Origin of the sequence: Paraburkholderia antibiotica, assembly GCF_012927125.1 — a bacterium.
In the GTDB taxonomy this organism is placed as follows: domain Bacteria; phylum Pseudomonadota; class Gammaproteobacteria; order Burkholderiales; family Burkholderiaceae; genus Paraburkholderia; species Paraburkholderia antibiotica.
This window is the reverse complement of the sequence record NZ_JABBFZ010000004.1, coordinates 171449-227341: the sequence shown is the minus strand read 5'-3', so window position 1 is coordinate 227341 and position 55893 is coordinate 171449. Positions and strand designations below refer to the sequence as shown.

Sequence of the window (55893 nt, the reverse complement as noted above, 5' to 3'; positions counted from 1 at the left end):
GCTGCTCAGCGGGTGAAGCTTGAGTGAAGTTCGGGTGCGCCGTGTCATAGCGGCGCGGCGATGAAGACGATGATTTAGGCGCCGAGGATGAGAAGTTACTCGCCCGGTGCGAAATTCCGCACCGCCCGCGCCGCGTTTGCATCGTCGCGATCTTCGAGGCTCTCCGCGAGCAGATCGCGAAAGACCGGCAATTTGTCCTCGCCATATTGCCGGCCGAATTCGCGCAACACTTCGGCAATCGCGGCACGCAGACTCTCAGGGCTCAGCGTGCTCGCGATGTACGAGCTGCCGCGCGCTAACTCCAGCCGATAGATCGAGCGGTACTGATGCTTCGCGGCTGCCTGACGGCCGCTTTTCGGTCCACGAGTCATCGTTATTCTTCTCTGTCGTTATTTGAGTGCTCATCTGAGCAACGCAAACTTAAGAGAACCTTACGAGCGCGCAGCGCATGACCATTTGCGCGCACAATTTTTATGTGCAGCGCGAGCGGGATATCGAGCGAAGTATTTCTTGCCGGCCGCGGCGTGGCCGTGATGACGTGAAGGCGAAAAAAGCCCTATATAAAGGGCTATTCGTCAGAACTATGTGCAAATTCAACTATCAGGATCGCTGACAGTTGGACCTGACTCGTTGGAGATACGCGCTACGCCATCGTCACACGATTGCGACCGTTGTGCTTCGAACTATATAACGCGCGATCCGCGCTGGCGAAGCCGTCGCGATGCGCGGGCCGCGACAGTTCGGTGATGCGCGTGAGCGCGGCGCCGACGCTGACCGTCACCACGCCGAGCGGCGACGCACGATGCTCGATCGCGAGATCGGCGACACCGCGGCGCAGCGTGTCGAGCGTGCTTTCAAGGGCCGCGGTCTGCGCGTCCAGCACCAGCAGCCCGAACTCCTCGCCGCCCATGCGCCCGACCACGATGCGCTCGTTGTCGGCGGCGGCCTGCATCACCGATGCGACCTGGCGCAGGCAATGATCGCCGGCCTGGTGACCATAGGTGTCGTTGTACTGCTTGAACCAGTCGACATCGACGACGACCGAGCCCATCACGTCGCCGTCGCGTGCCTCTTTCCAGCGGCGCGCGATGCTCTCCAGCAGAAAGCGGCGGTTGTAGAGCTGCGTGAGCGGATCGATCGCGGTGGCCGTGCGCATCTTCAGATCGTTCTCGATCATCGCGCGCAGGTGATAGAACACGCCGCGCTGAGCGGCATCGAGCTGACCCGGCGCCGGGTCCATTGCACACAGCGCACCGACGATCTCGCCATTCGGCGCGCGCAACGCGATCGCCGCGTAAAGGCGCACGAACGGATGACGCTGCACCAGCATGCAGTCGTGAAAGCGGCTGTCGCTATACGCGTCCTCGATCACGAACAGGTCGGCGTCGCGCACCGCGTAATCGGCCAGCGAACGCGCGCGGGTGACGAGCGGCATCGCCATGCCGACCTCGGCGCGATAGTGCTGATGTTCCTCGTCGAGCAGCACGATCGCGGTAATCGCCGCGCCGGTCACGCTCTTCAGAATTTCCGCCGCGTGCGTGAAGCACTCGCGCATCACCTGATCGTCGTGCAACAACCACTCGATGACCGATGACTCCACCTCGGGCTCTCCGACGGCGGACGGGTCGACGGGCATCCGGCTGGCGAGGCGGTCGTTACTGTAGGCGAGTTGCACGGCTGGGTTCCAGAATGGGGTCAGCCTATGTCAACGGCATAGGTCAGCGAAACTTGAGCGCAAACTGTGGGATGACGTGAAAACGTTCGGTGACTTGCTTTACAGCGCTTTTTACAGCACTAATCCGCAGATGATTACGTTGCGCTGACAACTACCTCGCCCATGCGGACCGCCCAAAGAAAATGGGCCGACTCTCGCGAATCGGCCCATTCGTCGGTGCGGCGTACGAAGTACGAGGGGCGCAGAGTCCGCGCCCGTTGCCGTCCTTACTCCTTGTCGCTCTTCACCTGCGGCAGCGCCGAGGTCTCCGTCGACGACAGCAGACCGACCTGCGAGTAGATGCGCAGCTTCTCGCGCGTGTCGGTGATGTCGAGATTGCGCATCGTCAGCTGACCGATACGGTCGCGCGGCGAGAACGTCGACACGACCTTCTCCATCGACAGACGCTCCGGCTGATACGTGAGGTTCGGCGACTTCGTGCTGAGGATCGAGTAGTCGTTGCCGCGGCGCAGCTCGACGGTCACTTCGCCGGTGACCGCGCGCGCGACCCAGCGTTGCGCGGTTTCGCGCAGCATGATGGCTTGCGGATCGAACCAGCGGCCCTGGTACAGCAGACGACCGAGACGGCGACCGTTTTCGCGGAACTGCTCGATCGTGTCTTCGTTGTGGATGCCGGTGACGAGACGCTCGTACGCGATATTCAGCAGCGCCAGACCCGGGGCTTCATAGATGCCGCGGCTCTTCGCCTCGATAATGCGGTTCTCGATCTGATCGCTCATACCGAGGCCATGACGGCCGCCGATACGGTTCGCTTCGAGCAGCAGTTCGACCGCGTTCGGGAAGGTCTTGCCGTTCAGCGCGACCGGCTGGCCTTCTTCGAAACGGATCGTCACTTCTTCCTTCGCGATCTGCACGTCGTCGCGCCAGAACGCGACGCCCATGATCGGGTTGACGATCCTGATGCCGGACTCGAGGCTCTCGAGATCCTTCGCTTCGTGCGTCGCGCCGAGCAGGTTCGAGTCGGTCGAATACGCTTTTTCAGCCGACATCTTGTAGTCGAAGCCCGACTGGCGCATGAACTCCGACATTTCCGAGCGGCCACCGAGTTCGTCGATGAACAGCTGGTCGAGCCACGGCTTGTAGATCTTCAGGTCCGGATTCACGAGCAGACCGTAGCGATAGAAACGCTCGATGTCGTTGCCCTTGTACGTGCTGCCGTCGCCCCAGATGTTGACGCCGTCTTCCTTCATCGCGGCAACCAGCATCGTGCCGGTCACGGCGCGGCCGATCGGGGTGGTGTTGAAGTAGGTAACGCCCGCCGTCGAGATATGAAACGCGCCGCACTGCAGCGCCGCGATACCTTCCGCGACGAGTTGCGCGCGGCAGTCGATCAGGCGCGCGCCTTCGGCGCCGTATTGCGTCGCGCGACGCGGAATCGAATCGTAATCGTCTTCGTCGGGTTGACCGAGGTTGGCCGTGTAGGCGTACGGCACGGCGCCCTTTTTGCGCATCCAGTGCAGCGCGGCGCTGGTGTCGAGGCCGCCCGAAAAGGCGATACCGACTTTCTGGCCAACCGGAACATTTTCAAGAATTGTGCTCATAAGCAGTAGCGTTAAACTCGATGTACGGGGAGATTTGGGGGTAACAGCTGAGTATCGGGCAAGCCTGGCGATCAGGCAAGTTACGCGGGAGTATACCGTGAACAGCCGCGCAACCCTGGATTTTGGCCGCCCGGCAAGCCGCGCGCGGCGGGCGTAGCAAGCCTGAGCGGGGCGATCCGGGTGCCGGTTTCCGGCGCAAATTCCCGGATTAATCGCGGGTTTATCTGGTGTAAAGCGCGCGGATTTATTATCGTCGGTGCGCGTTATTGCGCGCTTTTTTCCGCTTTTTTTCCGTGACGCGTGGCGCTTCTCGCGTGTTCTGCTCGCCGTTTTTTTGCCGTTTCTCGCCGGCTTTGCGTGTTGCGCGCTTGTGTTCCGCGGTGTTGCGCGTTTTTGTCCGGGCTTTCCGGCTTTTATTTTCTTCCGCGTTTTCTCCGTCGTTTGCTCTGCGTTCCTTTTGCTCTTCGTTCCTTTTACGTCCGCCCTTTTCCGCCATTCGCCGCCATGACCTCTACCGCCGCGCCCACTGCCCCGTCCGCCCCGCCGCCCGCCGCGCTGATGATCGCCAACGTACGTCTCGCCGACGGCCAGCGCGTCGACGTATCGATTGCCGACGGCCGGATCGCGGCAATCGGTGCCGATCTGCCGCGCGAGCCCGGCATGTCGATCGAGGACGGCGCGGATGCGTTGCTGCTGCCGGGCTTCGTCGAAGGACATACGCATCTGGACAAGACCCACTGGGGCCTGCGCTGGTATCGCAACGAGGTCGGGCCGAAGCTGACCGACCGCATCGACAACGAGCGACGCTGGCGCGCGCACAGCGGCCACGATGCGGGCGCGCAATCGCTCGCGCTCGCGCGCGCGTTTCTGCAGATGGGCACGACGCGTTTGCGTACCCACGTGGACATCGATACCGACGCCGGCCTGCGCCATCTCGACGGCGTGCTGGCCACCCGTGACGCGCTGCGCGACGTGCTCGATCTGCAGATCGTCGCGTTTCCGCAATCGGGGCTGCTCGGCCGGACCGGTACGGCCGACCTGCTCGAACACGCGTTGGCCGCGGGCGCCGACGTGCTGGGCGCGCTCGATCCCGCGCTGATCGACGGCGATCCGGTGAAGTCGCTCGACCTGACCTTCGCGATTGCACAGCGGCACCAGAAACCGATCGACATCCATCTGCACGAGCCCGGCGAAATCGGCGCGTTCACGCTCGGGCTGCTGCTCGATCGCGTCGCGGCGCTCGGTATGCAGGGGCAAGTGGTGGTCAGTCACGCGTTCTGTCTCGGCGCGCTGCCCGAGCGCGAACGCGATGCGCTGCTCGCACGGCTGGCGCAACTGCGCGTTGCGCTGTTGACCACGGCGCCGCCGTCGGTGCCGGTGCCACCGCTCGTCGCCTGTCGCGAGCATGGCGTCGTGCTGTTCGGCGGCAACGACGGCATTCGCGACACGTGGACGCCGTACGGCTCGCCCGACATGCTGGAACGCGCGATGCTGATCGCGATGCGCTACGGCCTGCGCCGCGACGACGACCTCGCGCTCGCGTTCGATTGCGTGAGCGGCACCGCCGCGAACGCGTGCGGCTTTGAGGCCTACGGTTTGCACGTCGGCGCCCGCGCGGACCTCGTGCTGGTCGACGCGGACACGCTCGCGCAGGCCATCGTCGCGCGACCGGTGCGCAAGCTGGTGATGTCGCACGGGCGCATCGTCGCGCGCGATGGCGCGCTGGTCGGAGCGTGGATCGATGCAGGTGCTGCGCCGGGTAGTACGTCAGCCGGGGCGTCATTCGGACACGCTGCAGATACGCGTTAGAGATGCCTTAGACACGCATCAGACATACTTCAGCCGCCCCGTGGCCATCGGGCGCGGCTGAGAACGACGGCCCTGCGCCGGGCCAGCCAAACGCAGGTCCCAACTGGCCGTCACAACGAACACGTTTTTACTCAGATGATCAATCTTTTCCAGGCCATGCAGGCCTTCGTCAAGGTCGCCGACGTCGGCAGCTTCGCACAGGCAGCGGCGCAACTGGGCGTGTCGACCTCGGTCGTCACGCGCCACGTGTCGGGTCTCGAACAGCATCTCGGCATCCGTCTGTTCCAGCGCACCACCCGCAAGGTCGTGCTGACCGAGAGCGGCGCGCAATACGCGGACGGCTGCCGCGTGCTGCTCGCCGAGCTCGCGGAAATCGAGTCGCGCGCGACCACCACCTCGCACGACGTGGCCGGCGATCTGCGCATCGTCGCACTCGGCAGTTTTTCGCTGTTCCGCCTGACGCCGCTGTTCGCCGAATATCAGGCGCGCTTCCCGCAGGTCAATCTGCGCGTCACGCTGACGGAAAAGCGCGTCGATCTGCTCGAAGGCGGCTTCGACGTCGGCATCGTGACCGAGCATATGATCCGCTCGGAGTCGCTGGTGGTGCGGCGCCTGATCGACGCGCACGCGGTACCGGTCGCGGCCGCCGCGTATCTCGCACAGGCGGGGCATCCGCAAACACCCGCCGAGCTCGCGCAACACCGGCTGATCGCCGCGCCGTTCGACACGACCGGGCCAATGTGGATCTTCCGCCGTGGCGATGCTGGAAATAACGCTGACAACGACGCGGACGGCAGCGACAACAGCGAGAGCATCGCCATCGACGCGTCGTTCACCGTCAACAGCATGATCATGCAGAAGCAGGCCGCGCTCGGTGCGATGGGCATCGCGCTGCTGCCGTTGGAAATGGTCGAGGATGAATTGCGCGCCGGCACGCTGGTGCGCGTGCTCGAACGCTATGAGGTGCTCAATGGCGACGTCGCGGTGTCGCTGGTTTATCCGAGCCGCGAATTCGTGCCGCGCAAGGTGCGCGAGTTCATCGATCTCGCGGTGGGGTTTTTCAAGTGATCGGGTGATCGAATGAGCGGGACGGGCTGAAGTCCGAATGCGCTTATCGTCACGTCACGGCCGCTCACCCCTCGCGAGCCGCGCATCGATGTCGTACACCACCGGCATCAGATCCGCGACGCTATCGATCACATAATGCGCGCCCGCCGCCTTCAACCGGCCGATCGCACCGTCGCGGCGCGCGGCGAATTCGTCGGCCGGCAACGCCTTGACCTCGGCTTCGCTGAGGCCGAACGCGTTGCCGCTGACCGCGACGCCCACCGCCCACGTGCCGCCGTTGATGCCCTCCTCGATGCCGACCTCGGTATCGTCGACCTTGATCGCTTCTTTCGCGCGCCACACGCCCAGTTGCGGCAGCGTCCGGTAGATCATGTACGGCGAGGGCCGGCCTTCCGGCGTGTCGCCGGTACACACGATGCTGTCCGGCGAGAAGCCCTGCGCGGCAGCGCCCGGCACGATCTCGTCGATGATCTCGCGCGTATAGCCGGTGGTCGTGCCGATGCGAACGTCATCGTGACGCAGCGCGCTCGTCACCTGCGCGACGCCGGGAATCACCGCGCTGTAGCTCGCCGCGACCGCGACGTTCTTCGGCACGAATACGTCGTACACAGCATCGATGTCGGCATCATTCGGCGCGTGGCCATAACGTTCGGTCCATGCCCGCGCGACGCGCGGCAGCGCCATCAGTGCCGCGATATGCGGGCGTTTGGCCATGCCCATCGGGCCGCGTGCTTCGTCGATCGTGATCGGCACGCCGAACTGCGCGAAGGTCTCGACGAACGCGCCCATCGGCGCGCGCGAGCCGTAATCGACTACCGTGCCGGCCCAGTCGAAAATCACTGCCTTGACGTGTTTCATCTGTTTCGATCCTCAGGAATCCAATGTTTTCCGTGTACGTTCATGCCGACTGCGCAAGCGCCTTGCGTTCTTCGAGCGCGGCAGCCGGCGGCGCCGCATGCGTAACCCCCAGTGCGCGCAACGCCTGTGCGCACGCGTCGACCACGCGGCGCATCACGTGTTCGTCGACCTGGCCGATGCAACCGATGCGAAAGCTCTCGACCACCGTCAGCTTGCCCGGATAGATGATGAAGCCCTGCTGCTTCATCAGTTCGTAGAAGCGCGCGAATTCGAAGGCCGGATGCGCGGGCGAGAAAAACGTCACGATGATCGGCGAGCGCCAGCGCGCGTTCAGCAGCGGCTCGAAACCGAGCGACTGCATGCCGGCCACCAGCACGTCGCGATTGTTTTCATAGCGCGCGAGCCGCGCCGGCTGGCCGCCTTCGAGCGTATAGAGCCGCAGTGCCTCGATGAACGCGGCCACCGTATGCGTGGGCGGCGTGAAGCGCCACTGCCCGGTGCGGTTCAGCACGTCCCATTGATCGTGCAGATCGAGCGCGAGCGAATGGCTGCGGCCCTTCGCGTCGCGCAGCGCGTCCTTGCGCGCGATCACGAAGCCGAACCCCGGCACGCCCTCGATGCATTTATTCGCCGACGACACGAACGCCTCGCACGCGATCCGCCGCACGTCGAGCGGCACCGCGCCGAACGCGCTCATCGAATCGATCAGCAGCTTGCGGCCATGCTTCGCGACTGCTGCGGCGATTTCCTCGAGCGGGTTCAGGATGCCGGAACTGGTTTCGCAGTGAATCGCGACCACGTGCGTGATCGACGGATCGGCGGCGAGCATGCGCTCGACTTCCGCGCCGCGCGGCGGCAGGTAGTCGCCCTTGTCGAGCAGCGTGCAGGCGCGGCCGAGATAACCGAGCGTGGTCGCCGCGCGCTTGCCGTATGCGCCGTTGGCGAGCACCAGCGCGTGGCCATCGCGCGGAATCAGGCTGCCGAGCATCGCTTCGACGCAGTAGCTGCCGCTGCCTTGCAGCGGCACGCAGTCGTAGTCGCCCGCGCTATCGCCGGCGATGTCGAGCAGGCGCGCGCGCAATTGCGCGGTCATCGCGCGGAAATCGCCGTCCCACGAGCCCCAGTCGCGCAGCATCGCTTCCTTGGTCGAGCGGGCCGTGGTCAGCGGGCCTGGGGTCAGCAGATAAGGCTCGCCGCCGGCCGGCGCGGCGCAACGCGCGGTGTTGTTGCCGTTGCCGCTTGCGGGTGAAGACGATGAAGACGTCATTGCAGACGCTCCTGAAGACGCCACGCATGAACCGTCGAGCGCGCTTTCCATATCTCAAACTCCGTCGTGCCAGGTCAATAGCGCACACGGTACCGAAACGTCGATCATCGGTAAAATCGATATAATCGATGTCACTATCGTAAAAACTTATTCCCTCACCCTGACGACGAGGCACACGTGCAATACGCGCAGTTGCGGGCATTTCATGCGGTCGCGGAACACGGCGGCTTTTCGAAGGCGGCGCAGGCGTTGTCGCTGACGCAGCCGGCGGTGTCGGATCACGTGCGGCGGCTCGAACAGGATTACGGCGTCAAACTGTTCGAGCGTGGGCCGCGCGGCGTCGAGACGACCGAGCTGGGACTGCGCCTCTTCAGCGTCACGCGGCAGATGCTCGCTTGCGAGCGCGACGCGCGTCAGTTGCTCGAATCGGCGGGCGGCCTCGAATCCGGTTCGCTCTCGCTCGCGGCCGACGCGCCCGATCTCGCGGTCGCGCTGATCGGCGCGTTTCGCCGGCGCCATCCGGGCATCGTCGTGACGCTGTCGATTGCGAATGCGGCCGAGTGCATGCAGCGCGTGCTGTCGAGCGCGGTCGACGCGGCCATTACCGCCGCGCCGCAAGTGCATAGCCGGCTGGAGTCGCGCGTGCTGCGGCGCGATCCGCTGGTCGCGATGGTGCCGGCGAGCTACCCGGCCGCGAAAAAGCGCCGCCTCAGCTACGCGGAACTCGTCCAGCAGCCGATGATTTTCCGCGAGCCGCAATCGGTCACGCAGCAACTGCTCGAAATCGAACTGGTGCGTGCGTCGTTGCAGGTCGAACCGGTGTTGTACGTCGATGGTCGCGAGGCGCTGGAGGAAGCGGTCGCGCAAGGGATGGGCGTCGGCGTGATCGCGCGCGCGGAGTTCAAGGAATCGCGGCGCATCCGAATGGTGCCGCTGCAGGATTGCCAGGTGCAGATGATCGAATCGCTGACGCGGCTCGCCGAACGGCCGGGCTCGAATCTGCTCGACGCGCTGTTTGCGGTGGCGCTCGAAGGTGCGGACGGCGATGTCGAATCAGCCTGAAGCGCGCGGCGCGCGCCCAACCTGAACACGTAAAAAATGCGGCGGGCGGCGCGGCCCTCGTCTTACCGGCCGCGCCGCCCGCCACTGCACCTACTTCAAGGGAAAGAAAACCCGTCGCTTAACGCGCGCCGCCGCTCGCAATCAGACTTTCACCGGTCAACCAGCGCGAATCGTCGGATGCGAGGAAGGTCACCACGTCCGCGATATCGTCGGGTTGGCCGATGCGCCCGAGCGGCGTCGTGCTGACGGCCCACGTTTCGAAGTCCGAACCGATGACGCCCGCGCTGTGCGCGCCTTCGGTTTCGACCATGCCCGGATTCACCGAGTTGACGCGGATCTTGCGCGGCCCGAGTTCCTTTGCGAGCACGCCGGTGATCGCGTCGACGGCGCCCTTGGTCGCCGTGTAGACCGCGGTCGTCGGCGGTGTGATGCGGCTCACCACCGAACTGACGTTGACGATGCTGCCGCCTTCGCCGAGATGCTTCGCGGCCGCCTGCGTCACGAGCAGCAGCCCCAGCACGTTGACGTCGAAGTGCTTGTGGAAATGCGCTTCGGTGATCTCCTCGATTGCCGCGAACTCGTAGACGCCCGAGTTGTTGACCAGAATGTCCAGCCGTCCATAGGTTTCGACCGCCGTATCGACGATGCCCTTCGCGTCCGCCGCCTTCGACACGTCGCCGCCGACCGCGAGCGCCTTGCCGCCCGCCGCGACGATGTCGGCGACCACCTTGTCGGCGCCGGCCCGGCTCGACGCGTAGTTCACCACCACCGACGCGCCTTGCGCCGCCAATGCCTTCGCAATCGCCGCACCGATGCCCTTCGATGCACCCGTTACAACCGCTACCTTGCCTGTGAGCTTGCTCATGATCGTGTCCTTTCAATGGTTCGCGCCGGCGTGCCTCGCGAGAAGTCGCGGGGTGCACGCCGCTGAAGCTGGAGATGCAGTGGCGCTGTCACTGGACACAATGTAGGCATTCGGATCTGGCGGATAAAGCGGCTGCGGGCGAATTGATCGGCCGGTTGCGCCGAACAATTACGCCCGGCTTACGCGCTTTATTTGCAGCTTTGCGACTGCCGACGATACTTTTATAATCGTCCCACCAATAAATCAATGTTTCATATATAAAACACGAAGCGCTTTTCCTGCGCGCCATTCGCCTGGCCTGGCCTGTGCTGTGCGCCATCCGTCCTACTGAACGAACTCACCGAGAACTCCCGATGTCCGCCTTGCGCCCCACCCGCGTGCGTTACTGGATGCTGTTGCTGGTCTTCGTCGGCACTGTCGTCAACTATCTGGATCGCGCGAATCTCGCGGTCGCCGCGCCGTTGATGAAAAACGAATTCGGCCTCGGCCCGGTCGAGCTCGGTTTTATCTTCTCCGCGTATTCGTGGACCTACGTGCTCGCGAACATTCCGGGCGGCTGGGTGGTCGACCGTTGCGGTTCGCGAGCGATGTACGCGTGCGCGATTTTCATCTGGTCCGCGTTCACGTTCGCGCAGGGTTTCGCCGGACGATTCGCGACGCTGTTCGGTTTGCGCCTCGGCGTCGGCGTCGCGGAAGCGCCGACTTTTCCGGTCAACAATCGCGTCGTGTCGATCTGGTTCGCACAACGCGAGCGCGGCTTCGCGACGAGCGTCTATCTGGTCGGGCAGTACGTCGGCATGGCGGCGCTCACGCCGCTGCTGTTCTGGATCGCGCATCGCTTCGGCTGGCGCGAGATTTTCTTCTTCACCGGCGCGCTCGGCATTGCATGGGCGCTGATCTGGTACGCGATGTATCGCGATCCCGAGCACAGCAAGCGGGTCAATGCGGCCGAGCTCGAACATCTGCGTCATGGTGGCGCGCTGGTCGATCGCAAGAGCGGTGCGCAACAACAGCGCTCGTTTCCATGGCGCAAGCTCGGCGTGCTGTTTCGCAACCGGCAGATCATCGCGATCTGCGCAGGCAAGTTCGCGTCTCTATCGTCGCTGTATTTCTTTCTGACGTGGTTTCCGACCTACCTGATCTCCGAGCGGCACATGACGATGCTGAAGGCCGGTAGCGCAAGCGCGGTGCCGTTCGTCGCGGCATCGATCGGCGTGGTCGCGGGCGGCTTGCTGTCGGACTGGCTGCTGCGGCGCGGCGCCTCGGTCGCGACCGCACGCAAGACGCCGATCATGACCGGCCTGCTGCTGGTGCCGACGATGACACTCGCAGTGTTGACCGACACCAACTGGATCGTGATCGCGATCATGTCGTTCGCGTTTTTTGCGCAAGGGGTCGCGTCGGCGTCGTGGTCGCTCGTCGCGGATATCGCGCCGGAAGGCATGGTCGGCATCACGGGTGGCGCCGTTAATTTCGCCGGCAATCTGTCGGGTATCGTGACGCCGATCGCGATCGGCGTCATCGTGCGCGCGACCGGTTCGTTCGGCTGGGCGCTGGGGTTGATCAGCCTGTTCGCGATCGTCGCGGTGCTGTGCTACACATTCCTGCTCGGCGAAGTGAAGCGGATCGAGATCGATGGGGATGCGGGGTTTGAGGACGAGGCGAAGGCAGGCAACGTGCGCGCTGCCGCGCAGGATTCGGTGGATGAAACGCGGGTTTGAGGTGTAGGCGTTGGGCTTGGGATGATGGTGCGTGCCTTACGCAACGAGCGTGAGGCGTGAGGCGTATAAGCCGAGACGCGACCTGACAGTCACAGTCAGATCCAGTCACGAGCGGACTCTTCGAGCTGATCGTCACCTGCCATGGAAGACTGGTATCGACCCGCTTCGGCCAGTTGCCGGCGAGCAATGAACGTCAGAAACTATCCCGCGACCGGACACTCAGACAGGGCACGATGTCGGAGCGGGTTCGCTAAATGCTCTTCGCGATAACTGGCAACGCCGAAGCGCGCTTTTCCCGGAGGGCGATCAAACCACCGGCGTCGGATTTATTCACCCAACAGAAATACAAGCATCATTTCCTGCACGGCTTCGACCATCTGAACGCCGTTCGCCGTCTTGCAACCCGCCGCTTGCGCCGCCGCCAGAAGCGGCGTGACTCCATGCCCGGCAATCACGTCGCCAACGAACATTGACGCATCGAGTAGATCGCGCCGCAGGGGAAGCGGATCATCTCCGTGCAGCCCCATGGGGGTTGCGTTGAACACGAGGGTGCATCCTGTCGGATTGGCTGGACCAAGGCGCACGCGGCGCCGGTCGGGCTTTCCAAGTTTTCCGGCGAGCCAGGCCGAACGAGCTTCGTCAGCGTCGTGAATGATGAGTTCACTGATGCCTGCCTCCAGCAAAGCGATGGCGATCGCGCTCCCTGCCGCTCCAGCGCCGATCAGCAATGCCCGGCCGTCACTCACGTGTGCACCGTGATCGGTCTGGGCCTTTACGAACGCGAGCCCGTCGAGCATGTCGCCGTGCCACGTTCCGTCCGCGTTCCGTCGCATGACGCTGACCGCACCCAGCAACCGTGCAGTATCGGAAACGCTGGCGCAATAAGCAAACGCCGACTGCTTATGTGGCATCGTGACAAGCAGTCCGTCGACGTTTGCGGTCAACGTCAATGCACGCATGACCACGTCCAGGTCGTCGTTGGCAACCTGCATGGGCAGGCAAAGCGCATTGTGGCCTCGCGCGACGAAGCCACGAGTCAGCTTCTGCGGCGATTTAACGAATCTGATCGGATCGCCGATGATCGGAAACAGCCGTGTAGCGCCGTCCAATTTCTCAGTCATCTGGCTTACCTTGTGTCATACCGGTTGTCACGTTCGCTGCGTTCTCCGCGGTCGCGCCGCACGGAGAGATCTTGACCGTTGCATAACGCGCCTGCCGGCTTGTCATGGAGCTGAGATACCAGCTGTTGCGGTATTTGATCCCGTATGCGTCGTCGACCCTGTCATTGAGCGCATTCGCTGCTGACTCGAAGCTCACGTCTCGCGTCATGCCGGCAACGCGAATTCTACCGCCCCGCTGCCGCAGGGCAGCCTGATACCAACGGGATGCCAGGCCGTTGTAGGCGCGCACGTAAAGATCGCCGTCGACGACGACCGACCAGATCCATGTCGGCGTGCCATGCGTGACACCATCGTCGCGCAATGGCGACACGTGAAGATCGTCGCTCGCGGCGATCGCCGCAAGCTCATCCGTGGACCATGATGTCATTCGATTACCTCGGCATATCGGGCGATCGGTGCGGCACGCCGTGGCAGGACATCAACCCGGGCGGTGCGCAAGGACGTCCTTTACAACGGGCAGCGCTGTAAAGACATTGGGCCAACCGGCATAGAAGGCCAGTTGAGTCATCACTTCGGAAGCCTGTTCCGCGGTCAAGCCGTTGTCCATCGCGCGGTTCAGGTGATAGGTGAGTTGCGCGACCTGTCCCGATGCAACCAGCGCGCTGACGGTGACAAGACTGCGATCCCGTGGTGCCAGACCGGGTCTTAACCACAAGTCATTGAACAGCGTGTCGCGGGTGAATTGAACGACCCCAGGCGACACCATCCCGAAGTTCTGTTGCACCGTGCTTTCTCGCTGCGCCTCTGCGGCTTTGTCGAGAGGAAGAAGCTCGACGGTCGAGCTTGGCAACTGTGCCGCAGTGATTCCCCGTCTCTCGAATACTGTACTCGTCACTCTCGCAGCAGCGGTGGCGTTGGCCCAACCGGAATAAAACGCGAGGTGAGTGATGATCTCTGAGATTTCGCTGGGTTTGAGTCCGCTGTCGAGCGCGAGATCGAGATAGAACGGCAACTCGGTGCTCTGATTTCGGACAGTCAGCACGGAGAGCGTCACGACGCTTCGGTCTCGTGCAGACAGTTGCGGACGCTTCCACAGATCGCCCAGCAGCACTTCGTTCGTGTAGTGCTCGAGCGCAGGCGACACTTTGCTCATCGCGGCGAAAGCGGGGGTGGAGGTCGAGCTATCCCGACTGGACATATCAGGTTTCCTTTCGAGTTGCGAGCAGGCAGCAGTGCCGAGCGCCAGGGACAGTATTGCCATCGCACATATCCTCATTGACTGGATCTCCGGTAGCCTGGCCCGCATTGAAGTCATTCGATCAGCGCATCGCGCTTTGGCTGAAATCTATCGCGCCCCGCTGTCTGCGACTAGAGGCTAGAATCGGCAAACACCTATGAAGTGAGTTCATCAATGCGACGCGAAAGCTACAACGACCTACTTGCACTTATCGCCGTCGCGCGCGAGCGCAGCTTCACGCGTGCCGCCGCGCAGCTCGGTGTATCCCAATCCGCCCTGAGCCATACCATCCGGGCGCTCGAAGCGCGGCTCGGTATGCGGCTGCTGACCCGCACGACGCGCAGCGTGGCACCAACTGAGGCTGGCGAGCGGCTCATCCGGACCGTCGCACCGCGTTTCGAAGAGATCGATTCAGAACTGGCGGCCGTGTCGGAGTTCCGCGACAAACCTGCGGGCACGATTCGCATTACCGCAACCGACCACGCGACAGAGACGATCCTGTGGCCCAGGCTGGCGCCGGTCCTGCATGACTATCCGGACCTCAAGGTGGAAATCATCACCGACTATGGCCTCTCGGATATCGTGGCAGACCGCTTCGACATCGGGGTTCGACACGGCGATCAGGTCGCCAGGGACATGATCGCCGTTCGCCTCGCGCCGGCCATGCGCATGGCGATTGTCGGCACGCCGCAATACCTGAAGACGCGCGCGTCGCCCAAAAAGCCCCAAGACCTCACCGCACACAACTGCATTAATCTTCGCTTACCGACTTTAGGTAGCTTCTACTCGTGGGAGTTGAAGAAAGGCCGTCGCGAGGTGCAGGTTCGCGTCGATGGCCAGCTCGCTTTCAACGGCACCTACCAGATGCTGGCTGCGGCGTTGTCGGGCTATGGCCTCGCCTATGTTCCCGCGGACCTTGCCCAGCCGCACGTTGAAGCGGGGCGCCTCGTCAAAGTGCTGGATGACTGGTGTCCCACGTTCCCGGGCCTGCATGCGTGCTATGCAACCCGACGCGAGTTCTCGCGCGCGATGACCGTCGTGATCGACGCGATCCGCTATCGCAAGGGTGATCCTGACCACGGGTAACGAAATTTATTCATGAATTCACTTCATGAGGTTTTGCCGTTTTACATGCTTTATCGCTAGAAACCCCTGCCCTATCATTTTCCATACGGACGGCGCGAAACGCGCCAGTGAGCACGTCCCTTCACGATGTGCACGCAACGCTAACCGCAGGCACTGCCTGTATGGAGATGATGAGCATGCACTACCGACACCTAGGGCGAAGCGCCCTGAAAGTTTCGCCCCTGTGTCTGGGCACGATGATGTTCGGCGGCGAAACGGATGAAGCAGGCTCGCGCCGGATCATCGACAAGGCATACGATCAGGGAATCAATTTTGTGGACACTGCCGACGTCTATCACGCGGGTCGATCCGAGGAAATTGTTGGGCGCGCAATCGCGGAGCGGCGCAACGACTGGGTCGTGGCGACCAAGTTCGGGTATCCGGCTTCGGCGAACGCTCGCCCGAACGAGCAGGGGCAGTCGCGCAAATGGATCTGCCAGACGGTCGACGCCAGCCTGAAGCGCCTGGGCACCGACTACATCGATGTTCTCTATTTTCATCGCTCCCTGGTTGAGGCCCCGCTCGAAGAAGGGGTTCGTGCCATCGGCGATCTTATCCGCCAGGGCAAGGTGCGTTACTTCGGTCTCTCCAACTTCCGTGCGTGGCGTGTCGCGGAAATCGTGCGCCTGGCCGATCAGATGGGCATCGATCGACCCGTGGCGATCGAGCCGGTCTACAACCTGGTCGACCGTACCGCCGAGCTAGAACTGATGCCTGCAGCCGGCCATTACGGCATCGGCGTCGTGCCCTACAGCCCGCTCGCGCGAGGCGTACTAACCGGCAAATACTCGCCCGATGGCGCGCCCCCGGCCGATTCGCGCGTTGCGCGTGGCGACAAACGCATCCAGCAGACCGAGTGGCGTCCTGAGTCGCTCGCCATCGCGCAAAACGTCGCGGCGCACGCCGCCGCGCGCGGCACCCATGCGATTGCGTTCGCAATCGCATGGGTGCTCCGGAACCAGCTGGTCAGCTCGGCAATCGCCGGGCCGCGCACGGAAGCGCACTGGGATAGCTACATGGACGCTTTGACGCTGCAACTGGGACCGGACGACGAGAAGTTTGTCGACAGTCTGGTTCCTCCCGGCCATGCATCGACACCAGGTTATACGGATCCCAACTATCCGGTTGAAGGCCGCCGCGTCGGTTGACCCGTCCGCGCGTGAATCGTCGCGAACGCGGCGAATGCCCAACACGTGCAGGTGCGAGTCAGGGTCGGCAGCGACTCACATCATTGTTGAAGCCCCGTATCCGTAGAGGTCGGAGGAAAACATCTTGAACATCACTTTTGAAAACAAGGTTGCACTCGTCACGGGTGCGGGCTCCGGGCTCGGTCTCGCGACGGCAAAGGCGTTCGCCTTGTCGGGAGCCGCGGTCGTGCTGGCAGACCGGAACCGCGACGCAGTGCAGTCTGCCGTCGATGCATTGAAGGAGCTAGGGGCGAGGGCCCTCGCCGTGCAGTGCGATGTATCCGACGACGTCCAGGTGGAAGCCATGGTCGCGCAGACCGTGTCGACGTTCGGTCGGCTCGATGTCGCCTATAACAACGCCGGGGTACAGAACATTCTCGCTGAAACGGCCGACTCTCCGCGCGACGATTACGACCGCGTGATGTCGATCAATCTGCGCGGCGTATGGAGCTCCATGAAGTTCGAGTTGCAGCAGATGCGAAAACAGGGGAACGGTGCAATCGTAAACTGCTCGTCGCTCGGCGGTCTTGTCGGCGGTGCGGAGCGAGGCGCCTACCACGCGGCGAAACATGGCGTGCTTGGGCTCACAAAGAGCGCGGCGCTCGAATATGCGGCGCAGGGTATCCGGGTCAATGCCATCTGCCCCGGGTTGATCTGGACTCCCATGGCGGACCAGATGGTCGCGGGTGGCCAGGGGGCGGCACTCGAAGCCATGGCAGCCACCATTCCGATGGGCCGTCACGGACGTCCGGAGGAAATCGCCGATGCCGTTTTGTGGTTGTGTAGCGAAGCATCGAGCTATGTGACAGGTCAGTCCATTTCCATCGACGGCGGCTTCATCATGCGATAAGAAGTTCTGCGCTGAGAAACCCACGCCAGTTGGGTTGAAGGAGAGAAGAGATGGAAAAACGCAAGCTGGGCCAAGGCCTGGAAGTGTCGGCGCTGTCACTGGGCTGTATGGGCTATGGCGTCGCCAGAGACATCCCGGATCGCACTGAAATGATTGCGGTCATCCGGACAGCAATCGAACGCGGTGTCGACTTTTTCGATACCGCGGAGGTCTACGGGCCCTTCACCAACGAGGAGATGGTCGGAGAAGCAATTGCACCGCTAAGGGACAGGGTGAAGATTGCAACCAAGTTTGGCTGGGATGTCGATGTTGATACCGGCGTTCATCACGGTGGCGTCAACAGTAGGCCTGCACACATCCGGGCTGCAGTCGATGGCAGCCTGAAACGGCTCAATGTGGATTACATCGATCTTCTCTATCAGCACCGGGTGGACCCTGCAGTCCCGATGGAAGAGGTCGCGGGCACGGTCAAGGATCTTATCCGCCAGGGGAAGGTGCGATATTTCGGCTTGTCCGAAGCGGGCGTGACGTCGATCCGGCGTGCCCACGCGGAGCAGCCCATTGCAGCACTTCAGAGCGAGTATTCGCTGTGGACCCGGGAGCCGGAAGCCGAGATTATTCCCGTGCTCGAAGAGCTTGGCATAGGCCTGGTACCGTTCAGTCCCTTGGGTAAGGGGTTTCTCACAGGAAAGATCACGGAGGCAACGCATCTTGGCAGTGACGACTTTCGCAGCAAGATTCCGCGATTTGTACCTGAGGCCCGAAAGGCCAACGCAGTTCTGATTGGATTGCTACGCAGTGTCTCGCAACGGCACGAGGCGACACCGGCACAGATCGCCCTTGCATGGCTCCTGGCGCAGAAGCCTTGGATCGTGCCACTGTTCGGCACGCGCAAGGTCGAGCGCCTCGACGAGAATCTCGGCGCGTTCAAGATAAAACTGAGTGCGGCGGATCTGGACGAAATTCAATCTGTCGCGTCTGAAATCGAGGTTCAGGGCGCCCGATATCCCGAGGCGATGATGAGGCTGTCAGGTCTATAGCGCGCTGTTACCTGTTGGGAGTGTCGCCGCTGTCGCAGAGAGATATCTGGTGTCTTTTGCTCGCCGGAAAACAGCCGTTCACCTTCGGCAGTCGAATGTCGGATTGTGACCGGACAGCGTCCCATCGTTGCCCGGCGTTCTGCCTTCACACCTCGGTCTGTTCCGCCATCTCAAGTGCATCGTCGACCTCAATGCCGAGATACCGTACGGTGCTTTCGAGCTTGGTGTGCCCTAGCAGCAGTTGAACCGCCCGCAAATTCTTGGTGCGCCGGTATATAAGAGACGCCTTTGTTCGCCTCATCGTATGCGTTCCGTAAGCCGTATCGTCGAGGCCAATCGATCCGATCCAGCGATGGACCAGTCGAGCGTACTGACGCGTCGAGAGATGCGGCGAGCCGTGGATCCTGCTCGGGAACAGATAGTCGCCCGACGAAAGTCCCGCCGCTCGGATCCACGCTTCAGCACTTGCGCGAGTCTGCTCAGTGATTTCGAACTGAACCGGCCGCTGAGTCTTCTGCTGCATAACGGTTGCCCGGGGCGCCACCCGAGAGCCAAGACAGATATCGGACACTCGCAATTTTGTGAGATCGCACGCTCGACGTTTGCTGTCGATCGCGAGGTTGAACATCGCGAGCTCCGAGTCTTTGCCGCTAGCTGGAGGCGGATACGAATTGCCCAGATTTCCTTGAGTTTCAGCGGCGGTGTCTGACCCGTCAGTTTGCCCTTGTTCCACGGCACGCGGTGCACGCCAACAACATCAATCGCTTCCATGGCTTTTCTCCTTTCAACGGAAGGAGAAACAGTCTGCGCCGATCGTGGAGGGACGCTGCCCGACCCGGAGCAGCCGTCGAGACCGTTGTCGCCTCAACGACCGTTACTGGAGTACAGCCGCCGCCCCATATTCGATTTCGCGAGCTGGGTTTGTTAGACGATGTCGCCATTCGCCCTTTGGCGTTGGTGTGCGAGCGAGGAAGCGGTCATCTACTCTTGTGCGTTCAATGTTGGGGAAGCCGTGCCAAAAACGCATCGACTTGATTTTCGTTGGTGGCCCAAGACGTTACGAGACGAATCACTGAACGATCGTTGCCTGCATTCGACCAAACATAAAAAGAAAAGTAGCTTTGGAGCGTGGAAATGACGGAGTCCGGCAGGACCGGAAACACTTGATTGGTGGCCGTTTCCGAATCCAGCGTGTAACCGCGTGCCACGATTCCAGCAGCGAGCTTTGCCGCCATTGCATTGGCGTGCTTTGCATTTTCGAGGAAGAGATTCCTGGTTCCGAATAGCGCCTGAAACTGGATGCCCAGCAATCGACCTTTTGCCAACATCCCGCCGCGCTGCTTGAGATGAAACGCAAAATCGTCTTTCAAGGCCGGATTGCAAATGACAATAGCTTCACCTAGCAGCGCGCCCACCTTGGTGCCACCGATCCAAAAAATATCAACGAGTGACGCGATGTCCGCCAGTGTCGCGTCGTTCTTGCTCGATGCCAGCGCCGCACCCAACCGCGCGCCGTCGAGAAACAGGATTAGCCCGCGTTGTTTTGCGAGCGCTGATATTGCCCGCAGTTCGGCGAGAGTATAGACAGTGCCTGTTTCGGTTGCGTTGGAAATGTAAATGAGCCGCGGCTTCGCCATGTGCGGAAAATGGGCGTTGCTGGAAAGCGCGACTTTGATGTTCTCAGGTGTGAGCTTCCCGTCGACGGAGGGAACCGTGATGAGTTTGTGGCCCGTTGCTTCAATGGCCCCAGCTTCGCGCACCACGATGTGCCCGGAACTCACCGCAATGACGGCCTCATGGGGACGCAGACAGCTCGATATCGAAACGATGTTCGCCATCGTCCCGCTCGCAACGTAATGGATCGCCCCATCGAAATTGGCTGCCAGGCGGGCCTTGATGCGACTCGTAGCTGCGGCCGTGTAGGTGTCTTCGCCGTAAGGCGCTTGCTGTACGTAGTTCGATTCCGTGAGTGCGCTGAGGATATCGAGATGCGCGCCTTCGCTGTAATCGTCGAGAAAGCTGAAAGTAGTCATTCGGGGTTTCTGCCTTGGATAAAGGCCGCCCAGGAAGAGAGCGAGGCCTGAAACCAGCAGGCTACCGGGCTGCTTTCCAATCGCCTTGTAAAAAATTGCTGTGCCGCTATCAGAAGCGGGCCGGCGTCACGCCGTAGGCTTGGCGGAATGTGCGCGTGAAGTGACTTTGATCGAAGAATCCGACAGCGTGCGCAACTTCAGTTATCGACATGTTCCTGCTCGCGTTGATAAGCGCTATCGCTTTCTCCAGCCGCAGGCGCAAAAGCCACGCGTGAGGGGTCATACCGACGGTTCGCTTAAACAGCTTCAAAAAGCGAAACCGGTCGAGCCCGATAAGAAGGGACAGGTCTTCCAAAACGATCTTGTCGGAGATATGGGCTTCAACAAAATCCCTGACGACGTGAAGTTGCTCAGAGGACAGGTTTCCCGTGATCGTCAGCGGGGTGGGCTGTTTCAGACGTGCAAATAACGACTCCAGCAATTCCAGAACGTAGGTTTCGTTCAACATCCGGTCGGTCGTTCCCCGTTGCAAGGTAACGTGAACTTTAAGCAACTCGTCTGCCAGACGGCTGTCTTGTAGTACCACGGCGGCCTGCGATGGGAAATAGTGCTTCCCGGTGATTTCCTCACCAAACCCATCGAGCAGTGCAGGCGACAGTCGAAACGTTTGCAGGGTGTACGACTCATTGGCGCCGGCGATGCCGTCATGGACTTCCCCCTGCGGCATGAGTTGAATGGCACCACGGGTGAGCAAAAGGGATTCGCCACGAAACGATTGACGCTGCACGCCGCTCGCGACCAGCGCGATATGGCAATCGAGATGATAATGGGGCTCGAACCGAAACTCGGCAAACCGGGCCGTGCTGAGAGTCAATCCGGGGATGTCACTTGGGTGACTGTACTGGACGTCTTCGGGCATAACGTGCCTCCGGTCTGCCGCTGACACATCGGAGATCAACCCAGAAGGTCGCGTCGCGAAACCCCTATTATCCCAGTTTCATTTGGTCTGCGCCTCCCCAGACGAGAGAGGTCAATTGAATAGATGCGGCACAGCGCTTTGCGCTGGCCGTTTTTCAGCGATCAAATCGCTGTGGCGAGTGGTTGATTTCGTCAATTCGGGCTCTTTCGCAATAGGACCGCATCGGGCGCTACAACCGACGTTCGAACGTCCCCGTGCTGACGTCTACGAAGGTCGGGTGTTGGCCGGCTAGCGCCCGACGATCGGGCACGCCGATCGCCGCGAACGCAGCCTCTCATGCAAAAGGCAGAAGTCGACCTGCGGACATTCCCCGAAAGACAACAGCGGTGGCTGCCTTCAACTGCTTATCGGTCACCCCTTGACGGAAAATCGGTGCTGGAAACCACCGGATTAGTATCCTACGCTGACCCTATCTCCCGCGCAGGCATGGTCGGGTGCCGGCTAATCGCTCGCGGCCGACTGCACGGGAGATGGCCGATCGCCGGGGCTTGGCGAGCTTTCTTCGTGCACGCCGGGCCTGACCTGGCTGCATCGAGTTGGTGCGCTCCAACAAATCAGCCGCTCCGCGCAAGCGCGAAAAGTGTCGGAATTGCTTTCGTTCGGCAAGGGGAGACATCACATGCCCATTTCTCGACGATCAGTCGTCGTAGGCGGCCTTGGGCTTCTTTGCGCAGGTCTCACCCAACCGAGCTATGCGCAGGCCATGCCGACCGAATTCCGTGTGGGTTATCAGAAGGCCGGCCTGCTCGGCGCTGCAAAGAAGGACGCCGTTTTCGAGCGGCGATTGAAGCCGTTGGGCATCGAAACCGTGACATGGTCTGAATTCGAACTGGGACCAGCGATAATGGACGCGATCGGTGCGGGGGCCATTGACTTCGGTTGGGCTGGCGACGTGCCCGCTATCGATGCGCAGTCGGCTGGCGCGAAATTTGTCTACGCGGCATGTATGCCTGCGTCGGCGCATGGGATGCTGGTGCGAGAAGGATCTGCAATCCGATCTCTCGCGGACATCAGGGGCAAGAAGGTAGCCTTTGCCCGCGCCACCAGCGGACAAAGCGTTCTGTTGAAATTGCTCGCCAAGGCTGGCCTCACCTACGGCGACATCGTCCCCGTATTTATGTCGCCCAAAGCTGCCTCCGCTGCGCTCTCGCGCGGCGACATCGATGTCTGGGTCGTCCACGACCCCTTCTTTGCATTAGCGGAACGCGTCCAGAGGGCGCACGCGATCGCCAGCACGAAGGACATTGTCAATGGCAATTCCGTCTACGTAGCGACTCCCGAATTCGCCAGGAAATATCCCAAAACTCTCGCCGCGGTTTTAGATGAGGTGACGAACGTCACGACGTGGGCGGCGCAAAATCGCGACAAGTTTGCCGAGGCTACATCGGCGGCAATCGGCATGGACGTTGATGCAGTGCGTGTCGCAATCGATCGCAGCGACTTGACCGTGGGGCCTGTCACGCGCGCGGTTGTCGCTCAGTTGCAGGAAACCGCCGATGTCTTCCTGAAGCTCGGTTTCATTTCGAAGCCGATCGTGGTCCGTGACGCCGTCTGGCCGATCGCCAGCTGACCCGAGCGGTAACGTGGCCGCCTTCAGCTATCGCTTGTCAAACTGTCTTGCGGGCGATCCCAGGTAGCAACAGACGTTCGAACGTCTGCCGCAAGCTGCACGCGACAGGCTGCTCCAGGCCGAACCCAGTCCGCTGGCGAGCTCAGTTCGACCCTGAGCGGCCGGTCGAGGGAGCAAGATGCGACGCCTGTTACCAGTCACTGAGACGGTTCAAGCCGGCGCTGTGCCCTTTCGCAATGCGGCCCTCTAAGCGTCATGCCTCGTTTAGGGCAAGCGCCCGCTCGAAAAATGTTTTACCTCCGGAAGAAAAACCACCGGAATCTTGCCTGGCGATTCGCTCTCTCGCGACATCAACAGCAGAACTCTTGTCTCCTTGCAGCATGTGCACGAGCAGACGCTCCTTCCAGACAGTTACCGCCGCACGGGGGTGCTTCTGCATAAAGATTTCGTGCTCTCTATCGAGGAAGCGAATGTAGGAGTCCAAGGAGTCAACCTCCAACGCTACCTCTTCCGCCGTAGATGCTGCTTGTCGGGTGGCGATCTCAAGCTGCTGCTCCAGCAGCCCTGGTTCCCACACGAGATCACGGACTGTGAAACTTTGAATTTCCCAACCGGTAAGCACGAAGGCTCCGTTGGCGTGAAGACTGAAGGGTGCGTTCTCGTTTCTTGACATGCCCAGGACGCGCCAGAGTAGATGATCAAGTTCAAGCCACTTGAAGCGCAGCCAAGAGTGAAATGAGCCCTCCTTCGCCCCCGCGGACAAGGTCATGGAGAAGAAAAGAGGGCCATTCGTCCAGTAAGGCGTGGTGCCGACTGACTTCCAGCGCCTCGTTTTAGCTTCTGCCTTTACCAGCAGTCGAAGTTCTCGGTCGATTTCGGATTGCTTCATTGAGGGAGTCGAGCTGTCTTACATCAATTCTTGATCGATTGCGCCGCCAGATAGCGGTGATCCGGCAACGGCTGCTGTTGGCCGAATTCACAAGGTCGCTCCCGACCGGTTGGACAAACAGTATCCCGAGATCGAGTGCGGCACAGTCAATGAAAGTAATGACGGCCGTCACTGCCTTGCAAATCGGTTGTTGGCAATCCAGGTGCCAAGATCGAACGGCAGGGAGTGGCTGAACTGAGTTCAACGAGCTGACATCGTCTGCCCGGTCAAGCTCAACTTTCTACACGTGAGGCGTGCAGTATCGTATCGCGCCCTGCGCATCGCAACACATCGCCAACAGCCCACGTGCACGCCTTTCGCAACCCTCGCGAAATCAGCCTGCCAGCGCCGCACTACGCCGCCCCGCCCGCTCACGGCCTGAGCCACAACATGATCTGCACGGTCACACTCGCCAGCACCGCAAGCGCGCCGAGCGTGTCGAGAACACCGGGCCACACGATCCCTCTCCTTCGCGATCCACCGCCATCACGTCTTCGTTAAACGAATGCGCGCGCCATCAATTGAAGGCCGAGCCCGAGCAGGCAGACGAAGAACCACCGCCTGAAGCTCGCCGCGCCGATACGTCCACGCACCCGTTGACCGAACCACATACCGGCGAGCGCCGGCAGCACCGCAGCCAACGACGCGCGCAGATCGTCGACGGCAAACGCATGCGCGCCGGCAAGGCCGATGGCCAGGGCGATCGTCGATACCGTGAACGACAGGCCGAGCGCCTGCACCAGTTCCTCTTTGCTCAGCTCGAGCCCCTGCAAATAAGGCACGGCCGGCACCACGAACACGCCGGTGCCGCCGGTGACGACGCCCGTCACCGCACCGATCGTTGGCGACAGCCAGCGCTCGTGCCGCGCGGGCACCGGAAAGCGCCACGCGAGCAGGCCCGCCGCCGCATACAGCGCGAGCGCCGCGCCGAGCCCAACGACCGCCCAGGCGCCACCGCCTCCCGCAATAAACGGCGCTGCAATCAGCGTGCCGCCCACGATGCCCGCCAGCATCGGCCACAACCGCGCGACGAGCGCGCGCACGCCGGGCCCCGCGAACAGCTGCCACACGTTGGTGACGAACGACGGCAACAACAGCAGCCCGGCCGCCTCGGCCGGCAGCATCAAGGTGCCGAGTACGCCCATCGCGACGGTCGGCAGCCCCATGCCGGTCACGCCCTTGACGAAACCGGCGACGACGAAGATCACGGCGACCACGCCGAGGCGTGCCAGCAGCGGCGTAGTGAGCGACGTAGTAAGCGGCGCAATCAGCGGAATGGCAAACGAAGAGATCATCGGTACGGATGAAAGGAAACGATGCTGCCGATTCTGCGTCGCCGCGCCACGCCTCACAATGCGTAAGATACATAGCGTGACTTAGGTTCAGCCTAAGGCACAATGGGCATCGAAGGCCCTCTCTCACGATCTGCCCCGCACCGAACTCTTATGCGCTTCGACCTCGTCGACTTACGGCTTTTTCTTCACATCCTCGACACCGGCAGCATCACGCATGGCGCGGCGCGCGCGAACATGTCGTTGCCGTCCGCGAGCGCGCGGCTGCGCGGCATGGAGGACACGCTCGGCATGCCGCTGCTGGAGCGCGGCCGGCGCGGCATCGAATCGACGCCGACCGGCGACACGCTCGCGCATCACGCGCGTCTCGTGCTCGGCCAGATCGACCGGATGCAGGGCGAGCTGGGCGAGCATCAGGAGGGCCGCAAGGCGTGTATCCGCCTCTGGACCAACACTGCTGCGATCACCGAATTCCTGCCGTCGGCGATCGGCGCGTTTCTGCGCGATCACCCCAACGTGCAGGTCGATCTGAAGGAGCGGCAAAGCAGCGAGACCATCAAGGCCGTACTGACCGGCGCGGCGGAACTCGGTATCGTCTCCGATGCGGTCGAGCATGGCGCGCTGCAGACGCTGCCGTTCGCCGTCGACAAGCTGGTGCTGGTGACGAGCCGCGACGATGCGCTAGCCACGCGCCGGCGCGTCGCGCTCGTGGAGCTCACGCAGCGCGAGTTCATCGGCCTTGCTGCCGACAGCGCGTTGCAAACCTACCTCGGCGAGCGCGCGCTGCTGGCCGGCCGGACGCTGGGTTTCCGCGCGAACGTGCGCACCTTCGATGGCGTGTGCCGGATGGTCGAACAGGGCGCGGGCATCGGCATCGTGCCGGCTACCGCGGCGAAGCGCTATCGCGGCACGCCGGGCATCCGCACGATCGAGCTGAGCGATCCATGGGCGACGCGGCGTCTGTTGATCTGCATGCGCGATCTGCAGACGATGCCGCGCGCCGAAAAGGCGCTGGTGCGGCATCTGGCCGGCCTGGCCGACATTTGACCCGCATTTAACCGGAGACCGACGGCGCTATTGCTATCATTCGATGCCCTCCCGAATGCCGGAACGGGAGACACGGATCAGAAAACGACCACACCGCAGGGGCATGCATGGAATTTCGCCAACTTCGCTACTTCATCGCGGTCGCCGAGGAAATGAACATCACGCGGGCGGCCAATCGCCTGCACATGACGCAGCCGCCGCTGTCGCGGCAGATCCAGCAGATCGAGGAAAGCGTCGGGCTGCCGCTGTTCGAGCGCGGCTCGCGACCGTTGCGGCTCACCGAGGCCGGCCGCATTTTCTATACGCAGGCCAAACGGCTGATCGGCGAAGCCGACGAACTCGCGCCGCTGACGCGCCGGCTCGCGCAACTGGCCGAGCGCATCGTGATCGGCTTCGTGCCGTCGACGCTGTATGGCGCACTGCCCGCGGTGATCCGTTCGTTTCGCGAGGCCGCGCCGCATATCGAGCTATCGCTGATCGAGATGTTCACGATCGAGCAGTTGGCCGCACTCAAGGGCGGCCGCATCGACGTCGGTTTCGGCCGGCTGCGGTTCGACGATGCGCAGCTTGCGCGCGAAGTGCTGGTCGAGGAACGGATGATTGCCGCATTGCCGCAGGACCATCCGCTCGCGCGGCAGAAGAAGCCGCTGACGCTCGCGGCGCTCGCCGAGGAAACGCTGATCGTCTATCCGAGCACGCCGCGGCCGAGTTACGCGGACCAGCAGATCTCGGCGATGCACGACCAGGCGCTGGAGCCGAAGGCGATTCACGAAGTGCGGGAATTGCAGACCGCGCTGGGCCTCGTCGCCGCGCAGGTCGGCGTGTGTCTCGTGCCGGAAAGCGTCGAAGGTCTGCGCGCGCATGGCGTCGCGTATCGGCCGATTCCGTCGGCGAGTGCGGCGTCGCCGATCATCATGAGCCGGCGCCTGCAGGACGAGTCGCCAGCGACGACGCTGATGTGTTCGCTGGCCCGGCAGTTGTTCAAGCGGGCTTAAGCGGTGAAATAAGCGGTGAAGCAGAAAAAAACCGGCGCGCTGACGCGTGCCGGTTTCGTTGATCCGATCGCCGCAGCGATCGGGCATGCAGCCGTGCAGCCGTTTAGTCCGAACCGAACTTCGGCGAACGCGGGCCATACATCAGCCCATCCGGCGGCCCCGCCGACAGCAGCCGCGTGCTCGTCAGAGCCGCGACGTCGTGGCCCTCGTCCGTCAGCGAATGGGCGACCTGCTTGATCGCCGCCTGCGCGAGCATACCGATCAGGCTGCCGGAACCGAAGTCGACGTTCGTGCCGACTTCCTTGCCGCTGGCCCGCGCCGTTTTCTGCCACAGCACGTCGCCGGTTTTCAGATCGACGAGCTTCGCCGACGCGGCCACCACCGTGGTCGAATCCACCACCCGGTAGACCGAGCCGTACTGCGTGATCTTCGAAAACAGCACCGCGTCCGCGCCGAAAATGTCGCGCAGCTTCGCCGGCGACACCTGCTCGATTTCAGCCGGCGCGGTCAGACCGTTCTGCTTGAAGGTCTCTTCCATCAGCGCGACCGGAATCACGTAGTAACCGGCTTCGGCGAGCGGCTGCGTCATTTGCGACAGCATGCTCGACGACGCCTTCACGTCCGCCGAGTCGTTCACCGGTGGCAGCACCAGGATCGAATGTGGCTGCGCCTTCTTGAACGCGGTGTAATCCGTCTGAGCGTGATGCGGTTGCGTTGCGCACGCGGCCAGCAGGCCGAGAATCGACAGCGCCACGCCGAGTTTCAGGGAAATCAGTTTCAGCATTGCAGGGTCCTCAGGGTTGCTTCGACTTCTTCAGCAGAAAGTCCATATACGTCGACGACTCCGGGAACAATTGCTCCTCGGCGGCGAATTCCTGCTTCGCTTCCTGATCCTTGCCGACGCTTGCGTACAGCATGCCCAGATGCGCGTGGAAACCCGGCGGCGGCGTATTGCCCTGCGCGCGGATCGTCTGCAGCGCTTTTTCGAGCGCGTCGATCTGTTGCGTGGGGCTCGACTGTCCCTTGAAATATTCGTAGACCTGCGGCTGATAGCCGTCCCATTGGTAAAGCGGCTTGGGCTGCGGCGCGGCGCAGCCCGTCAGCACCGCCGCGACTGCGACGAGCGGCAGCCATGCGGTCTTCTTGAGTGTGGTTTTCATGGCGAAAAAATGAGTGGTGAATTGTTATGTGCGCGATGTGGCGCTCAATGAGCGCAACCGCTGAGCGCCGAGGTCGCGGCGCCCGCTTCGGCGCCCGTTTTTGCGCCGACTTAGGCGCGGCTTATTTCGCCGCGTTCAACGCACCCGCATCGACCTGCTCGACCAGATGATTGACGGCTTCCTGAATCGCCAGATCGAGCACCTTGCCGTTCAGCGTGGAGTCGTAGCTGGCGGTACCGCCGAAGCCGATGACCTCGCGGTTCGACAGGCTGTATTCGCCCGCGCCCTGGCTCGACAGCACGACTTCGGAAGTCGTCGTATCGACGATGTTCAGGTTCACCTTCGCGTAGGCGATCTGGCTCTTGCCGCGGCCGAGAATGCCGAACAGCTGCTGGTCGCCGACTTCCTTGCGGCCGAATTCGGTCACGTCGCCGGTCACGACGAAGCGCGCGCCCTTCACGTTCTGCGCTTTCTTCATGAACGTGGCTTCCTGGCGGATTTCGTCGAGGTTGTCGCGATCGAGCACGTTGAAGCGATGGGTCTGCTGCAGGCGCGTGATCAGAATCGTCTTCGCCTGGCTGCCGAGACGGTCGATGTTGTCGGAGAAGAGCCCGCGCATATAGCTCGAGCGATTATCGAATTTGCCGAGTGCGATTTCGACCGGCTTGCCCGCATAAGGCGTTTGCGCGCTGCTGACCACGGGCACCGGCAAGGTTCGCGACGATTCGGTTGCGCAACCGCCAAGTGCGCCGGCAATGGAGGCCAGCACCAGCACGCTGAGTCGGGTAGAAGTTTTCAATTGAGAATCCCCATGAATAATTCAGAAGCAACCGACACATAAAAATAAATGACCGGAATGCAATTCGAAATGCGGGTCAAAAGCGACCCCGATAAGCAACCGATAGAAACAGCGCGGCGAATCCCCAGCTCTAGCGGCGGGGTATCTGGATTGGGTTTCGCATGAGGCCGCGAGCGCTGCGGCAGGTGCGCTGCGATTGAATATCGGGCGTGATACTAGCGCGTTTGCGCGAAACGATTTGTCACGCTTTGCAAAATCCGATGCGCGCTCGCAACGATTGAGAAAATTAAGACCTGTCCAATTGAAATGAAATGTCAGATTGAAATAAAAGCGAATTCGTTATTTTCAGGGTTATGCGACTTGACTAATGTCGGGCGTCAATTATTTCATTTCATCTTCTGCATCTGATTCACGTCATGTTTTTGATCAAATTCACGTCGAAATCCTCAAGCGCCGCATTGACGGTCCTGTGCCGAACCGATAATGCGGCGCTTCGCTGATGCCTCACTGATACTCCGCCGATCGCCCTACTTCACGTCAAACCCATAGTCGCCATGCGTGCGATGCCCGTCGGAGGCCACCGCGACCCAATGCACGGTGTAGTGCCCGGCCGCGAGCGTCGGCAGCGGCACGCTCATCACGGCGGGCTGCTGCGCGTCGACGCTGGATTTCTGCGTGGTGACGGTCTTGCCGCTCGCATCCGTGACGCTCAGCGAGCTGAAGGCCGGTTCGAGCGGGCCGTCGAAGCTCACTTTCACCTGGGCGGGCGCCGTCACCGAAGCACCCGCTCCCGGCTCCTGCTTCTGCGGAAACACGTGCGCGAACGCGGCGCTCGCGAAGGTCAGGCCGGCGAGCGCGGCGGCGATACGCATCGTGCGATGCCGCAAAGTGGTTTGCATCGTCTTCATGGTCTTTCTCCTGAATCGACCGTAGCGGGCACCTGAGCGCCTGCTACGGCCTTATGCAAAGCGGTTGCGTTCAACTACTGGAATAGCGGCTTGCCGATCGTGCCCGGCGCAATGTCGTCGAGGAACAGATGCGCCTGCACCAGAATGCCGACGTGCGATCCGCTCGCGCGGTTGACCGGGATCTGCGCCTCGACGCCGAACTGTCCATAACGATTCATCCAGATGAAGCCCGGATTGACGGTGCCGGTCGTCTGCCCCTGGCTGCGCGACAGCGGAATCTCGACGAGCGGAATCAGGCTCGCAAGCGGCTGCGGCAGCCCCGCGTCGTGCACGTGCTGCTGCAGATACGGCAGGCTGTACTGCACCGTGAAGCCGTAGTTGAACGCATTCGGCTGGCCGGCGCCGGTGCTCAGCGCGGGCCCGGCTTCGGCGGTGAGCGCGAGCGGACGCAGATACGCGAGCGCATCGGGCAGATCGCCCATGCCCTTGCCGACGTAGACCGTCGGCGAGATCGTCGAGAAGTTGTCGGCGATCGCGCGGCTGCCGGTGCCGCCGAGTTCGGCATCGACGCCGATCGACGTCATCAGCTCGTGCGGCTCGTTCACGTACAGCAGGTACTTCAGACCGATGCCGAAGTTGTCGAAGCCGCGCGCGCCGGGGTTGTTCTGCATCACGTAGGCGCCGTCGACCGAGATCGCGAGGCGCGGCGTGATCAGCTTGTCGTATTCGAAGCTGAAGGTGTTGATGCTTTGATCGCCGCTGTCGCCCGGCACGCGCTGGTGGCCGTACTGGAAGTTGGCTTCGTCGCCGACGCCGGGGTCGTCGACTGCGAGCGTCGACGGAAACACGCGGTCGCCCGCGATCGCATGGGCGTACGCGCAAGGCGCCGCGGCCAGCAGGCCGAATGCGCCGAGCCACGTGATCGATGCCGCGACGAACGGCGCCGCGCGTGGCGCTCGCTGGCCGCGCGTTGTTCGAGTATTCATGACTGCATCCTGTCTGAGTGGTGATGACGATGCCGGCGCGCGACTGTCGACATGGGAAGGCGCGCGCGGGCATTCGCAATGCGAATTCAGCGCATCGCGTCATGGCGAGCCCGAAGGAATCGGTGGAACTCGCCGGGGACCCGGATCAGGAAGCGGAAGGCGGGGCGCGCGGCTGCGCGAAGCTCGGCGGCTCCACGCGGCGCACGCTGTCGAAGCGGGTGGCGACGATCTGCTCGCGCGCGTGGACCGCGACGACGAACAGGGTTTCGACGCCAGGCATCGTCGGTAGATGCGCGAGCAGGCTGCAATAGCCGCAGACGTCGCCGTTAGGTAGCTGTGCGTGTTTGCCGGGGGGATGGGTGGGGTCGTCGGGGGTGGTGGCGACGGCTCGCGCGGTGTCGGCGGTGTCGGTGTACTCGGTGGGCGGCATCGACATGCCGGGCATCGAGTCTGCCCCAGCGTCGTCCATCGCGTCCATGCCATCCATCGACGCCATCTGGCAATGCCCATCCGCCATCGCACCTTGAGCGCCCGGAGCGCCGTGGGCACCATGCGCGGCGAGCGTCTGCGAAACCGTCGGCGCGAGCGTCGCCAGCAGGATCGCGAGCAATCCGAGCCAACTGCCGATCTTCCGATGCCAACGCTTCAACATATGCCCGGCAGCCACGCTGCGAGTAAGCAGTCCATGCTTGCAGGACTACGATTTGCGGCAAATTATGCCATGCAGGCGATGCGCGGCTAACCATCTCCGGCCGCCTCCCACCCACACATCCGGCCGCATTTCATCCCGTCCGCGCCCGGATTTCGCAACCTGAGATGCCCCGCCCGAGGCCTGGTCAATAGAGCAAACTGCCGACGGCAAAGCCGCCGCGCACAGGCGACAATGCCTGATCCCGGCTTCCGGCACGGAGTCTTCATGAAAGCGCAGCGCCCGCGTCCACCGCACTTTCCCGGCGTGTCCACGCGCGCCGAATGGCGCGACCACGTGCTGCCCTACTTCGTCACCGCGCTCCTGATCGCGCTGGTGGTCGTGCTGGTCGTGTGGGTCGCCAATCCGGCGCCACCGCGCACGATCACGATCAGCGCCGGTCCGCGCGACAGCTCGTTTGCCGTCACCGCGGACCAGTACCGCAAGATCCTCGCGCGCAACGGCATCCACCTGAACGTGCTCGAATCCGACGGCTCGGTGCAGAACCTCAAGCGGCTGCTGGACCCGAAACAGCATGTCGACGTCGCGCTCGTGCAGGGCGGCGTCGCGCAAGGGCTCGATACGTCGTCGCTGGTCTCGCTCGGCAGCGTGTTCTACGTACCGGTCATCGTGTTCTATCGCGGCTCGGAGTTGACGCAACTGGCCGAGCTCGAAGGCAAGCGCATCGCGATCGGCCGCGAAGGCAGCGGCACGCGCCTGCTCGCGCTGCAACTGCTGGCCGCGAACGGCATCGAACCCGGCGGCGACACCACGCTGGTGCCGAGCGACGGGCTGCAGGCGGCCACCCAACTGGTGGCCGGCGAAGTCGATGCGGCGATCCTCAGCGGCGACTCCGCGACGCGCGGGCTGATGCTGCGGCTGTTGCGCGTGCCCGGCATCTCGGTGATGAATTTCGACGAAGCGAGCGCGTATACGCGGCTCTTTCCGTTTCTCGACCAGATCGACCTGCCGCCCGGCCTGCTCGATCTGAAGCGACGCATTCCGCCCGACACCGTGCATCTGATCAGCCCGACGGTCGAGCTCGTCGCGCGGCGCACGCTGCATCCGGCAATCTCCGATCTGCTGATCGAGGCGGCGCAGGAAGTGCACGGCGCCGCGGGTCTGTTGCAGCGTACCGGGCAGTTTCCGAATCCGGTTGCGCACGAATACGCGATCAGCGAGGACGCGCAGCGCTATTACCGGACCGGCAAGAGCTTTCTGTATCGGACGCTGCCGTTCTGGATCGCGAGTATTGGCGATCGCACGCTCGTGCTGTTGTTGCCGATCGCCGTGCTGCTGGTGCCGGCGATGCGGGTGATTCCGGCGCTGTATCGCTGGCGGGTGCGCTCGCGCATCTATCGCTATTACGGTTCGCTGATCGCGATCGAACGGCACGCGCTGGCCGGCGCCACCGATGAAGAGCGCACGCGCCTGCTCGCGCAGCTCGACCAGATCGAGAGCGCGCTGAACCAGTTACGCATGCCGCTCGCCTACGCGGATGCGTTCTATGTACTACGCGAACATGTGGGATTTGTGCGCGGTCGCTTGACGACCGCGCGGCCCGTCGCGGCCTCGTGAGCGCTGCCTCTAAGCGAGATCGCGCGGGCCGACGGCGGAGATTACGCCTGGGAGGGGGTGGACGCGGGGGTGTCGGCCTGCGGCTTGGCCGGGGTGCTGTCCGAGATGTTATCGGCAGCGTTATGGGCAGCATTCGCGGCAACGTCGGCCTGAGCCTGTTCCACCGATACCGCCGGTGCGTCCGCCTGCGGAGCCGCCGGTTCGGCTGCTACCGCCGCGCTTGCCGCATCGGTCGGCGCTTCGCCAGCTGCAGCTACATTCTGCGTGGCCGCACCCGCATCGCCCGCCGCATTCGCGCCGGCTGCCGTTTCAGCGGCCTTCTGCGCGCCCTTCGCCGCGCGATGCGCGAGCAGACGCTGCGCGCCAGCGGCTTCCTGAGCGGTAACCTTGCCGGCTTCGACGCCCGCCAGATCGACACGCGCCGCGCCTTCGACGAGGCTCTTCCAGTAACGGCCGCCACGGCACCACGTCTTGATCGCGTCGCGCAATTCGGCTTCCGTCAGCGACAGATCCTTCGCATGCACGACGAGGTCTTCGAAAATACCGATTTTCAGCGGCAGCTTCGGCGCGGGGTTCTTCGGGAACGCAACCGGGAAACGCTTTTGCAGACGACCGATCGAGCGCACCACCGGATCGACCGGTTTCGCGTCCGCCGCCTGAGCCGCGGGCGCCGCACCACGCTGCTGCGGGCGAGCGGGCCGCGAGCCCGGCTTGCCGTCCGGGCGGCCGCCAGCCTTGCCGGCCGGCTTCGCCGAGGAACGGCCGCCAGACCGCGCGCCGGCATTGGCGGCAGAATTCGCGGCCGGATCTGAAGCAGGCTTGCCACCAGACTTCGAAGCGGGCCGCGCAGCCGACTTGCGGTCGGACTTGCCGGTGGACTCGGTAGCGGCACGCGCCGCAGCCAGTTGCTTCTTCAGTTCAGCGAGTTGTTCGAAACCCATAGTGCACAACCAATCTGTCGATCTGTAAAGACGAGATTGTAGCAGCGTGCGCCAACGCGCTCGTGACAACCCCACAGTGGAATCAGGACGGCTCGCCCGCGGCCGCGACGGACGTGTCGGCATCGTGCGCGCGCAGCCCCGTTACGGTGACGCGCAAGCCGGGCGCGCCGACGTTGTTGCGCAGCGACAGCGCCAGCTGATGACGCTCGGCAATCCGCGCGACGATCGCGAGGCCGAGCCCGCTGCCCTCGCCCTTCGAATCCTCGCCGCGATAGAAACGGTCGAATACGCGGGCGAGTTCCGCCTCCGGAATGCCCGAGCCACTATCGACGACTTCGAAGCCGACCTGCCCGTCCGAGCGCGTAAGCACCACATCGACCCGGCCGCCGGGCGGCGTATGGCGGATCGCGTTATTGATCAGGTTTCCTAATAGCACGCTCATCCCGTGCGGTTCGGCGAGCACCCTATACGCATCCTTCGATTCACGCGCGTGTTCGCATTCGAGTCCCAGATCGATCTCGCGCAGCTCCGCGAGCAAAGAGCAGTCGCTGACCGCCTGTTCGCCGATGCGGCGCAGACTGACCGGCACCCTCGACGTAACCGGCTGCGCGTCCTCGCGCGCAAGCGTCAGCAGTTGCTGCACCAGATGGATGATGCGATTCACGCGATACTCGACGCGCTCGAGCGTCTGCCCCTCGCCCCTCAGCGAACCATCGCACGACGCCGCCTGCAGTTGCAGCTTCAGCGCCGCAAGCGGCGAGCGCAATTCGTGCGCGGCATCGGCGATAAACGTGCGCTGCGCCTGCGACGCCGTATGCAGACGTTGCAGCAGATCGTTCAGCGCTTCGACGAGCGGGCGGATTTCGACCGGCACCGTGCCGTCGAGCCGCAGTGGTTCGAGCGAATCGATCGAGCGCGTCGCGAGCGCGCGCGACAGCCCACCAATCGGCGCGAGCCCACGCGCGACCACCAGCAGCACCAGCAGGATCGTCACCGGCAACAGTACGCCAAGCGGCCACAGCGTATGCAACGCAAGATGCAGCGCGAGATCCTCGCGCACCGAGACCGGCTGTGCGACCTGCACGTAGCGGTCTTTCTGCGCGACGCCGAAAGCGCGCCAGTGATAGTCGCCGCGCGTCACCGTATGGAAACCCGGCGGCAGACGCTCGAACACCGGCGCCTGCGCGGAGTGATAGACCAGCGCGCCGCTGTCGTTCCAGATCGCGATGACGATGCGGTCGTCGGCCAGATCGCCCAAGTCGGGGTCGTGATGCTCGCCGCCGCCCGTGCCGCTCAGATTCGACGGCAACGATAGCGCGACCGTGCGCAGCTCGTAGTCGAACAGTTCGCTGGCTTCGCGCCGCGCGGTATGAAAGATCGCGTAGGCCGCGACCACCGAGGCCGCCGCCATGCCGAAGATCAGCCAACCGAGCAGCCAGCGGCGAATCGACGTCATCCGCATCGCTTCAGGCGATAGCCGACGCCGCGCACGGTCACGATCTGCTCCGCGCCGATCTTGCGCCGCAGGCTGTGCACATGCACTTCGATCGTATTGCTGCCGACTTCCTCGCCCCAGCCATACAGCTTGTCTTCGAGCTCGGCCTTCGTGAACACCCGCGTCGGCTCCTCGATCAGCGCCTGCAGCAGCGCGAATTCGCGCGGCACGAGCGGCAGCGGCGCGCCGTCTTTGGTGACTTCGTGCGCGGCGGGATCGAGCGTCAGTTCGCCGTGGCTGTAGACCGGCTGCTTCTGGCCGGTGCGCCGGCGCAGCAACGCGCGGATGCGCGCGGCCAGTTCGTCGAGATCGAACGGCTTGACGAGGTAGTCGTCGGCGCCGGCGTCGAGGCCGCGGATGCGTTCGTCGACCGCGTCGCGCGCGGTCAGGATGATGACCGGCGCCGCCCCGCCGTTGCGGCGATATGCGTTCAGCACGTCGATGCCGTCCTTCTTCGGTAGGCCGAGATCGAGCAGCACGAGGTCGTACACATCGTTGCCGAGCGACAGTTCCGCCGCGCGGCCGTCCTCGGCCCAGTCGATCGCATAGCCCGCGCGGCGCATCGCGCCGAGCACCGATTCCGCGATCATGTCGTCGTCTTCGACCAGTAGCAGGCGCATGGCCTCTCCCCTCTTTCGTGCGAATTGAGCGGCCGTATTATCGGTTGCGGCGGCTTAACGAGACCTTAACACTGAGGACGATTCATAACGAATCATGTCGAGTCATTGTCAATGACTAAACCCCAGCCGGACGTGCGCCAGCTTCGACAGCCTGCGCGCCGACGCGGCGCCACTCTTGTGAGCCCGAACACGCTAATATTCGCGAGGGTGCATTCCAACGCTTCTGAAAAGTTGTATCTGACCGCCGTTCTCCTACAACCCATTTGCCGGGAAGAGAAATGCCCAAATCAAGCCTGATACAGCCCGTTTCAACGTTCGAACCGCTGCCGGCTGCGCCTTTGCCGGAGATTAAAACACCGGTCGAATATGCATTCGAAACACTAAGGGCCGAAATCGAAGAATTCCAGGACTCACTGGAGAACGGTGAAGCAGTTGGCGGACTTCTGGCATCGTTCGGCAAGACGATCTCGCTACAAATCACTCGACTGACACTTTCGGGCCAGTTTTTTTGTTTCGACGGCATTATCGAGACCGGCGAAGAAGCACGGCTCGTCCAGCACTTCACTCAAACGTCCGTGTTACTCGTGAAGGTTCGCACCGAAAAACCCACTCGGCCCATCGGTTTTCTGGCGCAGTAAATGGACGGGAAAAGCCCGCTGGCTTTTCGGCTCAGCGGGCATTCTTCAAAATATCGTAGATTCCAGTTTGGCCCCTCTCCAGGGACTTTTGCTGGAGTCGTGAACCTCGGCACATTCATGTTTGTGCTGGATTTGAATGTGGTGACGCCCTTACCAAGCCTGGTCCGAGCGTCGGTCTTAGTCGCCGTTCCGGCTTCAGTGTTATCGCTGTTTGCATGCATCTGTGCGTGTTGACAGTTTCCCACGATGTTCCAGTTGCCATCGCTCGCGTCGCAGTGCGTTCCGGCGCCTGTCGGAGCCTACTTCAAGCCTTCGCGGCGAAATCGGGAAGGCATTCTTTGCAACGCGCAATGCGGCCGCCGTGATAGTTGTATCGGCTGATCTGGCCAGTACGACACAATAGATGGCAATTGATTTCAAGGTTGGAATCCACCGGAGTTGCACGCTCTACACGCGGTACGAATACCGCGGCAACCCGTTGAGCGACGAGGCGCGCGAGGGCCACCGGCTCATCACCTCGGCCGCGGCGCAAGAACTCGCGCGCGACGGCCGTCAGCTAAGACGACTCCTCCCGTTCCTGCGCGATGCGCGCGTCGGCGCATTGCCAAGCGGCGCTACGCCGGAACAGCTCGTGCGGGCGCTGCAGGCTGCCGTCGGGCGCAGCGAAGTGATTGCCGTTATATCGAAGCCGCTGGCACCGAACAGAAGCGCCGCGCCCATTCAGCAGGAGATCCGGCCGTACTACGAGACCGTCACACCATCCCAGCTCTTCGGACGCACGCAGCCTGTCGTGCGTGCCGCGCGTTCGCTTGAACGCCCGAGATTGCCGAGGCTGCCCGCCGACGACGGCCTTGCGATCTGGTTCGCGCGCCCGGGCGACGTGCTGCCCGATGGGACCATCGCTACACCGGTTTCGACGCCGCTCGGGGACGCGCAGCCGTTCGGGTATTCTGAAAACGCGGTGGGTGTCGATGTGACTGACCTCGCCGCACGGGGTGTGAGCGAAGCTACAGAGTCAGCCTGCTTTGAACAGTATGAGCGCGACATGGAATTTTGTAGCGCGATCGCCAGACCGATGAGCGGTTCTCGAGGCCGTGCCATTTGTGAGAAAAATGTGTTCGACAATTATCAACAGTGCAGAGGATATTGATGGTTTCCCATCCGCCGTATTCAGTGGTTCTAACGTACTCTGAGGAAAATCAAGCCCTTACCGTGCAATCCGTCGATCCCGCGGAGGTGGCTCCCCTTGTGGCTGGGAAGATCAAGATGCCAATTTTGCTCGACGAACACGACTTCAAGATCGACGACGAATTCGCGCGGCGGCTTGGCGTCGCCATGCTCAACGTGATTGCGCTCGGTCAGCCCGACATCAGGCAGTACATGTCGGTGACGCAGGATCCAGTCGACAGGTCTTAACAAACATAGACCGCACGCCGTAAACCATCGTCCGGACGATACCGCCATCGCGCGTTACCCGCCCCCACCACATCAAGCCAGCACATGGCAGCGCCTGCAGTTCTTCGGCATGACGGTCACGAAATGATGGAGCAGGCTCAAGACATGTTCCGAGACGGCGATGACTAACACCAAAGAAGAGATCCAGCGCCGCCTTTCCGCGCTTGTTGGCCTCGATATAAGCTCTGTCAGCTACGCGGCAGACATGTTGACACTTCATTTTGGCCCGCAGAAGCAGTACACGACTCGCCGAGGAACGCTTCTCGAAGGCGGCGCCTGGGCGCTGCATATTCAATGCGGCTGGAGACTGGAACAGAATGGCCAGCTCCTCGCGTCCTACGCGGATTTTTCAGTATCGGAGGACAGTATCCGCTTTACAGCGCACCGGATACACGATTGGCTCATGCCGAGCCATACGACAACGGTTCAAGGTATAGACGTAGGCGATATGGCGACCGTGACTCTCATACTGTCGCGCGGCTTGCGGCTCACCGTCACCCCGCACGGTGTAGAAAATGAAGAAGACTGGCGCGTGTTTGAACCCGACTCCGACGCGAAGCATTTCGTGATCGAGGGCGGCAAGGTCGATCCGTGGTCTTTATCGTGACTGCGGATTGAAGGCACGATCGCTCGCGCGTTCGCGCAGATCCTGCGCTCGTAATGCGTAATACAAGCCGCGCCCTGTCGAATAACAACGAAAAAAAAGCGCACCGATAGTGAAGAAAGGCCAGACACCCAGCCGCAAAATCAGCCGCCCGACCGCACCACGTCTCTCCTTATAGCTCGCAAACCAACGCCCCAACCACCCATCCATCACCCGCCGATCATCACACGCAACCACACGTTAAGCCTGTCTTAAGCGCGTACTTCTCACAATTGGCTCCGCTTGCGAGGCATCGTCCCGATCGCCCGCCTCTTCACCGATTCACAGGAGCCGGATTTTGTCTGCTTCCCATGCCGTTGCGGCCACCGCGTCGACATTTGCGTCGCTGGCTGCGTCGCGCGTTGCATCCGCATCCCGGTCGATGCGTCTGCGTGCGCTCGTGCCGCTGTGCGCGCTGCTCGTCGGCGGCTGCGCGATGTATCACCGCGAGCCGCTCGCGCCGCAGGACACCTCCACGTCCGCGCGTTCGCTCGAACGCATCCACATCGATCCCGACAGCATGCCGTTGCCCGAGCTGGCCGCACATCGCTTCGATCCCGCCGATGGTCTCGACATCGACGAAGTCGCGATGCTCGCGGTCGCCAACAATCCCGACCTGAAGCTGGCCCGCGACGATCTCGGCATCGCCCGCGCGCAGGCGTATTCGGCGGGCCTGTTGCCCGATCCGCAATTGAGCGTGTCGAGCGATTATCCGGGCGCGGCCGGCACCACGCGCGCGTTCAATTACGGCCTGAGCATCGACGTGATGGCGATCGTGCTGCGCAGCGCCAACAAGCAATCCGCCGACGCAACGGTCGCGAAGACCGATCTCGGCCTGCTGTGGCAGGAATGGCAGATCGTCGCGCAGGCGCGGCAGCTGTTCATCAAGCGTTGCTTCCAGCAGCGCACGCTACCGCTGTTGCAACAGCAGCGCGATCTCGCGCGCACGCGCTACGAGCGCATGGCCGCGGCGCGCGCCGACGGCAACCTGACCGACGACACGCTCACTACCGCACTGCTCGCCTACAACGATGCGCGCAAGCAATACACCGACGCCGAACGCACGGCCGCGCAAACGCATCACGATCTGAATGCGCTGCTCGGTCTCGCACCGGACGTGCAGGTGCAGTTGCAGATGGATCACGATCTCGACACCGAGCCGCTTTCCGACACCACGCTCGACGCGGCCCTCGCCAACCTCGCGCATCGTCGCCCCGACCTGATCGCGTTGCAAGCCGGCTATGAGGCGCAGGAGCAGAAATATCGCGCGGCGATTCTGAGCCAGTTTCCGAGCCTGTCGGTCGGCTTCGTACGCGCACGCGACACGTCGAACATCTACACGAGCGGCTTCCAGATCAATCTGAGTCTGCCGATCTTCAATCGCAATCAGGGCAACGTCGCGATCGAAAAAGCGACCCGCCAACGGCTGCGCGACGAATACCAGACGCGCCTGAACCAGGCCTACGCGGACGTTGCGCGGCTACGCGAGGACAGCACGATCCTCGCGCGCCAGTTGCAGCAGACCGAGGCCGCGCTGCCGGGCGTCGAGCGCACCGCGCAGGAGTCCGCCGCGGCCTACGCCGACCACGACCTCGCGCTCGGCGCCTACACCGATGCGCAAAGCGCCGCGCTCACCAAACGCATCGACGTCGCGACGTTGCGCGAAGCGCTCGCCGAACAGCGTGTCGGCTTGCAGGCGCTGCTCGGCAGCGCGATTCCCGATGCCTTCTCTTCCGCCCAGACTTTCATCGACACTCATGCGAAATAGCCCGCTTAACCTGTTTTCAGCACGACGGTCGTGGCCGCGTGTCGCGGCCGTCGTCGCGCCGCTCGTTGCCGCGGTGCTGCTGTATGCCGCCATTCATCCGGTCCGCGCGGACGATAGCGCCGCCCACGAGCCGCAACCGTCGGTCGCGGTACAGACCGTGCGCGTGCAACGCGCCGAGATTGCCCAACCCGTGCGCGGCTTCGGGATCGTCGCGGCCACCGCGTCGAGCGTGACGACGATCAACCTGCCCTACGTCGCGCGTATCGCACAGATGCGCGTGCAGGCCGGCGAAACCGTCAAACGCGGCGCGCCTCTGTGCGTCGTGCAGGCCGATCCCGCTGCCGTGCTTGCCGCCGCCCAGGCGAGAAGCGCGCTGACGCTCGCGCAAGGCGAGTTAACACGCATGCGGTCGCTGTACGACAAAAACCTCGCGACGCAATCGCAGCTCGCCAATGCAAGCAAGGCCGTCGACGATGCGCGCGAAGCGCTCGCCGCGCAGAATCGGACCGGCATCGCAAACGGCGACAAGATCGTGACGGCGCCGTTCGACGGCGTGGTGCTGCAGTTGTCGGCGGCACAAGGCGACCAGTTGCAGGCCGGCGCGGCAATCCTGCAGCTCGCGAGCGGCACGAATCGTGACGCAAGCCCTGACGCAAGAGCCAACGTGCTGCTCGGCGTAGAGCCCAGCGATGCCGCCACAACCCACCCCGGCGATACGGTGACCCTGCGCGGCCTGTCCGCCGCGCTCGCGAAGACCTCCGTCGAAGGCCGCGTGATTCTGGTCGGCGCATCGATCGATCAGCAATCCCAACTGGTCAACGTCAGCGCGACGTTCCCGCTCGCGCAGACGCCGTTCATCCCGGGCACGCGCGTCGTCGCCGACATCGCGACGCGCAACGGCACGCACTGGATCCTGCCGCGCGCGGCCGTGCTCGAGGACGGTCAGCACGCGTACGTGTTCCAGATCACGCCGCAGCACCGTGCCCATCGCGTCGCGGTGAACATCGCGGTCGAAAACGGAGCGCGCTATGGCGTCGATGGGCCGCTCGATCCCGCGCTCGGTGTCGTCACCAGCGGCAACTATGAGTTGAACGACGGCATGGCGGTACGCACCGGTGGAGATGGCGCGCGATGAACTTCGGCCAATGGATGCAGACGCATCGCCGCTCGCTACTGTTCGTGATCGCGCTGCTCGCGATTGCCGGCGCGCTGACCGCGTTCCGTCTGCCGATCTCGCTGTTTCCGAACGTCGCGTTTCCGCGCGCGGTCGTGTCGCTCGATGCCGGCGACCGCCCCGCCGAGCAGATGACGACGCTCGTCACGATGCCGGTCGAGGAAGCGCTGCGCCACGTGCCGAACGTGCGCGACGTCAACTCGACGACGAGCCGCGGCGCCGCGGAAATCTCGCTGAACTTCGACTGGGGCACCGACATGGCGCAGGCGACCTTGCAGGCGCAATCGGCGATCAGCGAAATTCTCGCGACGCTGCCGCCCGGCACGACGATGCAGGTGCGGCGCATGGACCCGACCGTGTTTCCGGTGCTCGCGTACAGCCTGACGTCGACGCGACAATCGCTCGCCGCGCTGCGCGATCTCGCGCAGTTCCAGATGCGGCCGCTGCTGTCGTCGGTGGAAGGCGTCGCGCGCGTCGAGGTGACCGGCGGCGCGCTGGACGAGTTCGAGGTTGCCATCGATCCCGCACGCCTCGCCGCGTACAAGCTGTCGCTCGCGGATGTCTCGAAGGCGATCGGCGCCAGCAACGTGCTGATGGCGAACGGCCGCATCGAGGATCACGACAAGCTGTACCTCGTCGTCACGAATTCGACCATCACGCAGCTCGACGAACTGCGCAACGTCGTCGTGTCCGCCAACGCCAATGCAAACGGCGCGCAGGTCCGTCTCGGCGACGTCGCGACGATGAGCCAGGGCGTCGTGCCGCAATGGATGCGCGTCACCGCCGACGGTCAGGATGCGGTCCTGCTGAACGTCTATCAACAGCCCGGCGCGAACAGCGTCGCGATGGCGCGCGCGATTCGTGCGAAGCTCGCCGCGTTCGAGCCGCAGATGCCCGCAGGCGTGCATCTGTCGAACTGGTACGACCAGAGCGAACTCGTGATCGCGTCGGCCACCAGCGTGCGCGACGCGATCATGATCGGCGTGGTGCTCGCCGCACTGACGCTGTTCGTGTTCCTGCGCAACTGGAAGATCACCGCGATCGCGGTCGCGCTGGTGCCGGTCGTGATGGCCACGACGATCCTGCTGCTCGACGTGTTCGGCATGGGCTTCAACATCATGACGCTAGGCGGCATGGCCGCGGCGGTCGGCCTCGTGATCGACGATGCGATCGTGATGATCGAACACATCGTGCGACGCATGCGCGAGGCCGGCGCGCGCGCGTTTCACGGCCGCGTGATGGCCGCGGCGCTCGAATTTACGCGGCCGCTCGCGGGTTCGTCGGCGGCGACGCTGATCATCTTCGTGCCGCTCGCCTTTCTGTCAGGCGTGACGGGGGCGTTTTTCAAGGCGCTGTCGCTGACGATGGCAAGCGCGCTGCTGATTTCGTTTCTGGTCACGTGGCTCGCGGTGCCGATCCTGTGCGACCGCTGGCTGAAGCCGGAAGACGCCGAGGAGCACAAGGAAACGCGTTTCGCCGCGTGGCTGAACCGTCGCTATGCGGTGACGGTCGGGCGTGTGATCGCACGGCCGCCGCTCGTGTTGCTGGGCGTCGTGCCGTTGATCGTCGTCGCGGCGTTCGCGTTCACGCGCGTCGGCAGCGGCTTCATGCCGAGCATGGACGAAGGCGGCTTCGTGCTCGACTATCACACGCGGCCGGGCACCTCGATCACCGAAACCGACCGGCTGATGAAGCAGATCGAGCAGATCGTGCGCGCCAATCCGAACGTCGCGACCTATTCGCGACGCACCGGCGCGGGTCTCGGCGGCGATCTGAACGAGCCGAACAAAGGCGACTTTTTCGTGCGGCTGAAGTCCGGCAAGCGCGAACCGATCGACACCGTGATGGAGGAAATCCGCTCTCAGATCGACGCGCAGGTGCCGGGCGTCAGCATCGAACTCGCGCAGCTGATGGAAGATCTGATCGGCGATCTGACCGCGGTGCCGCAGCCGGTGCAGATCAAGATCTTCTCCGACGACCCCAACACGCTCGACGCCACCGCGCGCAAGGTCGCCGCGCGCATCGGCCAGATTCAAGGCATCGTCGATGTGAACGACGGCATCAATCCCGCCGGCGATGCGATCGAACTGCACATCCTGCCCGCTGCCGCCGCGGCAGAAGGGATGGACCCGCAGGCGATCGCGCAGGCGGTCACCGATATGCTCGAAGGCAACGTCGCGACGCAATTCCAGAGCGGCCCGAAAACGGTCGGCGTGCGCGTGCGGGTCGACGGCGTGCGCCAGATGACCGATACGCAACTCGGACAGTTACAGATCCGCGCGCCGGACGGACATCTGTTCGCGCTGAAGCGCGTCGCCGATCGCGTGACGGTGACCGGTCAGCCCGAGATCAGCCGCTCGAACCTGAAGCGGATGGTCGCCGTGACCGCGCGCATCGACGGGCGCGATCTCGGTTCGACGATTGCCGACGTGCAAAAGGCGCTCGGCGACGCGAACCTGCTGCCCGCCGGCGTCTACTACGAACTCGGCGGTCTGTACCAGCAACAGCAGATTGCCTTCAAGGGGCTGCTGAGCGTGTTCGGCGCGGCGATCGCGCTGGTGTTCGGGCTGCTGCTGTTCCTCTACGAACGACTGCGGGTCGCGCTCGCAGTGTTGATCATGCCGCTGCTCGCGGCGGGAGCGGTCTTCATCGGCCTGTGGATCACCGGTATCGAGTTGAACATCTCGGCGATGATGGGGATGACGATGATTATCGGCATCGTCACCGAGGTCGCGATCTTCTATGTGTCGGAGTTGCAGGCGCTGGTGCGCGACGAGGACATGCCGTTCGACGACGCGTTGCAGGCCGCCGGCCGCAACCGTCTGCGTCCAATCGCGATGACGACGATCGCCGCGATCCTCGCGCTGTTGCCGCTCGCGTTCGCGTTGGGGCAAGGCTCGGCGATGCAGCAACCGCTCGCGATCGCGATCATTTCCGGGCTGATCGTGCAATTGCCGCTCGTGCTGGTACTGCTGCCAGTCCTGCTGAAGCTGTTGATGAAGAAGCAGGCTGTGTGATCGATCGGTACGCACGGTGCGTCGTGCGTGCCGCGCGGCAGCCGTTATCTCACGCCAGCACGTCCGCGAATCCCCCGACCCGCGCGCCCAGCGCGCGGATCGCGGCGGCCACGCGCGGCGACAGCAGCGCCTGCAGTTCGTCGGCATGACGGTAATCGCGCATGCCATCGCTCAACGCATCGCCGCAGAACGCCGGATGACAGTAGATCTCGCCGACCCCGTGCGGCAGATCGGCGAGCGCGGCGAGCCACGCCGCTTCGTCCATGCGGCCGCTCGCGGCGATACCGACCACGTAGTCGTTGTGCGCGACGCCCGCGCGCTCGAGCCGCGTCTTCACGTGCGCGATCCACGGGCGTAGCCAGAGCGGCGCGTTCGCCTCGAACGGCAGACGCATCGCCTTCATTCCGTAGTCGCGGCCGATGTCGAGAATCAGATCGAGCACGGTCGGATGCAGATGAAAATGCTTGTGCGTGTTCACGTGGTCGAGTGTCAGGCCGGTCGCGGCGAACGCTTCGAATTGCGCGCGAATTTCGCGCGCGAGTTGCCGGCGCACGTGCGGCAGAAAGAAAAAACGCATGCCGTCGCGCACCATGTTGCTGCCGAAGCGGCCATGCTCGTCGAGCAACGCGGCGATCTGCGCGCGCGGCGTCAGCGCGGCGCCGTCGGCGAGCACCAGATGCAGGCCCACCCGCAACGCCGGCAACGCCCGTGCGCGGGCGAGCGCATCCTCGACGGCCGGCGCGCCGACCATCAGGCTCGCGGCGCGCAACACGCCGTCGCGATGCGCGCGTTCGACCGCGGCATTGACGCGCGGATGCAGGCCGAAGTCGTCGGCGGTGACGATCAGTCCGCGGGTGGCGTTCGGTGTCGAGGGTTCCATTGCAGGTTTCATCGCGCGATTCACGTGAGACTGTCGAGCCGACCACGACGCTCGGCGGCCGTCGTGCCGACCTGCATGCGCGCGCCGCGCCGCGCCACCTGCGAACCGAACGCGCTGACGAGCCATTGCAGCGCGAGCAGCGTATCGCGCAACGGCAGCAGCGGCAGATCGCGCCAGAACGTACGCGTGCGGCGCGACGCCCGCAGATGCAGCAGCAGGCGCGCGCCAAAGCTCAGCGCGCTCGCCGATGCGCTCGCCACCACCACCGCGAACGGCGTATGAACGCACGCGCTCGTCGCCAACGACGCGCTCAGCCACACGCTCGTCAACAGCCAAGGCGTCGGGAACGTGATCAGCAGCGACGCGAAACCGGATGGGTTGATCGAGCGGATCGTGCGCAGCCAGCGCGTTTCGCGCTGCCACAGCGCGGCGAAGGTCGGCTCGATCACGTCGGTGGCGACCATCACGCGCGACAGCACCGTTTGCAACCCGAGTGCGCGCACGTGTTCGGCAAGCCAGTAATCGTCGGCGAGGCAATTCTTCAGCGCATCGAAGCCGCCGATGCGATCGAGCGTCGCGCGCCGCAACGCGAGCGTCGCACCGAAGCCGAAGCGGCGCGAACCCAGCGCATGCGCAACGCGCACCGACGGCGCGAACCATTCGTTGATGAACAATGCGCCGACGCGCGGCCAGAAACCGCCGACGCCGCGCGCGACGTACAGGCACGTGACCACGCCGACGTTCGGGTCCGCGAGCGGCGCGGCCACGCTGTCGAGATAATCCGCATCGACCGCGATGTCGCTGTCGGCGATCACGATCACGTCGTGACGCGCGCGCGCCGCCATGTTGATCAGATTGCTGACCTTCAGATTGCTGCCGTGCACGCGCGTGTCGATCGCGAGTTCGATGTCGTGCGTTGGATAGGCGGCCTGCAAACGGCGCACCACCGCGATCGCCGGATCGTGCGGCGACGACACGCCGAGCACCAGCTGGAAGTGCCGATGCCGCTGTTCGCAGAAGGTGCGCAGATTTTCGTAAAGGCGCGGCTCGGCGCCGCACAGCGGTTTCAGCACGCTGACGCCGACCTGCGAGAACGGATGGAAAGAAGTGGCGGCATGACAGGCGCCGTTGAGCGACGCATTGCGCGCGGCACGCGTGGTCCTGCCATGATGATTCGACTTATGCCGCGCGGTGAAAAACGGCATCGTCAACGCGGCTGCCATCGTATAGATCGATGCGCCGATGCACCCCGCCAGCAGAACCCATTCACCTACCGTCAATGCGTGCGCCAGCATTGTCCGAATCCGTCAGTGCCCGGCCAGCACGAACGGTCGCCCTGTCAGACGCAGATGTAGCACGACGAGCCAGCGCCGCGGACAATCGGGCGCGAGCGCGACCGACGCATTGCCGACGCCAGCCGGTGTAACGAAATCGCGTTGCAGCGCGGAGTAAAAAGCATCCTGCGCGAATTCGCGCGCTACCGCCACACCGCCGACGATCACCGCCAGCGCGAACAGCCGGAACGAAGTGGAATCGAAAAACGCCTCGGGAACCGGCAGCACCGGCAGCGCGAGACATAACACCACCTCGACGCCAACGGCCGTGAGAGAGGCGATCAGCAGATGGGCTCGCAGCATGTCGATGATGACTGGCTTCATAACGTGCCTCTCGCGTGGTCCCGTGAGCTGACGGATGCGCGACGTCATGGGCGGAGAACTCGCTGGTGTCGCCTGCAGACGACATCGATCGGCATAATGATGTCTGCCGCATCGATCCATCGAAGTCCTTACGATCGGATTGCGACGATCCGACGATGCTATGGTCTCGCGCGCACATCACACCCTGCGACGACCATTGATAGCGCGTCGATAGTATCGATTCAAGCTGAAGGAAACCTTAAGCAACCGCAAGGTATGAAGCGGCTAACGAACGGCGTGGTTAAACTTGCCGGGCACGTCCGGTTGCGCACAGGCGTGCATGAACCGCCGCTTGAATAAATACGCGGTACGTTATGCAATAAAACTACCCAATGGAATCTTTGCCTCATGCGTGTACTCCTCGTAGAAGACGACGAGCTGATCGGCTGCGGTGTCGAAGCGGGCCTGCGGCAGGCCGGCTTCACGGTCGACTGGGCCCGCGACGGCCATAAGGCCGGCCTGGCACTCGACACCACGCAATACGCGTTGGTCGTGCTCGATCTCGGTCTGCCGCGCGTGAGCGGTACGGAACTGCTCACGCGCTGGCGCGACGCCGACAACCACGTGCCGGTGCTCGTGCTGACCGCGAAGGGCACGGTCGCCGATCGCGTCGACGGTCTCGAAGCCGGCGCCGACGACTACCTCGGCAAACCGTTCGATCTCACCGAGCTGGTCGCGCGTTGCCGCGCGCTGTTACGCCGCGCACAAGGACGCAGTATCGATCTGATTCGTTACCAGAATCTGACAGTGAATCCGGCCGCGCAAACGGTGCAGGTCGATGCAAACCGCGTGCCACTCACGTCGCGCGAATGGGCGATCCTGCTGCAATTGCTGACCAACCTCGGCATTCCGCAGTCGCGCTCGCGACTCGAGGAAAGCCTGTACGGCTGGCAGGAAGAAATCGAAAGCAATGCGATCGAGGTACACGTGTCGAATCTGCGCAAGAAGCTCGGCGCGGGGCTGATCAAGACCGTGCGCAATATCGGCTATGTGATGGAGAAGGAATGATGGGACCGTCGATTCGTCGGCGCCTCGCGCTGCTCGTGCTCGCGAGTATCGCGCTCGTGTGGGGCGTCGCGCTCGTCACCAGCTACCGGCAGGCGACGCGCGAAGTCGGCGAATGGGAAGAAGCGCGGCTCGCGGAGCTCGCGCAGATCCTCGCGCTGCTCGATCAGCCGAATCTGACCACGCTCGCCAACGCGCGCATCGACGTGCGCGAAGAAGAAAAAGGCGGCGACCCCGGCGCGAACGATCTCGACGACGACGACACCCTGCCGCGCGACGCCCTCTTCCAGGTGCTCGCCGCCAACGGTCAGGTTCTGGCGGGCAGCCCGCAACTGCACGCGCTCATGGCATGGGATCTGCCGCTGCCGGCCACGAGCGGCACGCAGGACATCATGCTGGGCGGCCAGATGTATCACTCGTTCACGCTGCGCAACAGCACGCTCGGCCATAGCGTGCGCGTGTTCGAGCCGGCCAATACGCGCAGCGATCTGGTGAGCGGCGTCGCGCGCCGCATCGCGCGGCCGACGCTGATCGCGCTGCCGGTGCTGGCGGTTCTCGTATGGTTCAGCATCGGCTGGAGTCTCGCGCCGCTGCAGGTGCTGTCGGCCGCAATCCGTTCGCGCGACATCAACCGGATGGAGCCGATCGGCATCGGCCGCACGCCGATCGAGGTGTGGCCGCTCGTCGATGCGATCAATCAGATGCTCGCGCGCCTGCATCGTTCGCTCGAACGCGAGCGTGCATTTACCGCCGATGCCGCGCACGAACTGAAAACGCCGCTCGCCGCGATCAAGGTGCAGGCGCAGGTCGCGCTCGCCGAGCCGGACATCGCGCTGCAGCGGCTCGCGATGGAGCGCGTCGTGCAGGGTGTCGATCGCAGCGCGCGGCTCGCGGAGCAACTGCTGCTGCTCGCGCGGCTCGACGTGCAGGAGAAAGTGCCGACCGAGCCGCTGAAGCCGGCGGCGATCGCGAAGACCGCGCTGCTCGCGAACGAGCGCAACGCGCAGCAGAAACATGTGAGCGTGATGCTGATCGGCGACATGCTCGCCGAGATCGACGCCGAGCCGGTGCTGATCGGCATCCTGCTCGACAATCTGCTCGATAACGCGATCAAGTACGGACGCGCGGGCGGCAACGTCGAAGTGTCGGTGCGTCAGGCGGACGGGCAGGTGCACGTGAGCGTGCGCGACGACGGCCCGGGCGTCGAGCCCGACGATCTCGCGCGTCTGACGAACCGCTTTTTCCGCGCAACAGGCAATCAGGCGACGGGTAGTGGACTGGGCTTATCGATCGTCGAGCGGATCGCCGCGCATTTCGGCGCGAACGTGCAGCTCGGCGCGGGTATCGGCGAGCGCGGGCTCGCGGTCAGGGTGTCGTTTCCGGCGTATGGGCCGGCGCGCTGAAGGCACTGGGGAGGTCGTTGCTCGGCGTGGCGGGAAGAATGCGGATCACTCGGTGGATCACACCGCGGACCACCGCGCGCGGCGTGAATGGCGAAGCGTGGCATGACGTAAGCGGCGAACGGACAAACCGGTCGCCCTTCGCAAGCATCAGTCGAAAGCGTCAACCGAAAGCATCAGTGCCGCTCGCGGTGCCCCTGCGCGTCAGCCACGCCCGAGCGCTGCCCGGCCAGTTCGGCGCGCACGCGCGGCGGTGTCGCGGGTGTGCCCGCGCCACCGGACGACTCGAAAAACTGCCACGCAATCAGCCCCGGCACGAACATCAGCAGATCGCGAATGCGCCGCGCGGCGGCGAGCGCGAGACAGGTGGCGGGATCCAGCCCCAACGCACCGCCGATCAGAATAAACGCGCCCTCCTGCACCCCCAGCCCGCCCGGCACGAAGAACGCCGCGCTGCTGATCGCCTGAATCAGCGATTCGATCACGACCGCCTCGACGAGCGTCACGCGCGCGCCGAGAAAATACAGCGCGAGCCAGATTTCGAGCGAGGTCAGGAAGCATTGCAGCGGCTGCCAGAAGAACAGATAGCGCAGTATCACCGCGCGGCGCCGCCAGATCACCTTGATCGACTGATCGATCTGCGCGGACTGTCCGACGAGCGTCGCGAGCTTGCCGCTCGTCATGCGGTTGAGCGCGCGCGTGATGCGCTCGAACGGGTTCGCATGCTGGACGAGCGCGAACAGCAGCAGCAACGGCGTCAGCACGACGATGCCCCATGCGAGCTGACTGGCGAGCCGCAGCGCGCCCGATTGCGCATGCGCGAACAGAAAGCCGATGCCCACCATCGTGAACATCAGCTGGCTGATGACGGTCAGCTGCATGTCGACGATGATGCTGCCCACCGCCGTCGATGACCGCACGCCCCAGCGTTTGAGCATGCGGAACGACACCAGCTCACCGCCGATGCGCGCGACCGGCAGCATGCAGTTGACCGATTCGCGCACCCATACCAGATGCAGCATCTTGCCGACGCTCGGCCGGTTCGCGCCGCGAATCAGCGAGCGCCAGTCGCAGGCGTTGGCGAGCATCGGCAGCACGTGCGCGAGCGCGGCCAGCACGAGCCCGGCGCCGGCCGCGCGCAACGCGCCGAACACCGCGCCCGGATCCTCGCGCCATACGAGCCAGAGCGACACCAGCAAACCCACGAGCGCGGCTGCACGGCCGAGGTGCTTCATCATGCGGGCACCTCGTATGCTTCGTGGCCCGGCGCGAAATGGAGCGCAACAGCTGCGCCCTTTTGCGCCATCGATTGCGCCGCGGTGTGCACTAGCGTATGCGCCATTGTGTACGCCACCGTATGTGCCATCGCATGTACCGCATCAAGCATCGACTTTTGAGGCGCGTTTCGTTCGGCCTTTATTGCAGCCTTTATCGCGGCCTCTATTGCAACCGATACCGCCGCGCGCCGCAGCGGCACCCACGCCGCCCTACGCGTCGCCGCGCGCACTGCCCGCCACGCCGCTGCCAGCCGCCCGCCTCGCCACGGCTGCGGCCACGGCCCGTTGCCGACCTCTTCGTTCATTGCCCGCCCAATCCGCCGTTCGTTCGTCATTCGTCCTGTACGGCCGACAGCAGTCCATCGCCGTCGACCTTGAAGCTGAAGCCCCGCCAGATCACCCGCGACGAGCGGAAGCTCGCGACGAAAATCGCAAACGATACGATATCCCATATCGGTAGCAGCCACAGGTCGCGACAGTGCTGGCGCAACGCGCGATCGGTGCGCCACTTCAGCGTGAGCCGCGCGACCATCGCGATCAGCACGAGCGGCCACGTCCACGGCGCAGCCCCCGAAAACGCGAGCGCCAGCAGCGCGAACGCGAACGGATGCACGAGCGCCGAGCCGAAATGGCCGAGCGGATCGATACGGCGAATCGTGCGGCTCCAGCGCAGTTCGTGCGCGACCAGCTGCGTCGCGCTCGCTTCGACGCACGCATGCGCGATCGCGAACGACGGAATCGCGACTTCCTCGCCGATCGCGCGCACCGCTTCGCCGATTGCATGGTCCTCGGCCAGGTGACGCGCAAACGGGTCGAAGCCGCCGATCCGCTCGTAGGTGTCGCGCCGCATCGCGATGGTCTGGCCGAAGCACGGCCGCGCGAGCCCGAGCGCGAGCCCCGTGACGACGCCCGGCAGGAACTGGTAGTTGGTCGCGATCGCCGACAGGCGTGGCCAGAAACCCGGATCGGGCTGGCCGCGATACGCGCAGGTGACGAGCCCGACGCCCGGCTTCTGCAACGTACCGATCACGTTGCGCAGATAGTCGGGGCCGACGCTCACGTCGCTGTCGGCGAACACCAGCATGTCGTGGCGCGCCTGCGGCAGCATGTTGAGGATATTGCTGATCTTGCGGTTCGGGCCGTACAGGCGCGCGTCGGCGACTACCGTCATGTCGGCGTCCGGATGCAGCAGACGCAGTTCCTCGACGGCCTGCAGCGCCGGGTCGGCCGAATCGTGAACGCCGAACAGAAATTGCACGGGCGCTGGATAGTCCTGCCTGCAGAAGCTCGACAGATTGTCGAGCAACGCCCACTCGTTGCCGTGCAACGGCTTGACGATGGTGACGGGTGGAAAACTGCTGGGTTCGGCCCCCGCCCTCGAGAAGAAACGCCCGATCAGCACGCTCGCGAGCACGGTATAGCCGATGCCGACAACGGCCGCCGCCGCGCACGCATACGCGAGCGTGACGGCGGCGACGTGTGCGGCGTTCACGCCTCGTGTGCGCGCAGGAAGCGGAAGAATTCGACGCCTTCGCGCAGGCGTCGTTTCATCATGTCCCAGCTCGTCAGCATTTCGCGCAGGATCTCCCAGATCTTCGACGGCCGGAAATAGAAACGCTTATAGAAGTTTTCGAGCTGGTGATACATCTCGTCGCGCGACAGATGCGGATAACCGATCGCCGCCAGCTGCACGCCTTCCTTGCTGACAAGATTGATGACCTTGTTCTCCGCGAGCCAGCCGTTCTCGACCGCCTGGTTGTACAGCGTGGTGCCGGGATACGGCGCGGCGAGCGACACCTGGATCGTCAGCGGATTGATCTCTTTCGCGTACTCGATGGTCTTCTGGATCGTTTCCGGCGTCTCGCCCGGCAGGCCCAGAATGAAGGTGCCGTGAACCTTGATGCCGAGTTTGCGGCAGTCCTGCGCGAAGCGCCGCGCGATGTCCGTGCGCAGGCCCTTCTTGACGTTCAGCAGGATCTGATCGTCGCCGGATTCGTAGCCGACCAGCAGCAGGCGCAGGCCGTTTTCCCGCATGATCTTCAGCGTCGAGTAAGGTACGTTCGCCTTCGCGTTGCACGACCACGTGACGCCCAGCTTGCCCATGCCTCGCGCGATTTCCTCGGCTCGCGGCTTGAAGTCAGTGAAGGTGTCATCGTCGAACATGATCTCCTTGACTTCGGGCATGTTGTCGCGAATCCACTTCACTTCCTCGAGCACGTTCTCGACCGAGCGCACCCGGTAGCGATGCCCGCCGACCGTTTGCGGCCACAGGCAGAACGTGCATTTCGAACGGCAGCCGCGACCCGTATACAGCGACACGTACGGGTGCTTCAGATAGCCGTTGAAATAGTTCTTGATGGTCAGGTCGCGCTTGTAGATCGGCGCGACGAACGGCAGCTCGTCCATGTTTTCGAGGATCGGGCGCGCTTCGTTGTGCTCAATCGAACCGTCGGGCGCGCGATAGCTCAAGCCGAGGATCTGCGCGAACGGCTTGCCTTCGGCGATTTCCTTGCAGGTGTAATCGAATTCTTCGCGGCACACGAAGTCGATCGCCTGGGTCGCGACGAGCGAATTATGCGGATCGACCGCGACCTTCGCGCCGACCATGCCGACCAGCAACGACGGCTTGCGCTTCTTGAGGTCTTCGGCGAACAACGCGTCGGTCGGGAAAGACGGGGTGCTGGTGTGGATCACCACCAGATCGTATTGCGTGGCGATGTCGAGCGCGGCTTCGACCGACAGGCCGTCCGCGGTCGCGTCGAGCACACGGCTATCGGGAACGAGTGCGGCGGGTTGTGCGAGCCATGTCGGATACCAGAACGAACGCACTTCACGCTTGGCCTGATAGCGCGAACCCGCGCCACCATCGAAGCCGTCGTAGGACGGCGCCTGCAAGAACAGGGTTTTCATGGATGCTCCAGCAAACCTTTTCGGCGCTTTCGGTTTTACGTCGGGAATCTATCTGATCCATTGCCCGTGCGCCGGCCGCCAGAGCCTGCACACGACGCGCACGTGACGGCGGCCGCGGTCCTGAATGGCCACGGGCAGTGGCGCAAATAGTACGGAGCAAAGCTGAAGGAAACCTGAAGATAATACTGCGTTAGGGCGGCGAGCGGCATGCCCGAATAAGCCGATTTGTTGCGATCTTTCGAGTCGGTTACTCATGTCGCATCGATGTGGTATGCCGGGATATCACAGTGTGCCCGCGAGCATGACGCCGCCTTGCGTTCGATCCCGGCAGCGGCGGCGTCCCACTTCAGACGATGTTCCTACGATCCCGCACTACGGCTTTCAGGTCGCGTTGCGCGACCTGACGCGGGTTTGACCTCACACGGGTTTGATGTCGGCCGCCTGTTTGCCCTTCGGGCCTTGCTTGATTTCGAAGCTGACCTTCTGGTTTTCCTGCAACGACTTGAAGCCGTCGGCGCGAATCTCCGAAAAATGGGCGAACAGGTCTTCGCCGCCGTCATCGGGAGTGATGAAGCCGAAGCCTTTCGCGTCGTTGAACCATTTCACTGTTCCGGTTGGCATGTCGATGTCCTCGTGATGCGTGGGTTAAGTGGTTGAATACATGAAGGTTGAATACATGAAGGTTGAATACATGAAGGTTGAATACATGAAGCATGAAACACGAAGCGCCGCGCGTTGTCTACTGCCCGATGTCGGCCGGCGCCCGGCCCGGGCCGCGAGGCCGGACCGTGCCAGGCACCGAGCAAGCGGCGTGCCGCGCCCCGCCCGACGACCCGCGTTCGGTACGATGCGCCGCAATCAGATAAGATAATTGGTATCGGCAGTTCATTCACGGCCGCGCAGGTCTGTCGCCCCCGCTTCACGACCGCGCGGCCTGTTTGTTTTTCCCACTTACAGGAATCAGCAAGGAACCAGTATGGCCATCTCGAGCTACACCGATACCCGACTTCTGATCAACGGCGAATGGTGCGACGCCGCCAGCGGCAAGACTCTCGACGTGATCAACCCCGCGACCGGCCAGGCCATCGGCAAGGTCGCGCATGCCGGCATCGCCGATCTGGACCGCGCGCTCGACGCCGCGCAGCGCGGCTTCGAAGCCTGGCGCAAGGTGCCGGCCAACGAGCGCGCCACCATCATGCGCAAGGCCGCCGCGCTGGTGCGCGAGCGTGCCGCCGACATCGGCCGCCTGATGACGCAGGAACAGGGCAAGCCGTTCGCCGAAGCGCGCGTCGAAGTGCTGGCCGCGGCCGACATCATCGAATGGTTCGCGGACGAAGGCCGCCGCGTGTACGGCCGGATCGTGCCGTCGCGCAACCTCGCGCAGCAGTCGCAGGTGCTCAAGGAGCCGATCGGCCCGGTCGCGGCGTTCACGCCGTGGAACTTCCCGGTCAACCAGGTCGTGCGCAAGCTGTCGGCGGCGCTCGCCTGCGGCTGCTCGTTCCTCGTCAAGGCGCCGGAAGAAAC

Annotated in this window: 53 protein-coding genes and 1 pseudogene (2 of these 54 only partly in view); 23 read left to right on the top strand and 31 right to left on the bottom strand. The window is 63.5% G+C overall.

Annotated features, from left to right (window positions below):
* Window positions 1–16: the final stretch of an Hsp70 family protein gene (locus HHL14_RS10115; RefSeq protein ID WP_329601639.1), read on the top strand. Its footprint begins 2876 nt before the window's first position; the window shows 16 of its 2892 coding nt (coding positions 2877–2892); the start codon falls outside the window, past its left edge; it ends in the stop codon at window positions 14–16.
* Between the two features lie 79 nt (window positions 17–95).
* Here the strand turns inward: HHL14_RS10115 and HHL14_RS10110 are convergent, their stop codons facing one another.
* From HHL14_RS10110 to HHL14_RS10095, 4 genes are all read right to left on the bottom strand, one after another.
* Entirely contained in the window at window positions 96–371 is a 276-nt protein-coding gene (locus HHL14_RS10110; protein ID WP_169497461.1) for a hypothetical protein, read from the bottom strand.
* Window positions 372–643: 272 nt separating this feature from the next.
* Window positions 644–1675: a diguanylate cyclase gene (locus HHL14_RS10105; RefSeq protein WP_329601638.1), complete on the bottom strand. Its 1032-nt coding sequence runs from the start codon at window positions 1673–1675 to the stop codon at window positions 644–646.
* Window positions 1676–1941: 266 nt separating this feature from the next.
* A complete protein-coding gene (gene argG, locus HHL14_RS10100) occupies window positions 1942–3276 on the bottom strand; it encodes an argininosuccinate synthase (protein WP_169497460.1) in 1335 nt (444 codons plus the stop codon).
* Window positions 3277–3523: 247 nt separating this feature from the next.
* Window positions 3524–3772: a hypothetical protein gene (locus HHL14_RS10095; protein ID WP_169497459.1), complete on the bottom strand. Its 249-nt coding sequence runs from the start codon at window positions 3770–3772 to the stop codon at window positions 3524–3526.
* Between the two features lie 8 nt (window positions 3773–3780).
* On the opposite strand from HHL14_RS10095, the gene HHL14_RS10090 reads away from it, so the two are divergent.
* Together HHL14_RS10090 and HHL14_RS10085 are read left to right on the top strand one after the other, a co-directional pair.
* Window positions 3781–5085, top strand: coding sequence for an amidohydrolase family protein (locus tag HHL14_RS10090; RefSeq protein WP_169497458.1), 1305 nt, complete (start codon window positions 3781–3783; stop codon window positions 5083–5085).
* Window positions 5086–5220: 135 nt separating this feature from the next.
* Window positions 5221–6153 carry a LysR family transcriptional regulator gene (locus HHL14_RS10085; protein WP_169497457.1) on the top strand — a complete coding sequence of 311 codons (933 nt, stop codon included), beginning with the start codon at window positions 5221–5223 and terminating at the stop codon, window positions 6151–6153.
* A gap of 54 nt (window positions 6154–6207) precedes the next feature.
* Here HHL14_RS10085 and phnX read toward each other — a convergent pair whose 3' ends face one another.
* Window positions 6208–7011 carry a phosphonoacetaldehyde hydrolase gene (gene phnX, locus HHL14_RS10080; RefSeq protein WP_169497456.1) on the bottom strand — a complete coding sequence of 268 codons (804 nt, stop codon included), beginning with the start codon at window positions 7009–7011 and terminating at the stop codon, window positions 6208–6210.
* A gap of 40 nt (window positions 7012–7051) precedes the next feature.
* Complete coding sequence (locus tag HHL14_RS10075; protein ID WP_169497455.1) at window positions 7052–8329, bottom strand: 2-aminoethylphosphonate--pyruvate transaminase; 1278 nt, start codon at window positions 8327–8329, stop codon at window positions 7052–7054.
* A gap of 126 nt (window positions 8330–8455) precedes the next feature.
* Here HHL14_RS10075 and HHL14_RS10070 point away from each other — a divergent pair, with 126 nt between their 5' ends.
* Entirely contained in the window at window positions 8456–9340 is an 885-nt protein-coding gene (locus HHL14_RS10070) for a LysR substrate-binding domain-containing protein (RefSeq protein WP_169497454.1), read from the top strand.
* 118 nt (window positions 9341–9458) lie between these two features.
* On the opposite strand, the gene HHL14_RS10065 is transcribed toward HHL14_RS10070, so the two are convergent.
* Window positions 9459–10205: a glucose 1-dehydrogenase gene (locus tag HHL14_RS10065; protein WP_169497453.1), complete on the bottom strand. Its 747-nt coding sequence runs from the start codon at window positions 10203–10205 to the stop codon at window positions 9459–9461.
* A gap of 353 nt (window positions 10206–10558) precedes the next feature.
* On the opposite strand from HHL14_RS10065, the gene HHL14_RS10060 reads away from it, so the two are divergent.
* Window positions 10559–11926 carry an MFS transporter gene (locus tag HHL14_RS10060; RefSeq protein WP_230412978.1) on the top strand — a complete coding sequence of 456 codons (1368 nt, stop codon included), beginning with the start codon at window positions 10559–10561 and terminating at the stop codon, window positions 11924–11926.
* A gap of 326 nt (window positions 11927–12252) precedes the next feature.
* Here HHL14_RS10060 and HHL14_RS10055 read toward each other — a convergent pair whose 3' ends face one another.
* From HHL14_RS10055 to HHL14_RS10045, 3 genes are read right to left on the bottom strand one after another with little or no spacing between them, the layout of a single operon-like run.
* Complete coding sequence (locus HHL14_RS10055) at window positions 12253–13047, bottom strand: shikimate dehydrogenase family protein (protein ID WP_169497452.1); 795 nt, start codon at window positions 13045–13047, stop codon at window positions 12253–12255.
* Window positions 13040–13474, bottom strand: coding sequence for a DUF2255 family protein (locus HHL14_RS10050; RefSeq protein ID WP_169497451.1), 435 nt, complete (start codon window positions 13472–13474; stop codon window positions 13040–13042). The genes HHL14_RS10055 and HHL14_RS10050 overlap by 8 nt, the downstream gene beginning before the upstream one ends.
* Window positions 13475–13525: 51 nt before the next feature.
* Window positions 13526–14308: a carboxymuconolactone decarboxylase family protein gene (locus tag HHL14_RS10045; protein WP_407945276.1), complete on the bottom strand. Its 783-nt coding sequence runs from the start codon at window positions 14306–14308 to the stop codon at window positions 13526–13528.
* A 150-nt stretch (window positions 14309–14458) separates the two neighbouring features.
* On the opposite strand from HHL14_RS10045, the gene HHL14_RS10040 reads away from it, so the two are divergent.
* The 4 genes from HHL14_RS10040 (at window position 14459) to HHL14_RS10025 (ending at window position 18486) form a co-directional block, all read left to right on the top strand.
* Complete coding sequence (locus HHL14_RS10040; protein WP_169497449.1) at window positions 14459–15370, top strand: LysR family transcriptional regulator; 912 nt, start codon at window positions 14459–14461, stop codon at window positions 15368–15370.
* A gap of 176 nt (window positions 15371–15546) precedes the next feature.
* Window positions 15547–16557, top strand: a complete 1011-nt coding sequence (locus HHL14_RS10035; protein WP_169497448.1) for an aldo/keto reductase — start codon at window positions 15547–15549, stop codon at window positions 16555–16557.
* Window positions 16558–16681: 124 nt separating this feature from the next.
* On the top strand, window positions 16682–17446 hold the full coding sequence (locus tag HHL14_RS10030; protein WP_169497447.1) for an SDR family NAD(P)-dependent oxidoreductase: 765 nt from the start codon (window positions 16682–16684) through the stop codon (window positions 17444–17446).
* Between the two features lie 50 nt (window positions 17447–17496).
* Complete coding sequence (locus tag HHL14_RS10025) at window positions 17497–18486, top strand: aldo/keto reductase (protein WP_169497446.1); 990 nt, start codon at window positions 17497–17499, stop codon at window positions 18484–18486.
* Between the two features lie 145 nt (window positions 18487–18631).
* Here HHL14_RS10025 and HHL14_RS10020 read toward each other — a convergent pair.
* The 3 genes and pseudogenes from HHL14_RS10020 to HHL14_RS10010 all read right to left on the bottom strand — a co-directional run bounded on the left by HHL14_RS10020 (window position 18632) and on the right by HHL14_RS10010 (window position 21438).
* Window positions 18632–19257, bottom strand: a pseudogene (locus HHL14_RS10020) (tyrosine-type recombinase/integrase).
* A gap of 224 nt (window positions 19258–19481) precedes the next feature.
* Window positions 19482–20519 carry a threonine aldolase family protein gene (locus HHL14_RS10015; protein WP_169497445.1) on the bottom strand — a complete coding sequence of 346 codons (1038 nt, stop codon included), beginning with the start codon at window positions 20517–20519 and terminating at the stop codon, window positions 19482–19484.
* Between the two features lie 109 nt (window positions 20520–20628).
* The gene (locus tag HHL14_RS10010) at window positions 20629–21438 is read right to left on the bottom strand and encodes a helix-turn-helix transcriptional regulator (protein WP_169497444.1); all 810 of its coding nucleotides are present in this window, start codon (window positions 21436–21438) and stop codon (window positions 20629–20631) included.
* Window positions 21439–22201: 763 nt separating this feature from the next.
* Here HHL14_RS10010 and HHL14_RS10005 point away from each other — a divergent pair.
* Window positions 22202–23068 (top strand): aliphatic sulfonate ABC transporter substrate-binding protein, encoded by an 867-nt coding sequence (locus HHL14_RS10005; RefSeq protein WP_169497443.1) that lies wholly within the window; start codon window positions 22202–22204, stop codon window positions 23066–23068.
* Between the two features lie 253 nt (window positions 23069–23321).
* Here the strand turns inward: HHL14_RS10005 and HHL14_RS10000 are convergent, their stop codons facing one another.
* Both HHL14_RS10000 and HHL14_RS09995 read right to left on the bottom strand, forming a co-directional pair.
* Window positions 23322–23957, bottom strand: coding sequence for a hypothetical protein (locus HHL14_RS10000; RefSeq protein WP_169497442.1), 636 nt, complete (start codon window positions 23955–23957; stop codon window positions 23322–23324).
* A gap of 536 nt (window positions 23958–24493) precedes the next feature.
* Window positions 24494–25291, bottom strand: coding sequence for a sulfite exporter TauE/SafE family protein (locus tag HHL14_RS09995; RefSeq protein WP_169497441.1), 798 nt, complete (start codon window positions 25289–25291; stop codon window positions 24494–24496).
* A gap of 150 nt (window positions 25292–25441) precedes the next feature.
* Between HHL14_RS09995 and HHL14_RS09990 the strand changes: the two genes are divergently transcribed.
* Complete coding sequence (locus tag HHL14_RS09990; RefSeq protein ID WP_169497440.1) at window positions 25442–26335, top strand: LysR family transcriptional regulator; 894 nt, start codon at window positions 25442–25444, stop codon at window positions 26333–26335.
* 107 nt (window positions 26336–26442) lie between these two features.
* Entirely contained in the window at window positions 26443–27330 is an 888-nt protein-coding gene (locus HHL14_RS09985; protein WP_169497439.1) for a LysR family transcriptional regulator, read from the top strand.
* 103 nt (window positions 27331–27433) lie between these two features.
* Here HHL14_RS09985 and HHL14_RS09980 read toward each other — a convergent pair whose 3' ends face one another.
* From HHL14_RS09980 to HHL14_RS09955, 6 genes are all read right to left on the bottom strand, one after another.
* Entirely contained in the window at window positions 27434–28114 is a 681-nt protein-coding gene (locus HHL14_RS09980) for a DUF799 domain-containing protein (protein WP_169497438.1), read from the bottom strand.
* 10 nt (window positions 28115–28124) lie between these two features.
* Window positions 28125–28490 carry a DUF4810 domain-containing protein gene (locus HHL14_RS09975; RefSeq protein ID WP_169497437.1) on the bottom strand — a complete coding sequence of 122 codons (366 nt, stop codon included), beginning with the start codon at window positions 28488–28490 and terminating at the stop codon, window positions 28125–28127.
* A gap of 121 nt (window positions 28491–28611) precedes the next feature.
* A complete protein-coding gene (locus HHL14_RS09970) occupies window positions 28612–29289 on the bottom strand; it encodes a CsgG/HfaB family protein (RefSeq protein ID WP_169497436.1) in 678 nt (225 codons plus the stop codon).
* 527 nt (window positions 29290–29816) lie between these two features.
* A complete protein-coding gene (locus HHL14_RS09965) occupies window positions 29817–30197 on the bottom strand; it encodes a copper resistance CopC family protein (RefSeq protein WP_230412977.1) in 381 nt (126 codons plus the stop codon).
* Between the two features lie 74 nt (window positions 30198–30271).
* Window positions 30272–31183, bottom strand: coding sequence for a hypothetical protein (locus tag HHL14_RS09960; RefSeq protein ID WP_169497435.1), 912 nt, complete (start codon window positions 31181–31183; stop codon window positions 30272–30274).
* A 145-nt stretch (window positions 31184–31328) separates the two neighbouring features.
* Window positions 31329–31835 (bottom strand): DUF2946 family protein, encoded by a 507-nt coding sequence (locus tag HHL14_RS09955; protein ID WP_169497434.1) that lies wholly within the window; start codon window positions 31833–31835, stop codon window positions 31329–31331.
* Window positions 31836–32099: 264 nt separating this feature from the next.
* Between HHL14_RS09955 and HHL14_RS09950 the strand changes: the two genes are divergently transcribed.
* The gene (locus tag HHL14_RS09950; protein ID WP_169497433.1) at window positions 32100–33449 is read left to right on the top strand and encodes a TAXI family TRAP transporter solute-binding subunit; all 1350 of its coding nucleotides are present in this window, start codon (window positions 32100–32102) and stop codon (window positions 33447–33449) included.
* A 41-nt stretch (window positions 33450–33490) separates the two neighbouring features.
* Here the strand turns inward: HHL14_RS09950 and HHL14_RS09945 are convergent, their stop codons facing one another.
* From HHL14_RS09945 to HHL14_RS09935, 3 genes are all read right to left on the bottom strand, one after another.
* Window positions 33491–34390, bottom strand: coding sequence for a ProQ/FinO family protein (locus HHL14_RS09945; protein ID WP_169497432.1), 900 nt, complete (start codon window positions 34388–34390; stop codon window positions 33491–33493).
* Window positions 34391–34472: 82 nt separating this feature from the next.
* A complete protein-coding gene (locus HHL14_RS09940; protein ID WP_169497431.1) occupies window positions 34473–35846 on the bottom strand; it encodes a sensor histidine kinase in 1374 nt (457 codons plus the stop codon).
* The gene (locus HHL14_RS09935) at window positions 35843–36505 is read right to left on the bottom strand and encodes a response regulator (RefSeq protein ID WP_169497430.1); all 663 of its coding nucleotides are present in this window, start codon (window positions 36503–36505) and stop codon (window positions 35843–35845) included. Before HHL14_RS09935 ends, HHL14_RS09940 begins: the two co-directional genes overlap by 4 nt.
* 278 nt (window positions 36506–36783) lie before the next feature.
* On the opposite strand from HHL14_RS09935, the gene HHL14_RS09930 reads away from it, so the two are divergent.
* The 7 genes from HHL14_RS09930 to HHL14_RS09900 all read left to right on the top strand — a co-directional run bounded on the left by HHL14_RS09930 (window position 36784) and on the right by HHL14_RS09900 (window position 45200).
* The gene (locus tag HHL14_RS09930; protein WP_169497429.1) at window positions 36784–37143 is read left to right on the top strand and encodes a DUF6173 family protein; all 360 of its coding nucleotides are present in this window, start codon (window positions 36784–36786) and stop codon (window positions 37141–37143) included.
* 403 nt (window positions 37144–37546) lie between these two features.
* Complete coding sequence (locus tag HHL14_RS09925; RefSeq protein ID WP_169497428.1) at window positions 37547–38293, top strand: hypothetical protein; 747 nt, start codon at window positions 37547–37549, stop codon at window positions 38291–38293.
* Window positions 38294–38409: 116 nt separating this feature from the next.
* On the top strand, window positions 38410–38559 hold the full coding sequence (locus HHL14_RS33935; protein WP_407945275.1) for a hypothetical protein: 150 nt from the start codon (window positions 38410–38412) through the stop codon (window positions 38557–38559).
* A 160-nt stretch (window positions 38560–38719) separates the two neighbouring features.
* Window positions 38720–39205, top strand: a complete 486-nt coding sequence (locus HHL14_RS09915) for a hypothetical protein (protein ID WP_169497426.1) — start codon at window positions 38720–38722, stop codon at window positions 39203–39205.
* Window positions 39206–39623: 418 nt separating this feature from the next.
* Window positions 39624–41009, top strand: a complete 1386-nt coding sequence (locus tag HHL14_RS09910) for a TolC family protein (protein WP_169497609.1) — start codon at window positions 39624–39626, stop codon at window positions 41007–41009.
* The gene (locus tag HHL14_RS09905; protein ID WP_169497425.1) at window positions 40999–42144 is read left to right on the top strand and encodes an efflux RND transporter periplasmic adaptor subunit; all 1146 of its coding nucleotides are present in this window, start codon (window positions 40999–41001) and stop codon (window positions 42142–42144) included. Before HHL14_RS09910 ends, HHL14_RS09905 begins: the two co-directional genes overlap by 11 nt.
* Complete coding sequence (locus HHL14_RS09900; RefSeq protein ID WP_169497424.1) at window positions 42141–45200, top strand: efflux RND transporter permease subunit; 3060 nt, start codon at window positions 42141–42143, stop codon at window positions 45198–45200. The genes HHL14_RS09905 and HHL14_RS09900 overlap by 4 nt, the downstream gene beginning before the upstream one ends.
* A gap of 49 nt (window positions 45201–45249) precedes the next feature.
* On the opposite strand, the gene hpnK is transcribed toward HHL14_RS09900, so the two are convergent.
* From hpnK to HHL14_RS09885, 3 genes are read right to left on the bottom strand one after another with little or no spacing between them, the layout of a single operon-like run.
* Window positions 45250–46080, bottom strand: coding sequence for a hopanoid biosynthesis-associated protein HpnK (gene hpnK, locus HHL14_RS09895; RefSeq protein WP_169497423.1), 831 nt, complete (start codon window positions 46078–46080; stop codon window positions 45250–45252).
* A 20-nt stretch (window positions 46081–46100) separates the two neighbouring features.
* Window positions 46101–47375 carry a bacteriohopanetetrol glucosamine biosynthesis glycosyltransferase HpnI gene (gene hpnI / locus HHL14_RS09890; RefSeq protein WP_169497422.1) on the bottom strand — a complete coding sequence of 425 codons (1275 nt, stop codon included), beginning with the start codon at window positions 47373–47375 and terminating at the stop codon, window positions 46101–46103.
* A 12-nt stretch (window positions 47376–47387) separates the two neighbouring features.
* Window positions 47388–47738: a hypothetical protein gene (locus HHL14_RS09885; RefSeq protein WP_169497421.1), complete on the bottom strand. Its 351-nt coding sequence runs from the start codon at window positions 47736–47738 to the stop codon at window positions 47388–47390.
* Window positions 47739–48125: 387 nt separating this feature from the next.
* Here HHL14_RS09885 and HHL14_RS09880 point away from each other — a divergent pair, with 387 nt between their 5' ends.
* Both HHL14_RS09880 and HHL14_RS09875 read left to right on the top strand, forming a co-directional pair.
* Window positions 48126–48785, top strand: a complete 660-nt coding sequence (locus tag HHL14_RS09880; RefSeq protein WP_169497420.1) for a response regulator — start codon at window positions 48126–48128, stop codon at window positions 48783–48785.
* A complete protein-coding gene (locus HHL14_RS09875; RefSeq protein ID WP_169497419.1) occupies window positions 48782–50185 on the top strand; it encodes an ATP-binding protein in 1404 nt (467 codons plus the stop codon). The genes HHL14_RS09880 and HHL14_RS09875 overlap by 4 nt, the downstream gene beginning before the upstream one ends.
* Window positions 50186–50358: 173 nt before the next feature.
* Here HHL14_RS09875 and HHL14_RS09870 read toward each other — a convergent pair whose 3' ends face one another.
* The 4 genes from HHL14_RS09870 to HHL14_RS09850 all read right to left on the bottom strand — a co-directional run bounded on the left by HHL14_RS09870 (window position 50359) and on the right by HHL14_RS09850 (window position 54990).
* Window positions 50359–51420, bottom strand: coding sequence for a lysylphosphatidylglycerol synthase domain-containing protein (locus HHL14_RS09870; protein WP_169497418.1), 1062 nt, complete (start codon window positions 51418–51420; stop codon window positions 50359–50361).
* A 370-nt stretch (window positions 51421–51790) separates the two neighbouring features.
* Complete coding sequence (gene hpnI, locus HHL14_RS09860) at window positions 51791–52951, bottom strand: bacteriohopanetetrol glucosamine biosynthesis glycosyltransferase HpnI (RefSeq protein ID WP_169497416.1); 1161 nt, start codon at window positions 52949–52951, stop codon at window positions 51791–51793.
* A complete protein-coding gene (hpnJ, locus tag HHL14_RS09855; RefSeq protein WP_169497415.1) occupies window positions 52948–54369 on the bottom strand; it encodes a hopanoid biosynthesis associated radical SAM protein HpnJ in 1422 nt (473 codons plus the stop codon). The genes hpnI (HHL14_RS09860) and hpnJ overlap by 4 nt, the downstream gene beginning before the upstream one ends.
* A 417-nt stretch (window positions 54370–54786) precedes the next feature.
* Window positions 54787–54990, bottom strand: a complete 204-nt coding sequence (locus tag HHL14_RS09850; protein WP_169497414.1) for a cold-shock protein — start codon at window positions 54988–54990, stop codon at window positions 54787–54789.
* Window positions 54991–55345: 355 nt separating this feature from the next.
* Between HHL14_RS09850 and HHL14_RS09845 the strand changes: the two genes are divergently transcribed.
* Window positions 55346–55893, top strand: the start of a protein-coding gene (locus HHL14_RS09845; RefSeq protein ID WP_169497413.1) for an NAD-dependent succinate-semialdehyde dehydrogenase. Its footprint extends 898 nt past the window's final position; 548 of the gene's 1446 nt are visible here — the first part of the coding sequence; its start codon is at window positions 55346–55348; the stop codon falls past the right edge of the window.

Excerpts from the sequence above, each read along its gene's own strand:
- HHL14_RS10110 (WP_169497461.1), bottom strand. The coding sequence starts at position 371 with ATGACTCGTGGACCGAAAAGCGGCCGTCAGGCAGCCGCGAAGCATCAG.
- argG (WP_169497460.1), bottom strand. The coding sequence starts at position 3,276 with ATGAGCACAATTCTTGAAAATGTTCCGGTTGGCCAGAAAGTCGGTATC.
- HHL14_RS10095 (WP_169497459.1), bottom strand. The coding sequence starts at position 3,772 with ATGGCGGAAAAGGGCGGACGTAAAAGGAACGAAGAGCAAAAGGAACGC.
- HHL14_RS10090 (WP_169497458.1), top strand. The coding sequence starts at position 3,781 with ATGACCTCTACCGCCGCGCCCACTGCCCCGTCCGCCCCGCCGCCCGCC.
- HHL14_RS10085 (WP_169497457.1), top strand. The coding sequence starts at position 5,221 with ATGATCAATCTTTTCCAGGCCATGCAGGCCTTCGTCAAGGTCGCCGAC.
- phnX (WP_169497456.1), bottom strand. The coding sequence starts at position 7,011 with ATGAAACACGTCAAGGCAGTGATTTTCGACTGGGCCGGCACGGTAGTC.
- HHL14_RS10075 (WP_169497455.1), bottom strand. The coding sequence starts at position 8,329 with ATGGAAAGCGCGCTCGACGGTTCATGCGTGGCGTCTTCAGGAGCGTCT.
- HHL14_RS10065 (WP_169497453.1), bottom strand. The coding sequence starts at position 10,205 with ATGAGCAAGCTCACAGGCAAGGTAGCGGTTGTAACGGGTGCATCGAAG.
- HHL14_RS10060 (WP_230412978.1), top strand. The coding sequence starts at position 10,559 with ATGTCCGCCTTGCGCCCCACCCGCGTGCGTTACTGGATGCTGTTGCTG.
- HHL14_RS10055 (WP_169497452.1), bottom strand. The coding sequence starts at position 13,047 with ATGACTGAGAAATTGGACGGCGCTACACGGCTGTTTCCGATCATCGGC.
- HHL14_RS10050 (WP_169497451.1), bottom strand. The coding sequence starts at position 13,474 with ATGACATCATGGTCCACGGATGAGCTTGCGGCGATCGCCGCGAGCGAC.
- HHL14_RS10045 (WP_407945276.1), bottom strand. The coding sequence starts at position 14,308 with ATGGCAATACTGTCCCTGGCGCTCGGCACTGCTGCCTGCTCGCAACTC.
- HHL14_RS10040 (WP_169497449.1), top strand. The coding sequence starts at position 14,459 with ATGCGACGCGAAAGCTACAACGACCTACTTGCACTTATCGCCGTCGCG.
- HHL14_RS10035 (WP_169497448.1), top strand. The coding sequence starts at position 15,547 with ATGCACTACCGACACCTAGGGCGAAGCGCCCTGAAAGTTTCGCCCCTG.
- HHL14_RS10025 (WP_169497446.1), top strand. The coding sequence starts at position 17,497 with ATGGAAAAACGCAAGCTGGGCCAAGGCCTGGAAGTGTCGGCGCTGTCA.
- HHL14_RS10015 (WP_169497445.1), bottom strand. The coding sequence starts at position 20,519 with ATGACTACTTTCAGCTTTCTCGACGATTACAGCGAAGGCGCGCATCTC.
- HHL14_RS10010 (WP_169497444.1), bottom strand. The coding sequence starts at position 21,438 with ATGCCCGAAGACGTCCAGTACAGTCACCCAAGTGACATCCCCGGATTG.
- HHL14_RS10005 (WP_169497443.1), top strand. The coding sequence starts at position 22,202 with ATGCCGACCGAATTCCGTGTGGGTTATCAGAAGGCCGGCCTGCTCGGC.
- HHL14_RS10000 (WP_169497442.1), bottom strand. The coding sequence starts at position 23,957 with ATGAAGCAATCCGAAATCGACCGAGAACTTCGACTGCTGGTAAAGGCA.
- HHL14_RS09995 (WP_169497441.1), bottom strand. The coding sequence starts at position 25,291 with ATGATCTCTTCGTTTGCCATTCCGCTGATTGCGCCGCTTACTACGTCG.
- HHL14_RS09990 (WP_169497440.1), top strand. The coding sequence starts at position 25,442 with ATGCGCTTCGACCTCGTCGACTTACGGCTTTTTCTTCACATCCTCGAC.
- HHL14_RS09985 (WP_169497439.1), top strand. The coding sequence starts at position 26,443 with ATGGAATTTCGCCAACTTCGCTACTTCATCGCGGTCGCCGAGGAAATG.
- HHL14_RS09980 (WP_169497438.1), bottom strand. The coding sequence starts at position 28,114 with ATGCTGAAACTGATTTCCCTGAAACTCGGCGTGGCGCTGTCGATTCTC.
- HHL14_RS09975 (WP_169497437.1), bottom strand. The coding sequence starts at position 28,490 with ATGAAAACCACACTCAAGAAGACCGCATGGCTGCCGCTCGTCGCAGTC.
- HHL14_RS09965 (WP_230412977.1), bottom strand. The coding sequence starts at position 30,197 with ATGAAGACGATGCAAACCACTTTGCGGCATCGCACGATGCGTATCGCC.
- HHL14_RS09960 (WP_169497435.1), bottom strand. The coding sequence starts at position 31,183 with ATGAATACTCGAACAACGCGCGGCCAGCGAGCGCCACGCGCGGCGCCG.
- HHL14_RS09955 (WP_169497434.1), bottom strand. The coding sequence starts at position 31,835 with ATGTTGAAGCGTTGGCATCGGAAGATCGGCAGTTGGCTCGGATTGCTC.
- HHL14_RS09950 (WP_169497433.1), top strand. The coding sequence starts at position 32,100 with ATGAAAGCGCAGCGCCCGCGTCCACCGCACTTTCCCGGCGTGTCCACG.
- HHL14_RS09945 (WP_169497432.1), bottom strand. The coding sequence starts at position 34,390 with ATGGGTTTCGAACAACTCGCTGAACTGAAGAAGCAACTGGCTGCGGCG.
- HHL14_RS09940 (WP_169497431.1), bottom strand. The coding sequence starts at position 35,846 with ATGACGTCGATTCGCCGCTGGCTGCTCGGTTGGCTGATCTTCGGCATG.
- HHL14_RS09935 (WP_169497430.1), bottom strand. The coding sequence starts at position 36,505 with ATGCGCCTGCTACTGGTCGAAGACGACGACATGATCGCGGAATCGGTG.
- HHL14_RS09930 (WP_169497429.1), top strand. The coding sequence starts at position 36,784 with ATGCCCAAATCAAGCCTGATACAGCCCGTTTCAACGTTCGAACCGCTG.
- HHL14_RS09925 (WP_169497428.1), top strand. The coding sequence starts at position 37,547 with ATGGCAATTGATTTCAAGGTTGGAATCCACCGGAGTTGCACGCTCTAC.
- HHL14_RS33935 (WP_407945275.1), top strand. The coding sequence starts at position 38,410 with ATGCCAATTTTGCTCGACGAACACGACTTCAAGATCGACGACGAATTC.
- HHL14_RS09915 (WP_169497426.1), top strand. The coding sequence starts at position 38,720 with ATGACTAACACCAAAGAAGAGATCCAGCGCCGCCTTTCCGCGCTTGTT.
- HHL14_RS09910 (WP_169497609.1), top strand. The coding sequence starts at position 39,624 with ATGCGTCTGCGTGCGCTCGTGCCGCTGTGCGCGCTGCTCGTCGGCGGC.
- HHL14_RS09905 (WP_169497425.1), top strand. The coding sequence starts at position 40,999 with ATGCGAAATAGCCCGCTTAACCTGTTTTCAGCACGACGGTCGTGGCCG.
- HHL14_RS09900 (WP_169497424.1), top strand. The coding sequence starts at position 42,141 with ATGAACTTCGGCCAATGGATGCAGACGCATCGCCGCTCGCTACTGTTC.
- hpnK (WP_169497423.1), bottom strand. The coding sequence starts at position 46,080 with ATGGAACCCTCGACACCGAACGCCACCCGCGGACTGATCGTCACCGCC.
- hpnI (WP_169497422.1), bottom strand. The coding sequence starts at position 47,375 with ATGCTGGCGCACGCATTGACGGTAGGTGAATGGGTTCTGCTGGCGGGG.
- HHL14_RS09885 (WP_169497421.1), bottom strand. The coding sequence starts at position 47,738 with ATGAAGCCAGTCATCATCGACATGCTGCGAGCCCATCTGCTGATCGCC.
- HHL14_RS09880 (WP_169497420.1), top strand. The coding sequence starts at position 48,126 with ATGCGTGTACTCCTCGTAGAAGACGACGAGCTGATCGGCTGCGGTGTC.
- HHL14_RS09875 (WP_169497419.1), top strand. The coding sequence starts at position 48,782 with ATGATGGGACCGTCGATTCGTCGGCGCCTCGCGCTGCTCGTGCTCGCG.
- HHL14_RS09870 (WP_169497418.1), bottom strand. The coding sequence starts at position 51,420 with ATGATGAAGCACCTCGGCCGTGCAGCCGCGCTCGTGGGTTTGCTGGTG.
- hpnJ (WP_169497415.1), bottom strand. The coding sequence starts at position 54,369 with ATGAAAACCCTGTTCTTGCAGGCGCCGTCCTACGACGGCTTCGATGGT.
- HHL14_RS09850 (WP_169497414.1), bottom strand. The coding sequence starts at position 54,990 with ATGCCAACCGGAACAGTGAAATGGTTCAACGACGCGAAAGGCTTCGGC.